A 55,959-nucleotide genomic window follows, 5' to 3' on the forward strand; every position below is an offset into this window, starting at 1 on the left:
AAGCCCGGGAGGAGCCCGCCCCCCGCCCCCGCGGCGAGGGTGGTGGTGTTGTCGGTGTCCTCGGACGCGATCTCGGCGCCCGCGGCGACGGCTCCCTGGGGGACGACGGTGGTCTGGCCCGCGGTCTGGGCGGAGACGTCCGTGGCGGTCACCGGCTTGGCGGTGGAGGGCTCGGGCTTCGGAGCCGGGGTCTCCTCCGTGACCTGGTAGTCGAGGGTGCAGCCCTTGGGGAGGGCGGGGAAGTCGGCGAAGCCGGACGGGACGTCGTTGCCGCCCTGGGTCTTCCATTCGAAGACGGGCTTGGCGCTGCTGGGGTTGTTGATGCGGGAGAGGTAGTCCGACGAGCCCTTGGGGTTGGTGCGGGTCAGGGTGCGGGTCCAGGTGTCGGCGGGGTCGGCGCCGTGCATGACGACCTTGGGGCCCTTGGGGGACATGGTCAGGTCGGCCTGCAGTCCGGCGCCGAGGTTGACCTGCTTGACCTTGGAGACGCAGTCCGCCGGGGCCGTCGGGGCCGTCGCCGCCTGCGGCAGCGGGTAGGACTTGGTCGTGCCGCCCTTGGCCACTGAGAGGGACGGGTGCGCGGAGTCCTTCCCGACGAGCTCCAGCTCCAGGCCGTTCACCGAGGCCTTGAGGTGCTCGACGTCCAGCGTGGCGAGCACCCGGCCCGTGTAGCCGTCGCCCGGCTTCCAGTCGTCGGAAACGGCGCGGATCCAGGCCTCGGGACCCTCGGACTTGTTGCGCAGCACCGCGACGACGCCCGTGCCGATCAGGACAGGGGTGCCGGCGTAGCGGTCGGGAACGGTCGCGGCGACGGCCGCCGCGGCCGGTGCGGTGGTCGTGGCCGCGTACGCGGTGCCCGCGATCGGGGCGAGGAGGGCACCGGCGAGGACGGCGGTGGCGATGGAGGCACGGAGGGCGGTACGCATAACGACTCCTGGAAGCGCTGTCTTGGGAGGGTGGAGGAGAGTCGCATGCCGCGGTTTTCTCTGTCGGTGAGAGCCGGGTGAGTGTCTGGCGGGCTGCTGAGAACAAAGTTACGGATCTTGTTCGCGCGGACGATCCGGCTCCTGTCACAGATCCGTGACGGAGAGTGGAGGTGTCGATTCCATAGCGGATCCGGGGGCGGGGGTGACAGGTCGCTACGCGCGTAGATATGCTCATCTGGTGACCATGCCCACCACCCTCACCGCATTCGCTGACGTGACGACGTCCGACAGTGCGCTGCGCCGCTTCCTGTACGGGCTGCCCGGCGTCGACGCTGTAGGACTGGAGGCCCGCGCGGCCTCCCTCGGCACCCGTTCGATCAAGACGACGGCCAAGGCGTACGCCATCGACCTGGCCATCTCGATGATCGACCTGACGACGCTGGAAGGCGCGGACACCCCGGGCAAGGTCCGGGCGCTCTCCGCCAAGGCCGTCAATCCCGATCCGACCGACCGTACGACCCCGATGACGGCCGCCGTCTGTGTCTACCCCGACATGGTGGCCACGGCGAAGGCCGCGCTGAACGGCGCCGACGTCAAGATCGCCTCCGTCGCGACCGCCTTCCCGGCCGGCCGCGCCGCCCTGCCCGTCAAGCTCGCGGACACCCGTGACGCCGTCGCCGCCGGCGCCGACGAGATCGACATGGTCATCGACCGTGGCGCCTTCCTCGCCGGCCGCTACCTGGAGACGTACGAGCTGATCAAGGTCATCAAGGAGGCCTGCGTCCGCGAGGACGGCAGCGCCGCGCGCCTGAAGGTCATCTTCGAGACCGGCGAGCTGTCGACCTACGACAACATCCGCCGCGCCTCCTGGATCGGCATGCTCGCGGGCGCCGACTTCATCAAGACGTCGACCGGCAAGGTCGGGGTCAACGCCACGCCGGCGAACACCCTGCTCATGCTCGAAGCCGTACGCGACTTCCGCGCGCAGACCGGAATCCAGATCGGCGTGAAGCCGGCCGGCGGCATCCGCACCACCAAGGACGCCATCAAGTTCCTGGTCCTGGTCAACGAGACCGTGGGCGAGGACTGGCTGAGCAACCACTGGTTCCGCTTCGGCGCCTCCAGCCTGCTCAACGACCTGCTGATGCAGCGCCAGAAGCTGAGCACCGGCCGTTACTCCGGTCCCGACTACGTGACGGTGGACTGATCACCATGGCATCTGTATTCGAGTACGCACCGGCTCCCGAGTCCCGCTCGGTCGTCGACATCGCCCCCTCCTACGGGCTCTTCATCGACGGTGAGTTCACCGACGCCGCCGACGGCAAGGTCTTCAAGACCGTCTCGCCGAGCAGCGAGGAGGTGCTGGCCGAGGTCGCCCAGGCCGGCGCCGCCGATGTGGACCGCGCCGTGAAGGCCGCGCGCAAGGCCTTCGCCTCCTGGTCCGCGCTGCCGGGCTCCGAGCGTGCCAAGTACCTCTTCCGCATCGCCCGGATCATCCAGGAGCGCAGCCGCGAGCTCGCCGTCCTGGAGACCCTGGACAACGGCAAGCCGATCAAGGAGACCCGCGACGCGGACCTCCCGCTGGTCGCCGCGCACTTCTTCTACTACGCGGGCTGGGCCGACAAGCTCGACCACGCGGGCTACGGCCCGAACCCGCGTCCGCTGGGCGTGGCCGGCCAGGTCATCCCGTGGAACTTCCCGCTGCTGATGCTGGCCTGGAAGATCGCCCCGGCGCTCGCCACCGGCAACACCGTCGTGCTGAAGCCCGCCGAGACGACCCCGCTCTCCGCGCTGTTCTTCGCGGACATCTGCCGCCAGGCGGGCCTGCCCAAGGGCGTCGTCAACATCCTCACCGGCTACGGCGACGCGGGCGCGGCCCTCGTCGAGCACCCGGACGTCAACAAGGTCGCCTTCACCGGCTCGACCGCCGTGGGCAAGAAGATCGCCCGCCACGTCGCCGGCACCGACAAGAAGGTCACCCTGGAGCTGGGCGGCAAGGGCGCCAACATCGTCTTCGACGACGCCCCCATCGACCAGGCCGTCGAGGGCATCGTCAACGGCATCTTCTTCAACCAGGGCCAGGTCTGCTGCGCGGGCTCGCGCCTGCTGGTCCAGGAGTCGATCCACGACGAGCTGCTGGACTCCCTCAAGCGCCGCCTCTCCACGCTGCGCCTGGGCGACCCGCTCGACAAGAACACCGACATCGGCGCGATCAACTCCGCCGAGCAGCTCGCCCGGATCACCGCGCTCGCGGAGACCGGTGAGGCCGAGGGCGCCGAGCGCTGGTCCCCGGCGTGCGAGCTGCCGTCCTCCGGCTACTGGTTCGCCCCGACGCTCTTCACGAACGTCACCCAGGCGCACACCGTCGCCCGCGACGAGATCTTCGGCCCGGTGCTGTCCGTGCTGACCTTCCGTACGCCCGACGAGGCCGTCGCCAAGGCCAACAACAGCCAGTACGGCCTCTCCGCCGGCATCTGGACGGAGAAGGGCTCGCGCATCCTCGCGGTCGCGAACCAGCTCCGCGCCGGAGTCGTGTGGGCCAACACGTTCAACAAGTTCGACCCGACCTCGCCCTTCGGCGGCTACAAGGAGTCGGGCTTCGGCCGCGAGGGCGGCCGCCACGGCCTGGAGGGCTACCTCGATGTCTGAGTCGACCCGTCTGAACGTCTTCAAGACCTACAAGCTGTACGTCGGGGGCAAGTTCCCCCGCTCCGAGAGCGGCCGGGTGTACGAAGTGACGGACTCCAAGGGCAAGTGGCTGGCCAACGCCCCCCTGTCCTCCCGCAAGGACGCGCGTGACGCCGTCGTCGCGGCCCGCAAGGCCTTCGGCGGCTGGTCCGGCGCGACCGCGTACAACCGCGGGCAGATCCTCTACCGCATCGCCGAGATGCTGGAGGGCCGCCGCGAGCAGTTCGTCCGTGAGGTCGGCGAGGCGGAGGGCCTGTCCAAGTCGAAGGCCGGCGCGGTCGTCGACGCGGCCATCGACCGCTGGGTCTGGTACGCGGGCTGGACCGACAAGATCGGCCAGATCGTGGGCGGGGCCAACCCGGTCGCGGGTCCGTTCTTCAACCTCTCCACCCCGGAGCCGACCGGTGTCGTCACGGTCGTCGCCCCGCAGGACTCGTCCTTCCTGGGCCTGGTCTCGGTGATCGCCCCGGTGATCGCGACGGGCAACACCGTCGTCGTCATCGCGAGCGAGAAGTCCCCGCTGCCGGCGCTCTCCCTGGGCGAGGTGCTCGCCACCTCCGACCTGCCCGGCGGCGTGGTCAACGTGCTGTCCGGCAAGGCCGGCGAGATGGGCCCGCACCTGGCGTCCCACCAGGACGTCAACGCGATCGACCTGGCCGGGGCCGACGCGGCGCTGGCCAAGGAGCTGGAGGTCGCGGCGGCCGACAACCTCAAGCGCGTCCTGCGTCCACAGCCTGTGGACGACTGGAGCGCCGATCCGGGCACGTCGCGCATGACGGCGTTCCTGGAGACCAAGACCGTCTGGCACCCCACCGGGTCGCTGGGCGCGGGCGGCTCGTCCTACTAGCCCTCCCCGGACAGGCCCCGTACGAGACCGGCCCCGGCAGCGTCCCCCGCGCTGCCGGGGCCTTCGCGTGCCCGCGGAAGGCGTGTCTACCGCTTCGGGAGCACCGGACCGAGCAGCGAGGAGGCGGCCGCGGTCGGCAGCTCGCCCACCGAGGGCCCCTGGGTGAGGATCCCGGTGACCATGCCGGTCCCGACGGAGGGGAAGTCGGCGACCTTCGTGGCGACGCCGTTGTCCAGCGGGTCCACGCCGGTGTGGGCGAGCGGATTCACCTTGAGGTTCGCGATCGGGTCGGCGACCCCGGACAGGGCCGCCGGGATGTCGAGTTCACCGGCCTGCGCCCCGCCTGCGGCCATCGCCAGGGCCGCACCGGCCATCGAGACGGTCAGTCCGGCGCTGCGGAGCCGGTTCGGAAGGGAAGGGGCTGCGTGACGTGCCATGGAGATCCCGCCTGAGGTCGTGGTCGCGTGCGCACGCAGCGTAGTTGAGGTGTGTTCCTGGACACCAACCGGCCACCGGGAGGATCCCCTACCCGGGGGAATGGTTCAGACTGGTGTCCCGTGAGCTCCCCCTCTACTTCGCCGACCCGAGTCGTCCTGCTGACCGGTCCGTCGGGCTCCGGAAAATCCTCGCTGGCCGCCCGCTCAGGGCTGCCCGTGCTGCGCCTCGACGACTTCTACAAGGAGGGCGTCGATCCCACCCTCCCGCTCGTCGACGGCAGCTCCGACATCGACTGGGACTCCCCGCTGTCCTGGGACGCGGACGCGGCGGTCGCCGCGATCGCCGAACTGTGCGCGGCGGGGCGGACCGACGTCCCCGTCTACGACATCGCGACGAGCTCCCGCACGGGCACCGAGAGCCTCGACATCGCCCGCACCCCGCTGTTCATCGCGGAGGGCATCTTCGCCGCCGACGTGGCCGCCCGCTGCCAGGAGCTCGGCCTCCTCGCGGACGCCATCTGCCTGCGGGGGCGCCCCTCGACGACCTTCCGTCGCCGGTTGGCCCGCGATCTGCGGGAAGGCCGCAAGTCGGTGCCGTTCCTGCTGCGCAGGGGCCTGCGGCTGATGCGTGCCGAACGCGGCATCGTGGCCCGCCACGTCGCCCTGGGCGCGCACGCCTGCGCCGGCGACGAGGCCCTCGGCCGCCTGGCGGCGGCCGCGGCGGGCCGCCACCGCGCGACGACCCCCGCGTAGGCCGTCCGGTCGCCGGACCCTCAGCGGCGGGACCAGCGCTCCGTCAGGGTGGTGAGCGCGGCCGCGGCCCGGTCGAGGCCGCGGTCGTCGCCGCGGAGCGTCTTGTTCAGCTCGACGTGCAGGAAGCGGGACCGCCGGTCGGCGGCGGTCCGGCCCTGTTCGTTCTCCCGGCCGGCGAGCTTGCAGCGCGCGGAGTACGCCGTGCAGACCTCCAGGCCGTCGCGCCGCAGCGCGGCGGTCAGCAGTTCGGCGTCCGCGACGGCCCTGTCACCGGCTCCCGTGGAGACCACCGCGTCACGCCCGCGGAACGACTCGTCGGCGAAACCGTGCAGCTGGACCCCCGGCAGGTTCCTCCGGGCCAGCTCCTCCACCACCCCGTGGAAGACCGAGTCGTCGCGGTGCGCCACGTCGGCCGCCCCGTCCTCGCCGGCGTCGCGGCGGGCCCCCGCGAGCACGAGCACCCCGCCGGGCGCGCCGCGCAGCACCCGTGCCCCCAGGAGTTCGGTGCGGGCATCGGCGACGGGGTGGGGGACCTGGACCGACCAGCGTGCGGGCCCCTCCAGGTCGACGTACACCCGGCCCCAGCCGCGGCTGGTGTGGCCCGATTCACTCACCCGGTCCGCCACCTCGGCGTACCGGCGTCCGGTGGCGGCGTCCGTGACGGTGCGGAGGGTGAAGTCGATCTCGGACAGGCCGGTCCGCGCCGCTTCCGGATCGCCGTCGAGCAGGTGGGCGAACGCCCCGGTGAACGCCAGTCGTTCCTGCTCGGTGGGGGTGCGGTAGCCGCCGCTCGCGCCGAAGCCGGTGGTGAACTCGGCGATCCGCCGCTCCAGGTCGGTGCCGGCGGAGCGCTGGGGAGCGGGACCGGCCGGGCGGGCCGGCGGTGCGCTTCCCGGGCCCGCCACCCAAAGCATCAAAACGGCACAAAAAGTGATGAAGGTGCCGCACAGAGCCGCGATCGTTATCCGCCTGGTCCGTGGAGCGCTCATAGTCGTACGAAAATAGCGGAGTGATGCCCTCCGCTTTCCGTCCCTCCGTTCGTCGCTCCGGCCCGCCCGTCCTCGTGACCGGGACCCGTCGGCGGACCGGCCCGCGCTGACCGCACGCGCCGAGGCCCTCGCGGCACTCCCCGCGCGCACCGCAAGCCCAGATCATCACACCTAGGCCGCACCGGCTCCAGGACAGAACGAAGAGGAGCCCGCGTTGGCCGCGTTGCGACCGAAGCGGCGGCACCGGACCCGCCGTCGGGCCGACATGTCGCTGCTGGGCGGCATCCGCCCGCCCATCGCCGCCCTGTCCGCCCTGCTGCTGGCCCTCGCCGCCCTCACCGCGTTCCAGCTCGGTCACGTGGGCCGGGAGACCGTACCGCCGGCGGTCCTCACCTCCCAGCAGTACTTCGCCGAGGACGGCGCCATCGCCCTGCGCGCCTCCCTGGACGAGAGCATCACGGACATCGGCAGGACCGCCTCCCTGTTCAGCTCCGGCGAACCGGTCTCGCCCGACTCCGTGCTCGACAAGCTCGGCAGCGTCTACCAGAAGTGGCGCGGCACGGCCGTGATCGAGATCAAGTCGGGCCGACTGGAGGCGCAGCGCGGCGAGAACCTCCCGCTGACCGCCCTCGACCTGACCGCGCTCGACGGGGAGTCCGGCCTCGCCCCCCGCATGGTCCGGCTGGAGAACGGCGAGACCCGCCTGCTCACCCTCGCCCTGCTGTCCTGGCCCGACCGCCCCCAGCAGCTCCTGGTCGCCTCCAGCAGCCTGAAGGTCCCGGGCATCAGCCTGGGCAGGTCCCGCGCCATCGCCGTCCTCGACTCCTCCGGCCAGGTCCTCGGCAGCGACGGCGTCGGTGGGTCCGGGCAGGAGAGGAAGCAGCTCGCGAAGTTCGCGAAGACCGTCGCGCAGAAGGCCGAACGGCACCCCCTCCAGGCCAAGGAGCCCGGCTCCGGCGGTTTCGCCGGCGTCAGCGGCAGCCTGCTCGGGGACGCCAGGGACGGCCACCGCTCCGTGGCCGGCTACGCGAAGCTCACCGGGTCGCAGCCCGGCGTGGGCACCGATGCGACCGCCCTCGGCCTCACCGTCGTCTCGTTCGTCAGCGTCGCCGAGGAGCGTTCCGCCGCCGTCGACTCCTTCTTCTGGATCGCCGCGTCCGCCGCCCTGCTGGTGCTCGGCGCACTGGCCGTGGCCCTGCTCGTGACCACCGTCCAGCGCCCGCTGATCCAGCTGTTCCTGGAGAGCCGCCGGATCGGCCGCGGTGACCTGCACCGGCCGGTCACCCTGCCCAAGTACGGCGAGGCCGCCCGCATCGGCGCCGCCCTCGACCGGCTGCGCCGGCAGCTCCTCGGCGAACCCGCGGCGCAGACCGAGGCCCCGCGCGGGGGCCGCCGCTCCCGCATCGGGACCCGCGCCCTCCTCGCCGTGTGCGGGATCCTGCTCCTGGCGTGGTCGGCGCCGCTGCTGCTGACGCTCAACCGCGCGGGAGACTCCGTAGCCGTGCCCAGGTCGATCGTCGACGACCAGCGCGAACGCACCGACACCCTGGCCGACCGGGTACGCCGCGCCCTCAACGAAGGACACGCCGACCTCACCTCCGTCGCCTCCGTCATCAGCGACAGGAACAGCCCCGGCGAGCTGACCGAGCTGCTGGAGCGCACCCGCAACCAGCACGGACGCTACGCGTCCCTCTACGTCCTGGGCGCCGACGGCACCGTCCTCGCCCGCACCGGCGGCACACCCCACCACCCCGCCGGCCAGGGCCCGTCGAAGCAGCCCGTGACCCTCGTCGACAGCGGCAACCGACCGGTCATCACCGAGTACGCCGAGGCACCCGGCCTGGCGGGCGCCGCCGTGGTCGGCGAGCTGCGCATCGACTTCCTCAACGCCCTGCTCAAGCGGCCCGGCCTCGGCGAGGTCCGCGTCGTCGACGCCGAGCACCGGGTGATCGGCGGCAACAACGGCTACCTGGCCTTCGCATCGCTGTCGGACCCCGCGCTCGACGCCCTGGTGAAGGCCGCGAACGAGAAGAGCGGCGCGAACGACAAGACGGGGAAGGGCCCGCACGCCCAGAGCGCCCTGCTCCGCGAGGGCGGCGTCGCCGTCGCCGCCGCCGCGCCGATGACCGGTGGCGGCGCGGCCCAGCCCCTGGACTGGACCGTCGTCACCCGCCAGCCCGCCAAGGGCCTGGAGATCCCCGCGTACACCGTGCAGAACCGCACCGTCCTCGCCGGACTGCTCGGCCTCACGGGCGCCGCGGCCTGCCTCGGCTGGATGCACATCATCGTGGTCCGCCCGCTGCGCGACCTCGCCCGCCGTGCGGAGGCCCTGGCCGACGGCGACCGCCGCACCGTCGTCTACCCGACCCACCACGACGAGGTCGGCGCCGTCGCCCGCAGCCTCGAAGTCATCCGCCATCAGCTGCCGGCGCAGCGCAAGCGGGACGCCGTCGGCGGCGCCACCGGCCGGACGCCCGGCCCTGCCACCCCGGCCGGAAGGACCTGACCCGTGCTCTTCCTCTACTGCGTGCTGCTCTTCAGCTGCCTGGTCATGCTCGTCGCGGGCGTCGTCGAGCAGCGCCGGCACTACGCCAACCTCGCGCACATACCGAACCGGGTGCTCGTCAACGGCATCCGCGGCAAGAGCTCCATCACCCGGCTGTGCGCGGGAGCCCTGCGCGGCGGCGGACTGGTGACGGTCGCCAAGACCACCGGCACCGCGGCCCGCTTCATCCACCCGGACGCCACCGAGGAGCCCGTCCACCGGAAGTTCGGCATCGCCAACGTCGTCGAACAGATCGGCATCGTCCGGCGTGCCGCCGCCTACCGACCGCACGCGCTGGTCATGGAGTGCATGGCCGTCATGCCCGCACTCCAGGAGATCAACCAGTCGAAGCTGATCCAGTCGACCATCGGCGTGCTGTGCAACGTCCGCGAGGACCACGTCGCCGAGATGGGCCCCACCCTCGACGACATCGCCCGCTCCCTGTCGCGCTCGATGCCGCACGGCGGAATCTGCGTCACCGCCGAGCGGGAACGCTTCCACGTGCTCCAGGAGGAGGCCGACGCGCGCGACTGCACCCTCGTCTACGCCGACCCCGACACGGTCGGCGACGACGAGCTGCGCGGCTTCAGCTGGTTCACCTTCAAGGAGAACGTCGCCATCGCGCTCACCGTCGCCGAGCTCCTCGGCATCGACCGTGAGACCGCCCTCCAGGGGATGTACGACGCCCCGCCGGACCCCGGCGTCCTCTCCGTCGAGCGGTACGTGGCCCCCGGCGGCAAGCGGCTCCGCTTCGCCAACGTCTTCGCCGCGAACGACCCCGAGTCCACGCTGATGAACATCAACCAGCTCCTCGACCTCGGCGCCGTCGACCGCCCCCTCAACGTCGTGATCAACTGCCGCCCCGACCGCGTCGAACGCAACGGCCAGATGGGCGCGATCATTCCGGACCTGATGCCCGACAAGGTCTTCGTCATCGGGCACCCGGCCAAGAGCGCCATCGACGCGATCCCGGCCGAGTGGCGCGGGCGCGCCGTCGACCTCGGCGGCGACCAGCGCGACGGCGAGGAATTCATGAACGAGCTGCTCGGCCACCTGAGCCCGAGCTCCTCGCTCGTCGCCATCGGCAACATCCACGGCCAGGGCGAGATCCTCCTGGAACACCTGGCGGAACTCCCCGGCTTCGAGGACGAGCCCGACGAGCCCGACGAGCTCGACCGGCCCGGCCGGGCGGAGCCCTACGGGGCGGCCCCGGACCGCGAGCCCCCCGTACCCCGGCAGGCCGCCCCCGCGCAGCCGCCGTACGTGCCGCACCTCGACCCGTACGCCGACCTCACCGCCGCCCAGGAGGCCCGGTACGCGCAGCCCCCGGTGCCGCGGCAGTACGTCCACCCGCCGCAGCAGCCCTGGCCGCCCCACCCGTACGAGCCCCACCCGTACGAGCCCCGACCGAACCCGCAGTGGCAGAGCCCAGGAGAACCCCGTTGATCCCCGCAGTCCTCACCCCCGAGATCGCCGCGATCGGCATCGCGCTGGGCCTGCTGTTCTCCCTGCTCTGCTACCTGACGACGAACCTCTCGCCCGGCGGCATGATCACCCCCGGCTGGCTCGCGCTCACCCTCATCGAGGACCTGCAGCGCGCCGCACTCGTCGTCGGCATCACCGCCCTGACGTACGCGCTCACCCTCGTCACCCAGAAGTTCGTCATCCTCTACGGCAAGCGCCTCTTCGCGGCCGTCGTCCTCATCGGTGTCCTCCTCCAGGCCACGGTGGTGATCGTGCTCCAGATGAAGTTCCCCCTGCTGTACGCGAACCAGACCCTCGGCTTCATCGTCCCCGGCCTGATCGCCTACCAGCTCGTCCGCCAGCCCAAGGGCGCCACCCTGCTCGCCACCGGCTCCGCGACCCTCATGACGTACGTCGTCCTGACCGCGGGCATCCTGCTCGGCTTCATGCCGCACGCCTGACCGACGCCGGCCCGACCACCCGCACCGCCCGGAGCACACCGATGACCGCCAAGTCCGCCCGCCGCACCCATCCCGTCCTGCACGCCGCCGTCGTGGCGCTCCTGCTGGCCGGCAGCGCGTACTTCACCTACGAGCTGCGCAAGGAGGAGCAGGCCAAGGCCCCCGCGGTGCTGCACGTCACCGACCGGGCGCACCAGGTCGGCGCCCAGGAGGGCGCCCAGAAGTGGGAGCGGCTCAAGAACCCGGAGCGCTCCGTCCTGCGCGGCGCGGACGGCGCCGTCCTCGCCACCTTCACGGACGGCGCGCGCACCGCGTCGCTCACCGGCAAGAGCCGCACCTTCACCGAGCCGGCCACCACCACGACCCGCGTCGTCACCGAGACCTGGGTCCGCCTGCTGCCGGAGGGCTGGCGACCGGGCGCGGAGCGCGAGCAGTGGTTCCAGGACTGGTTCAAGAAGTACTACGGGAGCGAGGAGGACGACCTCTTCGCCATCGCCTTCCAGTACGGGGACCAGGCACCGGTCAAGAAGGACGCGGCCGGCGTCCAGTACGCGGGCGACGCCATCTTCGGGCCGCTCAACCCGAACGGCTCCGAGGGCAACGACCTCCGCCTGGAGCAGTCGGACTTCTACGACTACCTCGGCATCCCGTACACCTTCCGCAACGGCACCACGGAACGACCGGAGAAGGCCAAGCACCGGGCCCTGGACTGCTCCGGCTTCATCCGCACGGTCTTCGGATACCGCGGCCGCTTCCCCCTGATGGCCTCCGACACCGCGGGCAACGGACTGCCGCGCACCGCCAACGGAATGGCCCGCTCGAAGGTCGGCGTGGACATCCTGGCCCTGGGGGGCGTCGGCCCGCAGGACCGGCCGGCCTCCGTCGACGTCCTCCAGCCGGGCGACCTGGTGTTCTTCAAGCTCGACGGGCGCACCGGCGAACGCCTGGACCACACCGGCATGTACCTCGGCAACGACACCGACGGGCACAAGATCTTCATCTCGAGCCGCGAAGAGGCCAACGGGCCCACCATCGGTGACAAGGGCGGCGCCTCCCGCCTCGACGGCAACGGCTACTACGCCGCCGCCCTGCGCAGCGCCAAGCGCCTGTGACCCGACCGCCCGCGCGGTCCGCCGGCGTGGCCGGCATATGAAAAGGCGGGATCAGGCGGACCCCCGTCCGCTCGATCCGGCCTTTTCCCCCCGCGGCCCCCGCCCCACCCCCGTAGGACGGGCCCCCTGGCCCGATGGCTTCTGTGTGTGCCGCGTTACGCGACGAGCTCCTCGAAGGACTCCGCCTCGTCACGGCCGAAGCTGAGCGCCTCGTCCTCCCGCAGGCGGCGCAGCGAGCGCCAGATGCTCGACTTCACGGTGCCGACGCTGATGCCGAGGATCTCCGCGATCTCCGGGTCCGTGCGGCCCTCGTAGTAGCGGAGCACCAGCATCGTGCGCTGCGGCTCCGGGATCCGGGTCAGGGCCTGCCACAGCACCGCGCGCAGTTCCGTACCGCGCATCGCGTCCGTGTCGGAGGCCGTCTCCGGCAGCTCCTCCGTCGGGTACTCGTTGAGCTTGCGCCGACGCCACGCGCTGATGTGCAGGTTCGTCATCGTGCGACGCAGGTAGCCGCCGACGGCCGCCTTGTCGCTGATCCGGTCCCAGGCGCGGTAGGTGGAGAACAGCGCGCTCTGCAGCAGGTCCTCGGCCTCGTACCGGTCGCCGGTGAGGTGGAAGGCCGTCGCGTACAGGGCGGCACGCCGCTCCTGGACGTACGCCGTGAACTCCGCCTCCGAGATGGAGGGAGAAGTCCGCTCGGTGGCGGGAACCGCCTGGTACTGGTTTGCGTCAATGGCTACGACGTGGGCCGGCCGGGGACGGGCGACCGCCACCGTACGGACACCCGCCCGGCGGTTCACATCGTGCAGCCGCGTGACAACCGCGCTGGTGCTGGTGCTGTGCAGCGTGTTCATCTCGCGCCCCCCGTCGTGGAGTGTCTCTGCTTCGGTCCGTTGTGCGTTGATAGAAGATTGCCCCGCCGACTTAACCGGGGTGTCCGTCGACTGTCACAGCCGTGTCACAGCGACTTCTGACAGGACCCCGACAGGATCACGTCGCGCGACGGTCGAACTCCCGACTGCCGATGGGACAGAATGAGCCCGTGCCTTTCCTGTTGCTGATCGAGGACGACGACGCCATCCGCACGGCCCTCGAACTCTCCCTGTCTCGCCAGGGCCACCGTGTGGCCACCGCGGCGACGGGCGAGGACGGCCTGAAACTGCTGCGCGAGCAGCGGCCGGACCTGATCGTGCTGGACGTGATGCTGCCCGGGATCGACGGCTTCGAGGTGTGCCGGCGGATCCGCCGCACCGACCAGCTGCCGATCATCCTGCTCACCGCGCGCAGCGACGACATCGACGTGGTGGTCGGCCTGGAGTCCGGAGCCGACGACTACGTGGTCAAGCCCGTCCAGGGCCGGGTCCTCGACGCCCGGATCCGGGCGGTGCTGCGCCGCGGCGAGCGCGAGTCGAGCGACTCGGCGAGCTTCGGCTCCCTGGTCATCGACCGGGCCGCCATGACGGTGACCAAGAACGGCGAGGACCTGCAGCTCACGCCGACCGAGCTGCGACTGTTGCTCGAACTGAGCCGCCGGCCCGGGCAGGCGCTCTCCCGCCAACAGCTGCTGCGGCTGGTCTGGGAGCACGACTACCTCGGTGACTCGCGGCTCGTCGACGCCTGCGTGCAGCGGCTGCGCGCCAAGGTCGAGGACGTGCCGTCCTCGCCCACCCTGATCCGTACCGTCCGGGGTGTGGGCTACCGCCTGGACTCCCCGCAGTGATCCGGTCGTTGCTCGCGGGCCGGCGCTGGACCAGCCTGCGGCTGCGGCTCCTCATGGTGTTCTGCCTGGTCGCGCTCACGGCCGCGGTCTCGGCCTCCGGCATCGCCTACTGGCTCAACCGCGAGGCCGTCCTCACCCGCGTCCAGGACGCGGCACTCGGCGACTTCCGGCAGGAGATGCAGAACCGGGCCGCCGCGCTGCCCGCCGATCCCACCGCCGAGGAGCTGCAGCGCACCGCCGAACTGATGGCGGGCAGCAGCCCCGGATACAGCGTGCTGCTGGTGCAGGTGGGCAAGGACAACCGGCAGATCTTCGGCGCGGCGGGGCCCGACTCCTTCGGGCTGGCCAACGTACCGAAGTCCCTGCAGAGCGCGGTGAACGACCGGCAGAAGACCACCGCCGCGAACGACTCCGAGTACCACGTCTACTGGCAGCGGACGAAGCCGCACGGCAATCCGTACCTGGTCGGCGGGACGCGCGTCGTGGGCGGCGGGCTCACCGGCTACATGTACAAGTCCCTCGCGCAGGAGCGGGACGACCTGAACGCGCTCGGCTGGTCGCTGACCATCGCCACCTGTCTCGCGCTGCTCGGCTCCGCCCTGCTGGCGCAGGCCGCGGCCCGTACCGTGCTCAAGCCCGTGCAGCGGCTCGGGGACGCGGCGCGGCGGCTCGGCGAGGGCGAGCTGGACCACCGCCTCGACGTGTCGGGCACGGACGAACTCGCCGACCTGTCGCACACCTTCAACAAGACGGCCGAGGCGTTGGAGAAGAAGGTCGCCGACATGAGCGCGCGGGAGGAGTCGAGCCGGCGCTTCGTCGCGGACATGTCCCACGAGCTGCGGACGCCGCTGACCGCGCTGACGGCCGTGGCGGAGGTGCTGGAGGAGGAGGTCGACGACCTCGATCCGATGATCGCACCGGCCGTGGCGCTCGTCGTCAGCGAGACGCGCCGCCTCAACAACCTGGTGGAGAACCTGATGGAGGTCACCCGCTTCGACGCGGGTACGGCCAAGCTGGTGCTGGACGACGTGAACGTCGCCGACCAGGTCACCGCCTGCATCGACGCCCGGGCCTGGCTCGACGCGGTCGAACTCGACGCCGAGCGGGGCATCGTGGCCCGCCTGGACCCGCGCCGCCTCGACGTCATCCTCGCCAACCTCATCGGCAACGCGCTCAAGCACGGCGGCTCGCCGGTGCGGGTGTCGGTGACGGTGGAGGGGGAGTGGCTGGTGATCGCGGTGCAGGACAACGGTCCGGGCATTCCCGAAGAGGTCCTGCCGCACGTCTTCGACCGGTTCTACAAGGCGAGCGCGTCACGGCCGAAGTCGGACGGCAGCGGGCTCGGCCTGTCGATCGCCGTGGAGAACGCGCACATCCACGGCGGCGACATCACCGCCGCCAATGTGCCGGGCGGTGGGGCGCTGTTCACGCTGCGGCTGCCGGTGGACGTGGGAAAGGTGCTCGCGGGTGACGAGGATGCGTAGGGCTCTGCCGGTGGTCGCGGTCCTGTTGCTCGCGACGTCGGCCTGCGGGATCCGGGCGACGACCGTGCCGGTGGACGTGGGCGCGGCGCCGTCGCGGGTGTCCTGCGACACCCAGGAGCAGCCGAGCGGGGTGCAGGGCTTCCGGGCCACGGTGGAACTGGTCTGCGGATCGCAGTTGGTGGGCGTGGAGCGCGTGGTTCCGGTGCCCGAGAAGAAGCCCGTACGGGACCCGCTGGCGATGGTCGCGCAGGCACTGCTGGAAGCGCTGGAGCGGACGCCGACCACGGAGGAGCGGGACGCCGGCTTCACGAGCGAGGTCCCGGTCGGGCTGTCGGCGGGAGCGGCGAGGCCGGGCGACCCGACGGGCACGGTGCGGCTCAGCCGCAAGCCGGAGGACCTGCCGCCGGTGGCGCTCTCGCAGATCGTGTGCACGCTGGCGGGCAGCGAGGCCCTGAAGGCGACCCCGGGCCCGGTGATCCTGGGCGGCCCGGACGTGGATCCGCCGCGGGCGTGGGAGTGCACGGACGCGGTCCGCTCCCGCCCGGAGTCGGTACCGACCCTGGGCGAACTGGCCACCCCCGCGCCCACGCCTTCCTGACGCGCCGCCGTCGCCGGGGGCGCTGCCCCGGAATCCCCGCGCCTCGAACGCAGGCGGGCCGGACATGCGAAGGCCCGGTCCCGCCGGACGGGGCGGGACCGGGCCGGGCAGGGGCCGAAGCCCCGGCTCTGCGGGCAGGAACTCAGATGCCCATGGCCGCCGAGAGGTCCTTCTTGATCGCGTCCAGGACCTCCTGGCCGCGGACGCGGGCCGGGGCCAGGTCGGAGGCCTCGGCCACCGGGACCACGACCTCCAGGTAGCACTTCAGCTTGGGCTCGGTACCCGACGGGCGGGCGATGACCCGGGCCTTGTACGCGCCGTCCAGGTAGTAGCGCAGGCCGTCCGTGGGCGGGAGGGTCTCCGTGCCCTTGGACAGGTCCTCCGCCGAGACCACCCGCAGACCCGCGAGCGACACCGGCGGCTGCGCGCGCAGCGCCGCCATCGCGTCGGCGATGATCGACAGGTCGGAGACGCGCACCGACAGCTGGTCCGTGGCGTGCAGGCCGTGGGCCATCGCCAGGTCGTCCAGCAGGTCGGTCAGCGTGCGGCCCTGCTCCTTGAGCACCGAGGCCAGCTCCGCCACCAGCAGGGCGGCGGTGACGCCGTCCTTGTCGCGGACGCCCTCGGGGTCCACGCAGTAGCCGAGCGCCTCCTCGTAGCCGTAGCGCAGGCCCTCGACGCGGGCGATCCACTTGAAGCCGGTGAGGGTCTCCTCGTAACCGACGCCCGCCGCCTCCGCGATCCGGCCCAGGAGGCTGGAGGAGACGATGGACTCGGCGAAGACACCCCGCGCACCCTTGTGGACCAGGTGCGCCGCCAGCAGCGCGCCGACCTCGTCGCCGCGCAGCATCCGCCAGCCGTCCGCCGTGGGCACGGCCACGGCGCAGCGGTCCGCGTCCGGGTCGTTCGCGATCACGATGTCGGGCCGGACCTCGGCGGCCTTCGCGAAGGCCAGGTCCATCGCGCCCGGCTCCTCCGGGTTCGGGAACGCCACGGTCGGGAAGGCCGGGTCGGGCTCGGCCTGCTCGGCGACGAGCACCGGTTCCGGGAAGCCGTGCCGGGCGAAGGCCGCCATGACGACGTCCTTGCCGACACCGTGCATGGCCGTGTAGACGGTCCGCACGCCCCGGGGGGAGCCGGGGGTCAGGACGGCGTCCGTACGCGCCAGGTAGGCCTCCAGGACCTCGTCGCCGAGTTCCTGCCAGCCCGACTCGGGGCGCGGTACGTCGGCCAGCTTCTCGACCGCCGCGATCTGCGTCGCGATCTCGGTGTCGGCCGGGGAGACGATCTGCGAGCCGTCGCCGAGGTAGACCTTGTAGCCGTTGTCCCGGGGCGGGTTGTGGCTCGCGGTCACCTCGACGCCGGCGACGGCGCCGAGGTGCCTTATCGCGTACGCGAGCACGGGCGTCGGCAGGGGGCGGGGCAGGAGGGCCGCGCGCAGCCCGGCGCCGGTCATGACGGCCGCGGTGTCGCGGGCGAAGTCCGCCGACTTGTAGCGGGCGTCGTAGCCGACTACGACCAGGCCGCCGTCGTGGCCCTGGGCCTTCAGGTAGGCCGCGAGGCCCGCCGCGGCCCGGATGACCACGCCGCGGTTCATCCGCATCGGGCCGGCGCCGATCTCACCGCGCAGTCCGGCGGTGCCGAACTGCAGGGTGCCCGAGAAACGGTCCGCGAGCTCCGCCGTGTCGCCGGCCTCGATGAGCGCGGCCAGTTCCGCGGCCGTCTCCGGGTCCGGGTCCTCGGCCAGCCAGGCCTGCGCCCGGGTGATCAGGTCGTCCTGTGCCTGTGCCTGTTCCTGCACTGCTTCCGCCTTAGCTCTCGTACGTCGATCAGATGCGGGCGAGGACCTGCGTCAGCAGCGTGCCCATGCGGGCGGCCGAGTCACGGCCGGCCTGGAGGACCTCTTCGTGGTTCAGCGGCTCGCCGGACAGACCCGCCGCCAGGTTGGTGACCAGGGAGATGCCGAGCACCTCGGCGCCGGCCTCACGGGCGGCGATGGCCTCCAGCACGGTGGACATGCCGACCAGGTCGGCACCCATGACGCGGATCATGTTGATCTCGGCCGGGGTCTCGTAGTGCGGGCCGGGGAACTGGACGTAGACGCCCTCTTCGAGGCTCGCGTCGATGTCCTTGCACATCGCGCGCAGGCGCGGCGAGTACAGGTCGGTGAGGTCGACGAAGTTCGCGCCGACGATCGGCGAGGTGGCCGTCAGGTTGAGGTGGTCGCTGATCAGGACGGGCTGGCCGGGCTTCATGCCCTCGCGCAGACCGCCGCAGCCGTTGGTCAGGACGACGGTCTTGCAGCCGGCGGCGACGGCGGTGCGCACGCCGTGGGCGACGGCGGCGACGCCGCGGCCCTCGTAGTAGTGGGTCCGGCCGAGGAAGACCAGGGCGCGCTTGTCGCCGATCTTGTACGAGCGGATCTTGCCGCCGTGGCCCTCGACGGCGGCGGGCGGGAAGCCGGGCAGCTCGGTGACGAGGAACTCGGCCTCGGGGGCGCCGAGCGCCTCTGCGGCGGGGGCCCATCCGGAGCCCATGACGAGGGCGACATCGTGGGTGTCCACGCCGGTCAGCTCACGCAGGCGGGCGGCTGCGGCGTCGGCGGCGGCGAAGGGGTCGGTAACAGATGCGTTCACGCGGACGAGCGTAACCGCTTCCGGCCTACGCGCGTAGATGGCACAGCTCACGGTGTTCGGATCGTTGCCTTGTCGTTTCCGCCGAATCGTCCCCGAGGGGGTGGCGGAGGTGTGGGCCGAAGGACCGGGGCTCCGCCCCGGACCCCGCGCCTCGATCGCCGGCGGGGCCCGAAAAGATCAGCAGGGGCGCTTGCGGATTTCCATCACGTAGTCGTGCGGGGCGCCCGCGGATTCGGCGGCGTCGGCGATCTCGCCGAGATAGCGGGCCGAGGGCAGACCGCCCTCGTAGCCGTTCAGGACGTACACCCAGGCCGCCTCCTCGCCGTCCAGCGTGTGCACACGCACCCGCATCCGGCGGTAGATGTCGAGTCCGACACCCTCCCAGCGGTCCATCGAGTCCTCGTCCAGCGGCGCGATGTCGTACAGGGCGACGAAGACCTGGTGGCGCGGCGCTTCGACGATCGTGGCGAGAGCGCCCTCCCAGCCCATCTGCTCGCCGCCGAAGGTCAGCCGCCAGTCGTTGATCCAGCCCGTGCCGCGCAGCGGCGAATGCGGAGCGCGGCGCGTCATCAGCCGCGGGTCGAGGTTGCCGGCGTACGCGGCGTAGAGCGACATGTGGTCGAGAGTACGGGAGGGGTGCCGGTGCACGCGTGCCCGGATGGTGGGACCGGGCGCGAAGCACCTTGAAGCGTGCGGGACAATGGGGCACGGAATGCATCCCCCGGGGAGACCCCCCGGAACACCGGCCGGGGCGGCAGCCGGCCGGGTAGACGTGAGGCGGACTTTTCGTGACCCGGATCGTGATCATCGGCGGCGGACCCGGCGGGTATGAGGCAGCCCTGGTGGGGGCCCAGCTCGGCGCGGAGGTGACCGTCGTCGACTGCGACGGTCTGGGCGGGGCATCGGTGCTGACCGACTGCGTACCCTCCAAGACTCTGATCGCGACCGCCGAGGTGATGACGACCTTCGACTCCTCGTACGAGGAGCTCGGCATCGTCGTCGCGGACGACACCCCGCACATCGAGCAGGCCGCGCGCGTCGTCGGCGTGGACCTCGGCAAGGTGAACCGGCGCGTCAAGCGCCTGGCGCTCGCCCAGTCGCACGACATCACGGCCTCCGTCACCCGGGCCGGCGCCCGCGTGGTGCGCGGCCGCGCCAAGCTCGGCGGACCGCAGGGCATCGACGGCACCCGGGACGTCATCGTCACGGCCGCCGACGGCTCCGAGACGATCCTGACCGCGGACGCCGTCCTGATCGCGACCGGCGGCACCCCCCGCGAGATCCCCGACGCCATGCCCGACGGCGAGCGGATCCTGAACTGGACCCAGGTCTACGACCTCGACGAGCTCCCCGAGGAGCTCATCGTGGTCGGCTCCGGTGTGACCGGCGCCGAGTTCGCCGGCGCGTACCAGGCCCTCGGCTCCCGGGTGACCCTCGTGTCCTCCCGTGACCGCGTGCTGCCCGGCGAGGACCCGGACGCCGCCGCCGTGCTGGAGGACGTCTTCCGGCGTCGCGGCATGAACGTCGTCGGGCGCTCGCGCGCCGAGTCCGCCAAGCGGGTGGGCGACCGGGTCGAGGTCACCCTCTCCGACGGCCGCGTGCTGACCGGTACGCACTGTCTGATGGCGGTCGGCGCGATCCCGAACACCAAGAACATGAACCTGGAGGAGTCCGGGGTCCGACTCAAGGACTCCGGGCACATCTGGACCGACAAGGTCTCGCGCACCTCCGCGCCCGGCGTGTACGCCGCCGGTGACGTCACGGGCGTCTTCGCGCTCGCGTCGGTCGCGGCGATGCAGGGACGCATCGCGATGTACCACTTCCTCGGTGACGCGGTGGCCCCGCTGAACCTCAAGACGGTCTCCTCCAACGTCTTCACCGACCCGGAGATCGCCACCGTCGGCTACACCCAGGCGGACGTGGACGCCGGCAAGATCGACGCCCGCATGGTGAAGCTCCCGCTGCTGCGCAACCCGCGCGCCAAGATGCAGGGCATCCGGGACGGCTTCGTGAAGCTGTTCTGCCGTCCGGGCACCGGGATCGTCGTCGGCGGCGTGGTCGTCTCCCCGCGCGCGAGCGAGCTGATCCACCCCATCTCGATCGCGGTCGACAACAATCTGACGGTCGAGCAGATCGCAAAAGCGTTCACCGTGTACCCCTCGCTCTCGGGCTCGATCGCCGAGGTGGCCCGTCAGCTGCACACGCGGAAGGCCGCCGGGGAGGCGTAATCCCCGCTAACCGCCGCACACCGTAAGGGGTTTGGGGCGGGGCGCCGTTTCGTGGCGAGATGTTCACGTAACTCTCCGGCTGCGTATACCACTAGTCGCCCCGCCTTATGGACAACTTCGGTATTCCGGCGCAAAGAGCTGAAAGCAGACGGTCGTTGGGGTTACTGTCAGTTTCGTGTTCGCTGCAGAACGTCGCCAATTGATCCTCGAAATGGTGCGGGCCAACGGAGCGGTTTCGCTCCGGGAGCTCGCCCGCGTCGTCCAGACCTCCGAAGTGACCGTACGGCGGGACGTGCGGGCACTGGAGGCAGAAGGACTCCTCGACCGCCGACACGGCGGTGCGGTATTGCCGGGCGGTTTCACGCGGGAGTCCGGCTTTCCGCAAAAGTCCCATCTCGCGACGGCGGAGAAGACCGCCATTGCCGATGTCGCCGCCTCCCTCGTCGAAGAGGGCGAGGCCGTCGTCGTCGGCGCGGGCACCACGACCCAGGAGCTGGCCCGTCGGCTCGCCCGGGTGCCCGGACTGACCGTCGTCACCAACTCGCTGCTCGTCGCCCAGGCCCTGGCCCACGCGAACCGGGTGGAGGTGGTCATGACCGGCGGCACCCTGCGCGGGTCCAACTACGCCCTCGTGGGCAGCGGAGCCGAACAGTCCCTCCAGGGGCTGCGGGTCTCGCGGGCCTTCCTGTCGGGCAGCGGTCTGACCGCCGAGCGCGGGCTGTCCACGTCCAACATGCTGTCCGCCAGCGTGGACCGGGCGCTGGTGCAGGCGGCGGCGGAGGTGGTGGTGCTGGCCGACCACACGAAGCTCGGCACCGACACCATGTTCCAGACCGTGCCCACCGATGTGATGACACGTCTGGTGACGGACGAGCCGCCGCCGCACGACGACCGGGCGGGTACGGAGCTGCAGGCGCTGGCGGACCAGGGCGTGCAGATCACCGTGGCCGGCGGAGCCGTGCCCTCCGGCGGTGTGGACGGGATGCAGGGGCGGCGGCCGCGCCGCGAGTCGCCGCTGCCGGTGCAGCGGCGGGGCGGGCCGACCGCGCAGCTGCGCAGTGCCGCCGGTGGGATGCTGGAGCCGCAGGCGGAGCGGGCCCGCGTGGCCGACATGCGCCGCCGCTGACTCCCGCGGGCCGTGTGCTGGGGGCGCTGAGAAATCAGCCCCGCCGGCGTTCGAGGCGTTCTCGGACGTCAGTCCTTGATCTCGCAGATGGTGGCGCCGGATGTGACGGAGCCGCCGACCTCGGCCGTGAGGCCGACGACGGTGCCGGAGCGGTGCGCGTTCAGCGGCTGCTCCATCTTCATGGCTTCGAGTACGACGACCAGGTCGCCCTCGTTGACCTGCTGGCCCTCCTCGACCGCGACCTTGACGATCGTGCCCTGCATCGGGGAGGCGAGGGTGTCGCCGGACGCGACCGGGCCGGACTTCTTGGCCGCGCGGCGCTTCGGCTTCGCGCCACCCGCGGCGGCCGTACGGGCCAAGGTCATGCCCAGCGACGACGGGAGCGAGACCTCCAGGCGCTTGCCGCCGACCTCGACGACCACCGTCTCGCGGCCCGGCTCGTCCTCGATGTCATCCGCGGCCGGGGCCGTGAACGCCGGGATCTCGTTGACGAACTCGGTCTCGATCCACCGGGTGAAGACGGTGAACGGGCTGCCGTCGGTGGGGGCGAACGCCGGGTCGGCGACGACCGCGCGGTGGAACGGGATGGCCGTGGCCATGCCCTCGACCTCGAACTCGGCGAGCGCACGGGCGGCGCGCTGCAGGGCCTGCTCGCGGGTGGCGCCGGTGACGATCAGCTTGGCCAGGAGCGAGTCCCAGGCCGGGCCGATCACGGAGCCGGACTCGACGCCCGCGTCGAGGCGGACGCCCGGGCCCGACGGCGCGGCGAACTTCGTCACCGTGCCGGGCGCCGGGAGGAAGCCGCGGCCCGGGTCCTCGCCGTTGATGCGGAACTCGATGGAGTGACCGCGCAGGACCGGGTCCCCGTAGCCGAGCTCCTCGCCGTCGGCGATGCGGAACATCTCGCGGACCAGGTCGATGCCGGAGACCTCTTCGGTGACCGGGTGCTCGACCTGGAGGCGGGTGTTGACCTCCAGGAAGGAGATCAGGCCGTCGGCGGAGACGAGGAACTCGACGGTGCCGGCGCCGACGTAGCCGGCTTCCTTCAGGATCGCCTTGGAGGCGGCGTACAGCTCCGCGTTCTGAGCATCGCTCAGGAACGGCGCCGGGGCCTCCTCCACGAGCTTCTGGTGGCGGCGCTGGAGGGAGCAGTCACGGGTCGACACGACGACGACGTTGCCGTGCGAGTCGGCCAGGCACTGGGTCTCGACGTGGCGGGGCTTGTCGAGGTAGCGCTCGACGAAGCACTCGCCGCGACCGAAGGCGGCGACGGCCTCACGGACGGCGGATTCGTAGAGCTCCGGCACCTCTTCGAGGTTGCGGGCGACCTTCAGACCGCGACCGCCACCACCGAAGGCGGCCTTGATGGCGATCGGCAGGCCGTGCTCCTTGGCGAAGGCGACGACCTCGTCGGCCCCGGAGACCGGGTCCGGCGTACCGGCGACCAGCGGCGCCCCGGCGCGCTGGGCGATGTGACGGGCGGCCACCTTGTCGCCGAGGTCACGGATCGCCTGCGGCGGCGGACCGATCCAGGTCAGGCCGGCGTCGATCACGGCCTGGGCGAAGTCGGCGTTCTCGGACAGGAAACCGTATCCGGGATGGATGGCGTCCGCACCGGAGTCGGCTGCGGCCTGGAGGACCTTGGAGATGTCCAGGTAGCTGGCGGCCGGGGTGTCACCGCCCAACGCGAAAGCTTCGTCGGCCGCGCGGACGTGCAGAGCGTCCCGGTCCGGATCGGCGTAGACGGCTACGCTCCCGATCCCGGCGTCCCGGCAGGCCCGAGCAACGCGGACAGCGATTTCGCCACGGTTGGCGATGAGCACCTTGCGCACGATGGCTCCCTCCTTGAAACAAGCTGAGTTTAGGGACAGCCCACACGGCCTTTCGACCCTTCCCCGGTGGTGACCTTGCCCACACAGAGTGTGATGCGCGGGTCGATCCGGCGGAGAACCCTTGTGGCGCCCCAGGTCAGGGGGATCCCCGACTGCACAGTAACCCCGTCATGTATCCAAGGTCTCTGTCCCCCGGGTCAGCGGCCCCGGGTGATTCTTTGTCGAGTCCCTACGAACGGCCCACAGTTTCTTTGCGGTCGTGAGAGGAGTTGTCCCCTTGTTTACTGATTGGTAGCCCGGTCGTCCCGCGGGGCGAACAGGGACAACACCGTACCCACAGCGATGTGGCCCGCCCGGGCCCGGGCGGGCGGGAGCGCGCCGGGCGGGTCCTACGGATGGGCGGCAGCGGGGCCCGCGATCGCGCGGCGGCGACGCTACCGAAGAGTTGACAACCCGGGCGGGCCGAACGGCGTCCTACGGACGGCGTGGCAGAACGACGACAGCGAGACGAGGACGAGGTGATGGCCTTGGCAGGCTTCTTACCGGGGCCCCTTCCCGGCCGATCCGACGCGACAGAGGTCGGGTGCTGCTCACCGGACGTCGAAGCGTGAGCACCGGGACGAAGGCGCCCGCGGATCCGGCCGGGCGCCGAGTCCTGTCGGCGGCGCTGTGCGCGAGCGCCCCGGCGGAGGTGCTCGACTTCCTGCTGCCGCTGTGGGCGGGGTCGACGCTGCGTGCCGGAGCCTCCGTGGTCGGCGCGCTGATCGCCTTCGAGGCGCTACTGTCGCTGATCGTGCGCCCGCTGGCCGGGGAGCTGGCCGACCGCTTCGACCAGCGGCGGGTGGCGGCGGCCGGTGCGGGTCTGTACGCCCTGTCGTTCGCGGGCTACGCGCTCGCCGACTCACTGGTCGTGGCCTTCGCCGCGGCGGGCCTGGGAGGCGCCGGCGGGGCCCTGTTCTGGGTCGCGCTGCGGGCCTGGACCGGACAGCGGTCCCAGGAGGGTGACGGCACCTCCGCCTACGGCAGACTGCTGTCCGCGGAGGGCCAGGGCGCCTTCGTCGGCTACCTGGTGGCGTTCTCCCTGCTGGAACGCGCGGGTTACGCACTGCTGTTCTGGCTGGGCAGCGCCGCCTGCGCGCTGGCCATGGCCTCGCTGCTGCGCGGGCCCCGCCAGGAGCCGGCCCGGGGCGCGACCGGGCGCCGGGAGCGGTGGGGCACGGCGGAGCGCCGGCTGCTGCCGCTGATGGTGGTGTCCGCGGTGACGGCCGCGGCCGAGGCGGGGCTGTGGATGCTTCTGCTGCTCCGGCTGCAGGCGGAGCTGGAGCTGTCGCCGAACGAGATCGCGCTGGTCTTCGCCCCCGGCTTCGTGGTGTTCGTCCTGCTGCCGGCGCACGCGCACCACCTCACCGGCCGGTGGGGTCGGACGCCGACCATGGTCGCCTCGTTCGCGGCGAGCGCGCTGTTCGCCGCGGGGCTCGCGGTGGTCTCCACGCCGCCCGCCGTCGCCGTCCTGTGGACCGTGGCCGCCGCCTGTTTCGCCGCGCAGATCCCGGTGGAGCAGGCGACCGTGGCCGCCGCCTCCGGGGGGCGGTTCGGCCGGGCCATGGGCCTGTACGAGAGCGCCCGCCTGGCCGGTGTGGTGGTCGGCCCGCTGGTGATGGGCGTGCTCTACGAGGAGGCAGGCTGGGTCGCCGCCTGCGTGGCGGCCGCGGCGACCTCGGCCCTGGGGGCGCTCGTGGCGCCGTACGCGGTCCGCACCCTGGGCCTGCCGCAGGAGCGGAAGAAGCCCGGGCCGAAGACCGCCGACGTGGCAGTGGACCGAGCGGCCGGGACGGACCGGGCGGACGACGGCGACGACGGCGACGACGACGGCGACGACGACGGCAACGACGACGACAACGACGACGGCAACGACAACAGCGACAGCGGCATCGACAGGGGTAGGGGCACGGACATGGGTGAGCGGGAAGCGGCGGGGCAGCCGTCGGCGGGGGCCGTCCTCGGGCCGAAGGCCCACGCCCGCAAGGAGCGGCGGGACTGGTACATCCACACGGTGGTGTTCGCGTTGGGGCAACTGGTCCTGTGGGCCCTGGACTCCAGCTGGCTCGTATGGCAGCTCACGGATGGCGCCGTGCCCGACGAGCAGCGCGGACCGCTGGTCTGGGCCGGTCGGATCTGGCTGACCATCTGGGTGATCGACACCATCTGGTCCTGGTCGTACACCGCCTGGCCGCGGGAGAAGAAGCCGAAGTCGTCGTCTTAGCGGCGCCGTACGGGGGTCCGTGGGGCGGGAGGCGTCCGCAAGCCGGGTGTGCGGATGTCTTGCCCGCAGGGCTACCCGTTAGTAGCCTCCAGGCGTCGAACGGGCTTGTGACACGTGGGGGGTGGCGGCATCGTGCTGCGAAGACTCGTGGCCGGACTGGCCGCGATCGTGCTCGTCGTGGAAGCGGCGCTGCTCGTGCTCGTCCACTTCGTGCTGGGCCGGACCACGGCGAACCAGTCGATGTCGATCGCGGGCAGCGATCCGGATGTCATGTCCAAGGCGACCTACGCCATGGGGGCGGGCATGGGCGCCTTCCTCGTCCTGTGCGCCGTGTTCGCCGCCGTCACCGCGATCCGCGACCGCGCCCCGGGGCGCTTCGGCCGCGTCGTGCTCATCAGCGCCGCCGTCACCCACGGGGTGCTCGGCGTCCTCACCGTCGCCCTGGTCAACTGGGCCGCCTTCGCGTCGATGATGCTGATCCTGTGTCTGCTCGTCCTGACCCTGACGTCCTACGCCGCCCGGCCCGGCGACGGCAGCAGGGACGGTGCGGGCGAGGACACCCCGCCGCTGCCGCCCACGCCGCCGTTCGGGGAGATCAAGCCCACAAGTCCGTGATGGACACGTCCAGTTCGCCCAGCAGGGAACGCAGCAGCGGCAGCGACAGCCCGATGACGTTGCCGTGATCCCCGTCGATGCCGTCGATGAACGGCGCCGACAGCCCGTCCAGGGTGAACGCCCCCGCCACGTGCAGGGGCTCCCCGCTCGCCACGTACGCGGCCACCTCCGCGTCCGTGGGCTCGCCGAACCGGACCGTCGTCGAGGCCGTGGCCGAGACCTGCTGGCCGTCCGCCGTGTCGATCACACAGTGCCCGGTGCGCAGCACGCCCGCCCGCCCGCGCATCGACTTCCAGCGCGCGGTGGCCTCCTCGGCGTCCGCCGGCTTGCCCAGCGCCTCGCCGTCCAGCTCCAGCACCGAGTCGCAGCCGATCACCAGGGCGCCCGCGGCCTCGTCCAGCCCCGCCACGACGGCGGCCTTCGCCTCGGCCAGCGCCAGCGCCAGGGCGGCCGGCTCGTCGTGGTTCAGGGTGTCCTCGTCGAAGCCGCTGACGATCACGTGCGGGGCGAGCCCGGCCTGCCGCAGCAGGTTCAGCCGGGCGGGGGAGGCGGAGGCGAGGACGAGCTTGCGCCCGGTCGCCCGGGGCTCAGGTGTCGCAGTCATGGGGGCCATCGTAGGCGCGGCCCGCACCCCCGGGACCCGACCTAGAAGCCCACACCCAGGACGTACACCACCACGAGCATGGCGAGGGCGAGCACCACGGTCAGCCGCCGGATCATCGCCTGCGCGTCGCGCATGTCCTTGGGCGGCTCGTTCTTCGGGTCGGACCAGAGCATGCCCCGATCCTGGCCCGGGAAAGGGGTGTGGCGCCTGAGTACCCGTACTCAGGCGCCACCACCCGTTCACACCGGTTCGGCTACGCGGGCCAGTACGTACGGCCCCAGGCCCGCGGCCCCGGATGCGGAACCCGCCGCCGGGCCACCCGGGCCGGCGCCGACCACTCGTCCGTGACCTGAGGGGCGGGCGACGGTGCCATGGCCAGCATCGCCGCGCGCGCCTGAACCACCGCCAGTGCGGCGGCCAGCTCTTCCGGGGTCGGGTTGCCCTTGACGACCTTGATCACCACAGAGTCCTCCTGGAGGGGCTAGAGCGGAATGTTGCCGTGCTTCTTCGGGGGCAGGGACTCCCGCTTGGTACGCAGCTGCCGCAGCCCCTTCACCACGTGCGCCCGGGTCTCGGACGGCATGGTCACCGCGTCGATGTACCCGCGCTCGGCCGCCGTGTACGGGTTGAGCAGCGCGTCCTCGTACTCGGCGATGAGTCGGGCCCGGGTCTCCTCCACCTCCTCGGGGGCGGCCTCCGCGATGGTGCGGCGGTGCAGGATGTTCACCGCGCCCTGCGCGCCCATGACGGCGATCTGCGCGGTCGGCCAGGCCAGGTTCAGGTCGGCGCCGAGGTGCTTGGAGCCCATGACGTCGTACGCGCCGCCGAAGGCCTTGCGGGTGATGACGGTGATCAGCGGAACGGTGGCCTCGGCGTACGCGTAGATCAGCTTCGCGCCGCGTCGGATGATTCCGTTGTACTCCTGGTCGGTGCCCGGAAGGAAGCCCGGGACGTCCACGAAGGTCAGCACGGGGATGTTGAAGGCGTCGCAGGTCCGGACGAACCGCGCCGCCTTCTCGGAGGCGTCGATGTCCAGGCAGCCGGCGAACTGCATCGGCTGGTTGGCGACGACACCCACCGGGTGGCCCTCGACCCGGCCGAAGCCGGTCAGGATGTTCGGCGCGAAGAGCGACTGCGTCTCCAGGAACTCCGCGTCGTCGAGCACGTGCTCGATCACGGTGTGCATGTCGTACGGCTGGTTGGCGCTGTCCGGGATCAGCACGTCGAGCTCGCGGTCGGCGTCGGAGACCTCGGTGTCCGCCTCCTCCGGGAAGGAGGGCGGCTCGGAGAGGTTGTTCGACGGCAGGTACGCGAGCAGTGACTTCACGTACTCGATGGCGTCCTTCTCGTCGCCCGCCATGTGGTGCGCGACGCCGGAGGTGCTGTTGTGCGTGCGCGCCCCGCCCAGCTCCTCGAAGCCGACGTCCTCGCCGGTGACCGTCTTGATGACGTCCGGGCCGGTGATGAACATGTGCGAGGTCTGGTCGACCATGACCGTGAAGTCGGTGATGGCGGGGGAGTACACGGCGCCGCCCGCGCAGGGCCCGACGACCAGGCTGATCTGCGGGATCACGCCGGACGCGTGGACGTTGCGGCGGAAGATCTCGCCGTACATGCCCAGCGCGCTGACGCCCTCCTGGATCCGGGCGCCGCCGGAGTCGTTGATGCCGACGAGGGGGCATCCGGTCTTCAGCGCGAAGTCCATGACCTTCATGATCTTCTGGCCGTAGGTCTCGCCGAGGGCCCCGCCGAAGACGGTGAAGTCCTGCGAGAACACGGCCACCGGGCGGCCGTCCACCGTGCCGTAGCCGGTGACGACGCCGTCGCCGTAGGGCCGGGTCTTCTCCAGCCCGAAGTTGGTGGAGCGGTGCCGGGCGAACTCGTCGAGCTCGACGAATGATCCCTCGTCCAGCAGTAGGGCAACCCGCTCACGCGCCGTCAGCTTGCCCTTGGCGTGCTGCTTCTCCACGGCGCGGGCGGACCCGGCGTGGGTGGCTTCGTCGATGCGGCGCTGCAGATCCGCGATCTTGCCCGCGGTGGTGTGCATGTCGATCGGCTCTGACGGATGTGACATCGGGGTCGCGGCTCCCTGCGTGGTGTCAACTGCCTGGTCAATTGATTGACTACTGCTGGCTACTGGTGCGTAGCGTATCGGCGGGCATGGCGCTCGGCAGTGCGGCGTTTGACACACCTACATTGGGTTGCATGACGCCATCAGATGCCTCAGCAGGAGCTTCCTCCGGTCGCTGGTCGAGCCTGGACCGCCCGCCCCTGAATGCCGCCGCCCTCACGCGGGCGCTCGTCACCGGGGACGGGCTGTGGACCTCGCTGGAGGTCGTGGGCAGTACCGGGTCCACCAATACCGACCTTGCCACTCGGGCGGCGCGGCTGCCCGAGGGAGCCGTGCTCGTCGCCGAGGAGCAGAGCGCCGGGCGCGGGCGGCTGGACCGGAGCTGGGTCGCGCCCGCCCGGTCCGGGCTGTTCTTCTCCGTCCTGCTCAAGCCGGGCGACGCGGTGCCGCAGGAGCGGTGGGGCTGGCTGACCCTGCTGGCCGGTGTGGCGACCGCGACCGGGCTGTCCAGGGCGGCCGGCGTGGACACCGCCCTCAAGTGGCCCAACGACCTGCTGGTCAGCGTGGACGGCGAGGAACGCAAGACCGGCGGGATCCTCGCCGAGCGGGTCGAGGACGGCGTGATCCTCGGGATCGGGCTCAACGTCAGCCTGACCGAGGACGAGCTGCCGGTACCGGCCGCGGGGTCGCTGTTGCTGGCCAAGGCCTCCGTGACCGACCGGGACCCGCTCCTGCGGGCCGTCCTGCGGTCCCTGGAGGAGTGGTACGGGACCTGGCGCGCGGCCGGTGGCGACCCGGCGACCAGCGGCCTCCAGGAGACCTACGCGGCGGGCTGCGCGACCCTGGGCCGGCACGTCCGCGCGGAGCTGCCCGGCGGGCGCACCCTCACCGGAACGGCCGAAGCGGTGGACACCGATGGCCGCCTGGTGATCCGTACGGCCGAGGGCCTGCACGAGACGGTGGGCGCGGGCGACGTCATCCACCTGCGTTCCGTGCACTGACAGGGGCCAGGGGTGCCGGGTGCGGCGTCGTACCGGGGCCGCGGCCCCGGACCCCGCGCCCAGGTCGCGGACGGGCCGGAAGCGGGGAGGGGGAGTGAGCTACGGCACACCTGCCGTATGGTTTAGGCGATCCCGGTGCTCGTGGTGATCAACCGGTTCGCAGGGCAGTGCGCACGGAATGGACAGGAGGCGGCCCTTGACCGTCGACGACCCTACGGCCGGCGCGTCCGCCGGTGGCGGCTCCGCGTCCGGTCCGGGCACCCCGATCGGCCGTGACCAGCACACCCCGCACCACGAGGTCGATCACACGGCCCAGCCGACGGCGGATCCGCTCGCCATCCGGCTGGAGCAGCTGATCCTCGGTGCCGAGCGCCGGTACACGCCGTTCCAGGCCGCGCGGAGCGCCGGTGTGTCCATGGAGCTGGCCTCGCGCTTCTGGCGGGCCATGGGCTTCGCGGACATCGGGCAGGCCCGGGCGCTGACCGAGGCCGACGTGCTGGCCCTGCGCCGGCTGGCCGGTCTGGTGGAGGCCGGGCTGTTGTCCGAGCCGATGGCCGTGCAGGTGGCGCGGTCCACCGGGCAGACCACCGCCCGGCTGGCCGAGTGGCAGATCGACTCGTTCCTGGAGGGGCTGACGGAGCCGCCGGAGCCGGGCATGACCCGTACGGAGGTCACGTACCCCCTGGTGGAGCTGCTGCTGCCCGAGCTGGAGGAGTTCCTCGTCTACGTGTGGCGGCGCCAGCTGGCGGCCGCGACCGGGCGCGTGGTGCAGGTGGCCGACGACGACGAGATGGTCGACCGGCGGCTCGCGGTGGGCTTCGCCGACCTGGTGGGCTTCACCCGCCTGACGCGGCGGCTGGAGGAGGAGGAGCTCGGCGAGCTGGTGGAGTCCTTCGAGACGACGGCGGCGGACCTGGTGGCCGCGCACGGCGGCCGGCTGATCAAGACCCTCGGTGACGAGGTGCTGTACTGCGCCGATGACGCGGCGACGGCGGCGGAGATCGCGCTGCGGTTGATCGAGACGATGGAGCTCGACGCGCAGATGCCGGAGCTGCGGGTCGGGATCGCCTTCGGCACGGTCACCACCCGGATGGGCGATGTCTTCGGGACCACGGTGAACCTGGCCAGCCGGCTCACGTCCATAGCCCCCAAGGACGCGGTCCTGGTGGACGGGGCGATGGCCGAGGAACTCTCCCGGACCGGAGCCGCTCCGGTGTCGGAGAAGGAGGCCGAGACGGCGCCCGACGAGGGCGCGTCCTACCGCTTCGCGCTGCAGCCGATGTGGCAGCGGCCGGTCCGCGGGCTCGGCGTCGTGGAGCCCTGGTCGCTGACGCGGCGGAAGCCCAAGAACCCCGCCTGACGCGACTGCGGGCTCGAGCGGACGGGCGGGCCCGCGCCTTCTGCCGGCGGGCCGGGCGCAGCCGTGCCCCGCAGCGGCGCAGCCTTGACCCGGTGGCCTCCCCGCGCACTAGAGTGCGGCGATAACGCTCGTTAACCGGGAGGGTCGCAGGCATGTCTGAGCAGCGCTTCGGAGAGTTCGTAGCGGTACGTCGGGAGGGCGACGGGCACGTCGCGGAGCTGGCGATGGACCGCCCCAAAGCCATGAACGCGGTGTCGACGGAGATGGCCCGGTCGATCGGCGCCGCCTGCGCGGCGCTCGCGGCGGACCCGTCGGTACGGGTGGTGGTGCTGTCCTCCACGGCGGAGCGGGCCTTCTGCGTCGGGGCGGACCTCAAGGAGCGGAACTCCTTCTCCGACACCGAGCTGGTCCGGCAGCGGCCGACCACGCGGGGGGCGTACGGGGGCGTGCTGGCGCTGCCGATGCCCACGATCGCGGCGGTGCACGGGTTCGCGCTGGGCGGCGGCTTCGAGCTGGCCCTGGCCTGCGACGTGATCGTCGCCGACGAGACCTCGGTGGTGGGCCTGCCCGAGGTGTCGGTGGGTGTGATCCCCGGCGGTGGAGGTACGCAGCTGCTGCCGCGCCGGGTGGGTGCGGCGCGGGCCGCGGAGCTGATCTTCACGGCGCGCCGGGTGGAGGCGGCCGAGGCGCTGTCCCTGGGGCTGGTGGACTCGCTGGTCCCGGCCGGTCAGGACACGGCGGAGGCGCTGGCGCTGGCGTCCCGGATGGCGGCGAACTCCCCGGTGGGTCTGCGGGCGGCCAAGCGGGCGCTGCGGCTGGGCCACGGGATGGACCTGGAGGCCGGTCTGGAGATCGAGGACGCGGCCTGGCGGACGGTGGCCTTCTCCGGCGACCGGGTGGAGGGCGTCGCGGCGTTCAACGAGAAGCGCAAGCCGAACTGGCCCGGGGAGTAGCCGGCCGGGCGACGGTGTCGCCGATCACCCTTGGTGATCTTGGCGGCACCGAAAGTCGTGCCAATTGTCTCCAAATCCGACAAAAGTCCCTAGCCTGGGGTGATGGGAGTTGACGGGCGGCTACGGGCCGTGGTGGGACTCGCTCAGGCGATGGCCGCGGCGTGTGCGCCGCGGGACAGCGTGCGGGCGGCCGCGCGGGGCGCGCGCGTGGCGCTGGACGGCTCGTTCGCCGCGATCTCCGCGTGGGAGCGGGAGCGGGGGCGCCTGCGGGTGCTCGTGAACGAGGGCGAGCGCCGGGCGGGCGAGGAGGAGTTCCCCGAGGACGAGTCCTACCCGGTGCACGACTTCCCCGAGATCACCGAGTTCCTGCACGAGCTCTGGGTGGGCGGCGGCGGCCCGCACGCCTGGGTGGAGAGCGCCGTCGGCGACCGGCCGGGACGGCGCGGGGACGCCCTGCGCCGCCGCGGCCGCGGGACCTGTGTGGTCGCGCCCATCGTGCTCAGCGGCCGCGCCTGGGGCGAGCTGTACGTCGCGCGGGACGAGGGGCTGCCCGACTTCGACGAGGACGACGCCGATTTCGCCACCGTGCTCGCCGCCGTGGTCGCGGCCGGTCTCGCGCAGAACGAGCGGCTGGAGGAGGCCCGGCGGCTCGCCTTCACCGACCCGCTGACCGGGCTCGCGAACCGGCGGGCGGTCGACATGCGCCTCGACGAGGCCTTGGAGGAACACCGCCGGACCGGGGTGGTCGTCAGCCTCGTCGTCTGCGACCTGAACGGCCTGAAGAAGGTCAACGACACCCTCGGGCACGCCATGGGCGACCGGCTCCTGGAGCGGTTCGGGTCGGTCCTGAGCCTGTGCGGGGCGATGCTGCCCGGATCGCTGGTGGCCCGCCTGGGCGGCGACGAGTTCTGCCTGGTCGGGGTCGGCCCGACGGCGGACGAGATCGTGCGGGTCACCGAGGAGGTGTGCACCCGGGCGGCCGAGCTGGAGCTGGGCGAGGGGGTGGCCTGCGGGGTGGCCTCCACCGGCGACCCGATCGGCCTGGTGAAGTCCTCCCGGCGGCTGTTCCGGCTCGCGGACGCGGCCCAGTACAAGGCGAAGGCCGCGCGCTCGCCGAAGCCCGTCGTGGCGGGCCGGGACACCGCGGTGGTCCGGCTCGCGGACGCCGCCGCCGAGGAGGCTCCGGGGGAGCGGCGCCGGTTCCGGGGCCGCCAGTGACCGGCCGCCCGCGGCGTCGGCCCGTAAGGGGTCCAACCGCGTCGCGATCGTGACAGTTCAAGCTAGTGACATGAAGCGATTCAATCCGTAGGGTGCTGAATATGGATATGCACACTGTCGTGGTGGGGACGTCCGGGACCACCGCCGAGGACGTCATCGCCGTAGCCCGCGGCAACGCACGCGTCGAGCTCTCCGCCGAGGCCCTCGACGCCCTCGCCCGGGCCCGCGAGATCGTCGACGCCCTGGCCGCCAAGCCCGAGCCCGTCTACGGCGTGTCCACCGGGTTCGGTGCGCTCGCCTCCCGGCACATCAGCCCCGAGCTGCGTGCCCAGCTCCAGCGCAACATCGTCCGCTCGCACGCCGCCGGCATGGGCCCGCGCGTCGAGCGGGAGGTCGTCCGCGCGCTGATGTTCCTCCGCCTCAAGACCGTCGCCTCCGGTCACACCGGCGTACGCCCCTCCGTCGCGCAGACCATGGCCGACGTGCTCAACGCGGGGATCACCCCCGTCGTCCACGAGTACGGCTCCCTGGGCTGCTCCGGCGACCTCGCGCCGCTGTCCCACTGCGCGCTCGCCCTCATGGGCGAGGGTGACGCCGAGGGCCCGGACGGCACCGTCCGCCCCGCCGGTGAGCTGCTCGCCGAGGCCGGTATCGAGCCCGTCGTGCTCCGCGAGAAGGAGGGCCTCGCCCTCCTCAACGGCACCGACGGCATGCTCGGCATGCTGGTCATGGCGCTCGCCGACCTCGGCAAGCTCTACACCTCGGCCGACATCACCGCCGCCCTCACCCTGGAGGCGCTGCTCGGCACGGAGAAGGTGCTCCAGCCCGAGCTGCACGCCATCCGTCCGCACCCGGGCCAGGGTGCCTCCGCCGCGAACATGGCCGCCGTCCTCAAGGGCTCCGGGCTCGTCCGGCACTACCAGGAGGAGACCGCCCCGCGCGTGCAGGACGCCTACTCCGTGCGCTGCGCCCCGCAGGTCGCCGGCGCGGGCCGCGACACCATGGCGCACGCCGCCCTGGTGGCCTCCCGTGAGCTGGCCGCCGCAGTCGACAACCCGGTGGTCCTGCCCGACGGGCGCGTGGAGTCCAACGGCAACTTCCACGGGGCGCCGGTCGCCTACGTGCTGGACTTCCTCGCCATCGCGGCCGCCGACCTCGGTTCCATCGCCGAGCGCCGCACCGACCGGCTGCTCGACAAGAACCGCTCGCACGGCCTGCCGCCGTTCCTCGCGGACGACGCCGGCGTCGACTCCGGTCTGATGATCGCCCAGTACACGCAGGCCGCCCTGGTCAGCGAGATGAAGCGGCTCGCGGTGCCGGCCTCGGCCGACTCGATCCCCTCCTCCGCCATGCAGGAGGACCACGTCTCGATGGGCTGGTCGGCCGCGCGCAAGCTCCGTACCGCCGTCGACAACCTGACGCGGATCATCGCCATCGAGCTCTACGCCGCCACCCGCGCCATCGAGCTGCGCCACGGGCTGACCCCGGCCCCGGCCAGCCAGGCCGCGATCGCGGGCGCCCGCGCGGCGGGTGTGCAGGGTCCTGGGCCGGATCGTTTCCTCGCCCCTGACCTGGCCGCCGCCGACGAGTTCATCCGTACCGGCGGCCTGCTGGCCGCGGTGGAGCCGGTGACGGGTCCGCTCGCCTGACGCCAGGCCGCGTACGCGCCGAAGGGCCGCCCCGGGATCCGTTCCCGGGGCGGCCCTTCGCGTGTCTACGGCGCGTGCGAGCGGCGGATCGAGAAGGCCACGAAGCCCGCCCCGACGCCGAGGAAGAGGGTGCCGCCCAGGAGGTAGGGGGCGGTGTCCACGGATCCGGTGTCGGCGAGCAGGGACTGCGGTCGCGAACCCGGCCCGGAGGCCGTTCCCGTGACCGTCCCGGGCGCGTCGGAGTCGGCGTCGGAGTCGGCGGAGCCGGTCGCGCCGGTGGCCGCCCGGGCGGCGTTCGCGCCCGCGGGCACACCGGAACGGGTCTCCTCGGCGCCGGCGGAGGTGGCGCCCGCCGATGGTACGAACCACAGGGCGGCGAGGAGGGTGGTCGCTCCGAGAGCGGTGAGCAGCGGTCGGCGTGCGGACACGGTGCGATCCCCCTTGTGGCAGCAGCGAATTGGCCGTGTGCGGTGATGCTACGGAAAGGGGCGGGTCGTGGGAAAGTCGGGGCTTCCGCGGGCTTACTCTCCGTCGTATGAACTCTTCTGAGACATCACGTTACGTACGACTTCGAGTGGATTTGGTGCTGGAGGTGCCCGACGTCCAGGCACTCACCGGAGCCGCGCTCGCGCACATCAAGGCCGACGAGTTCATGCCGGACGAGGAGCGCGGCCACGCCGAGTCCGCCGTCCGCGAGGACGAGTCGGAAGCCCTCGCCTACCTCGTCGACCCCACTGACCTGGTCGTGGACATCCCCGGCGTGGAGCTCGCGCAGGCCTCCTGGAGCAGCGAGCCCGTCGAATACGACCCCGAGTCCATGGAGTGGGACCTGGACGAGGAAGATGGGGACTTCGACGAGGAACCCGACAACGCCTGACCGTGTGGTGGACCACATCCGAACGGAATGTGGAACCGGCCGGCGCCGTTAACGCGTTGTCAGGACCAGGCAGGGGGTCTGCCCCCTGCCCGGCCAACCCCGGGGACGGTCGGCTTCCGGGGTATCCGGCAACGATGGAGTGGCGTGTGAGGACGGACAGTATGCGGCGGAGAAGGTCCCTGGTGGCCATATCCGCGGTGCTCGGTGGGGTACTGATGCTCACGGCGTGCGGCGGCGGCGACGACGCGAAGCCGAAGGGCTCCGAGGCGGGCAAGGCCCAGGCGGACGCCGACGCGGCAGCCGCCAAGGACGCCTCCAAGGCCAAAATAACCATCACGCCGAAGGACGGGGCCACGAACGTCGGCCTCAACGACGCGGCGAACGTCGCCGTCGCCGACGGCACCCTCACCCTGGTCGAGCTGAAGACCAGCGAGGGCGCGGCCGTGGCCGGCAAGATCGCCGCCGACGGCAAGAGCTGGAAGCCCGACGCCGCGCTGAAGCGCTCCACGAAGTACGCCCTGGCGGCGACCGCCAAGGACGCGGACGGCCGGGAGGCGCACGAGAACGCCTCCTTCACCACCATCTCCCCGGAGAACAGCTTCGTCGGCTCGTTCATCCCCGACGACGGTCAGACGGTCGGCGTGGGCATGCCGGTGTCGATCACCTTCAACAAGCCGATCCAGGACAAGAAGGCCGTCCAGGCGGCGATCTCGGTCACCTCCACCAGCGGCCAGGAAGTCGTCGGCCACTGGTTCGGCGCGCAGCGCCTGGACTTCCGCCCGGAGCAGTACTGGCAGGCGAACTCCACCGTCACGATGAAGCTGGCGCTGGAGGGCATCCAGGGCGCTCCCGGCGTCCAGGGCGTGCAGAACAAGACCGTCACCTTCAAGATCGGCCGCAGTCAGACCTCCCAGGTCGACGTGAAGAGCAAGAAGATGACGGTCACCCGGGACGGCGCGGTCCTCAAGACCATCCCGATCTCGGCGGGCTCCCCGGAGAACCCGACCTACAACGGACAGATGGTGATCTCCGAGAAGTTCAAGGAGACCCGGATGGACGGCTCCACCGTCGGCTTCAAGGACAGTGAGGGCAAGGGCGAGTACGACATCAAGGACGTCCCGCACGCCATGCGGCTGTCCCAGTCCGGCACCTTCATCCATGGCAACTACTGGGGAGCCGACTCGGTCTTCGGCAGCGCCAACACCAGCCACGGCTGTGTCGGTCTGAACGACGCCAAGGGCGCGGGCGACCCGAACCAGCCCGCCGCGTGGTTCTACGACAACTCGCTCATCGGCGACGTGGTCGAGGTGATCAACTCCCCGGACAAGGTCATCAAGCCCGAGAACGGCCTCAACGGCTGGAACATGGGCTGGGCGGAGTGGAAGGCCGGCTCGGCCGCCTGACATCCCGCACCGCACGCGACGACGGCGGGGATCCCTCACGGGGTCCCCGCCGTCCGTCGTTCGGCCGGAAGACGGCCGAGTGCGGCCCGAGTGGATCATCTAGGGTCCCCGGTATGACCCTCCGCGCACTGTCGTTGCCCCCGACCGACACCGAGATCGACGACTGGATCGCGGTCCTCGCCGCCGTCCAGGCCGCCGACCTGCCGCAGGGGCCGCCACCCGCCCGGACCGAGGTGGCCGGCCGGCTGCGGGTCACGCCGGCGCGCGGCCGCGCCGCGCTCTGGACCGCGGACGGGGGAGCGGGCGTGGCCGCGTTGCTCCTGTTCACGGACGAGGCCAACGCGCACACCGCCTTCCTCGACGTGCTCGCCGTACGCCCGGACGCCCGGCGCCGGGGCCTGGGCCGGGCCCTGTGGGAGCAGGTCCGGGCCGAACTGCTCGCCCACGGCCGGACCTCGGTCTCGACCCTGGTGGACCTGGGCGGGCCGGGGCAGGTGTTCGCCGAGTCCCTCGGCTTCGAGAACGTCCTGCCCATGGCCTGGTACGAGCAGGACCTGACGCGGCAGCAGCCCGCCGCGGGCACCTCCGCCGACGCCTCCGTCCGCGCCGCGGCCGAGGTCCCGGTCCCCGTCGCCCCGGGATACGAACTGCGCGCCTGGCACGGCCTGGTGCCGGACGACTGGGCCGCGCCGCTCGCCACGGCCCACGGAGCCATGGAGGACGCGCCCATGGGCGACATCGACGAGAAGATCGAACCCTGGACGCCGCAGCGGCTGCACGCCGCGCACCGGCTCATCCTGGACCGGGGCGGCGAGATCACCACGGCCGCCGCGGTGACCCCGCGGGGCGAGGTGGCCGCGTACACGGAACTGGTCCTGCCCGACCCGGCCGGCCCGCGCGCCCTCCAGTACGACACGGTGGTCGCCCCCGCCCACCGAGGCCACGGCCTGGGCCGCGCGGTCAAGCTGCACATGCTGGAGCTGGCCCGCCACCGGTACCCCGCCCTGCGCCGGATCGCCACCACGGTGGCGGACGAGAACACCCCGATGCGGGCGGTGAACGAGAGCCTGGGCTACCGCCTCGACCGCCCCGCGGCGTACTACCAGCTCAGCCTGTAGCCGCCGGGTTCCGCGCCCCGGCCCCCTCCGACGGGGCCGACCACGACGCCAGCAGACGCAAGGCGTCCGCCGACGGGGAGCCGGGGGCGGCGTGGAAGGTGACCAGGGACTGCGCCGGGTCGTCCGGAAGCTTCAGCGTCTCGAAGGACAGCCGCAGTTCACCCACGATCGGATGCCGCAGCAGCTTCTCCCCGTGCGTCTTGTCCGCCACCGTGTGCGCCGCCCACAGCCGCCGGAACTCCTCGTTCTTCACCGACAGCTCCCCGACCAGCGCCGACAGCTGCTCGTCGTCCGGGTGCTGGCCCGCGTACATCCGCAGGTTGCTCACCACCTCGCACGCCCGGCACTCCCACTCCCCGTACAGCTCCGCCGTCGCCGGATCCAGGAACACCAGCCGCACCAGGTTCCGCTCGGCGGCCGGCAGCGCACCGAAGTCCCCGAAGACCGCCGCCGCCAGCCGGTTCCAGCCGATGACGTCCTGCCGGTGCCCCACCAGGTACGCCGGTACCCCGCACATCGCGTCCATCAGCGTGCGCAGCTCCGGACGCACCTGCTGCGGGCGCCGGCTGTGGCGGCGCCGGTGCGCCTTCGGCCGCGCCAGGTCCATCAGGTGCGCCCGCTCGCTCCCGTCGAGGCGCAGGGCCCGCGCGAGCGCCTCCAGGACCTCCACCGACACGTTGTGCCCGTCGCGCTGCTCCAGCCGCGTGTAGTACGCGACCGACACCCCCGCCAGCTGCGCCAGTTCCTCCCGGCGCAGCCCGGGCACGCGCCGGCGGCGCCCGTGGTCGGGCAGGCCCACGTCCTCGGGGCGCAGCCGCGCACGGCGGGAGCGGAGGAACTCGCCGAGGCAGGCGCGCTGATCAAGCTGGTCCATCCCGTAAGTATCCCCGGGCGGCGTGCCGCGGGGCAGGCGTGAGCCTGACCCCACCAGGCGTAGGTTCGCCAGTCGTAGGCAGGACAGGTGGATGGCTGTCCGCAGGGCGAGGCGGCAGCCTGGGGGTCACCACAGACCCACGCCGTTTCGAGGAGCACCCCCATGTCCGTCACCCAGGGCACCCAGGACACCCCGGCCACCCGGAGCGCTCGGGGCACCCAGGTCGCCGCGTACGCCGCCCCCGCCGCCAAGGCCCCGCTGGAGCGCACCACCATCACGCGCCGCCCCGTCGGCGAGAACGACGTCCTCATCGACATCAAGTACTCCGGCATCTGCCACTCCGACATCCACCAGGTCCGCGACGGCTGGGGCGAGGGCATCTACCCGATGGTCCCCGGCCACGAGATCGCCGGAGTCGTCAGCGAAGTCGGCCCGGCCGTCACCCGGTTCGCCGTCGGGGACCGGGTGGGCGTCGGCTGCTTCGTCGACTCCTGCCGCCGGTGCGAGTACTGCCTGCGCGGCCAGGAGCAGTACTGCGTCGAGGGCATGACCGGCACCTACAACGCCCTCGACCGGGACGGCGAGCCCACGTACGGCGGCTACTCCACCCACCTCGTCGTCGACGAGAAGTACACCGTCCGCATCCCCGACGGCATCGGCCTCGACGTCGCCGCCCCGCTGCTGTGCGCGGGCATCACCCTCTACTCCCCGCTCCGGCACTGGCAGGCGGGCCCCGGCAAGAAGGTCGCGGTCGTCGGCCTCGGCGGCCTCGGCCACCTCGGCGTGAAGATCGCGCACGCGCTCGGCGCCGAGGTCACCGTCCTGTCGCAGACCCTGCGCAAGCGGGAGGACGGCCTGAAGCTGGGCGCCTCCCACTTCTACGCCACCGGTGACGAGGCCACCTTCGAGGAGCTGGCCGGCCGCTTCGACCTGATCCTGTCCACCGTCTCCGCGCCGATCGGCCTGGACGCGTACCTGGGCCTGCTGAAGGTCGACGGCGCACTGGTGAACGTCGGCGCCCCGGAGGAGCCCGTCGCGCTCAACCTCTTCTCCGTCATCGGCGGCCGCAAGACCCTCGCCGGATCGATGATCGGCGGGATCGCCGAGACCCAGGAGATGCTGGACTTCTGCGCCGAGCACGGACTGGGCTCGGCGATCGAGCTGATCGCCGCCGGGCAGATCAACGAGGCGTACGAGCGGGTGCTGGCGAGCGACGTGCGCTACCGCTTCGTGATCGACGCGGCCACGATCTGACCCGGGCGGGACCAGCGGTCGGCGGCGGCTGTCACACGTTCTTCATGCCGTGTGCATGGCCCCGGCGGCGCACGGCCGCCGATGATCTCCACACACCGACCGCCACCCCCGATCGTGCAGGAGTCCGCCATGCCCAGCCGCCGTCACTTCCTCGCCGGATCGGCGGCGGCCGCCGCCGGCCTCGCGGCCCTGCCCCAACTCGTCGCGCCCGCACCGGCGTCCGCCGCCGAGAGCGCGACGCCACCCCACCTCGTGGTGATCCTGGCCGACGACCTCGGCTACGGCGACCTGGGTGCCTACGGCCAGAAACTGATCACCACCCCGCACATCGACCGACTCGCCGCCGAGGGGCTGCGGTTCACCGACGCCTACTCCGCGGCCGCCGTCTGCGCCCCGTCCCGCGCCGCACTCCTCACCGGCCTGCACACCGGCCACGCCGCCGTCCGCGCCAACCCGGCCGCGGGCGGCCAGGGCAGCCTCGCCGCCGGGGACACCACCTTCGCGGAGGTACTGCGCGCGCGGGGCTACCGTACGGGCCTGTTCGGCAAATGGGGCTTCGGACCCGAGGCCGCGGACCAGCCCAGCCACCCGGGCGCACGCGGCTTCGAGGAGTTCTACGGATACATCGACCACAGCCACGCCCACCAGTACCGCCCCGCGTACCTGTGGCACAACGACACCAAGGAGACCCTCCCCACGGGCACCTACGCCCCCGACGCGATCGCCGCGCGCGCCCTCGACTTCATCGACACCCACGCGGCCGGCCCCGACCCCTTCCTGCTCCTCCTCGCCCCCAACCTCCCGCACGCGCCCAGCGAGATCCCCGACGTCGGCGCGTACGCCGCCCGGTCCTGGACCCAGGCGAACAAGGCGCACGCCGCGCAGATCAGCCTCCTCGACGCGCAGGTCGGCGCCGTCGTGGACCGGCTGCGGGCCCGCGGGATCGCGCAGCGGACCGTGGTCCTGGTGGCCTCCGACAACGGACCGCACGAGGAGGGCGGGGTCGACCCCGACCTGTTCGACGCCAACGGCCCGCTGCGCGGCTACAAGCGCAACCTCTACGAGGGCGGCGTCCGCGTCCCGCTGATCGCCTGGTCCCCGGGCCGCATCGCCCCCGGCACCACCAGCGCCCGCCCCACCCCGCTGTACGACCTCCTGCCCACCCTCGCCGAGCTCGCCACGGCCCCCGCCCCCGCCGACATCGACGGCCTCTCCGCCGCCCCGGTCCTGAACGGCGCGCCCGCCCTCGCCCCCCTCCACGGCCACCTGTACTGGTACCGAGACGAGCAGGGCGTCACCGGCCGGGCCAACACGCAGGACGCGGGCCGGGCCAAGCAGGTCGCCGAGGCCATCCGCAAGGACCGGTGGAAGGCCGTACGCTTCGCGCCCGGGCGGGACCGCACGGTCGTCGACTCCGCGTGGGCCTTCGAGCTGTACGACCTGGCCGTCGACCCCGGCGAGAAGAACGACGTGGCGGCCGGGAACCCTTCGGTGGTCGCCTCGCTGACCACCTTGCTGCGCGCCTCGTGGTCGGACACGTACGTACGCCGCCCCTGGGGTCTGACCGCGGTCGCCGACCCGTCGGCCTCGACGCTCACCACCACCGTCTCGAACGGCGGCGCCCGCCCCTGGCCCGACGTACGGGTGACCCTCCCGCTCCCGGCCGGCTGGACGGCCACCCCCACGGGACCCGTGACCACCGCCTCCCTCGCCCCGGGCCAGGCCCTGACCACCACCTGGCGGGTGAGCGCGCCCTCCTCGGCCCCGGCCGTGCTCACCCCGCAGGCGACCACGTCCGCGCCCGCCCGCTTCACGGCGGCGACGCGGTTCACCCCGCTCCCGGCGCCGCCCACGAAGGACAGCCACCTCAGCGACCTTCCGTGGGTCTCGGCCACCAACGGCTGGGGCCCGGTGGAGATCGACCGCTCCAACGGCAAGCAGGCGGCGGGCGACGGCACACCGATCGCCTTCGGCGGCGTGACCCACGCCAAGGGCCTCGGCGTCCACGCCCCCTCGGAGATCGTCTACCACTTGGGCGGGCGCGCGTCCCGCTTCACGGCGCTGGTCGGCATCGACGACTTCTCCACGAACCAGTCCCCGGCCGGCGCCACCCGGGCGATCGTCCGCGCCGACGGCCGGACCCTGCTGACCACGGCCACCCTGACGGGAGCCACCGGCCCCACCGCGATCGACCTGGACGTGAGCGGCGTCCGCCTCCTTCACCTCGTGGTCGAGGACGCGAACGCCCGCTCCTCCTTCGACCACACCTCCTGGGCCCGCCCCTACGTGACACTGGCCTGACCCGCCCCGGCGGGCCTCAGTACCCCTGGGGGTGCGCGGACAGCCAGTCGGTGTGCCGCTCGCGCATCCGGTCCCGCTCCTGCCGCGTGGGGAGGATGACGTCGGCGCCGCCGTCGTACGGGTGGTGGAACCGGGTGAGCCCGGGGTCCGTGACGAAGATGCCGGCCAGCCTGTCGTCGGCCACCGCGCGCAGCAACGGGTCGAGACAGCCCCGCCGCCAGGGGCGCCGGTCGGCGTAGTAGTACCAGCGCGTGTGGAACTCCGGATCCGGTTCGTCGGTCTCGTCCAGCGTGGTCCACAGCGTGCCCTCCGGGTGGAGGGCACGGCGCAACGGCGACCGGTCCGTGTGATCGGACACCTCGGACCCGCCGGTGGTCACCACGTACACCTCGTCGCCCGTGAAGAGCTCGTCCAGGACCGTGTTGTACCGGTCCAGGAGCACCGCGTACTCCGCCTCGTCCTGCGGGTAGCGCTTCGATTCCGGCAGGCTGTGGAAGCGCACCCACCGGTCGCGGTACACCGTCTTCAGCTCGTACGGCAGCAGCGGGCCGGGTGGCCTGTGCTGCCGCCACAGAGCGGTCAGCCCCGCGTGCGCGGGGTCGACGCGGGGTTCGACGGCGCGTCCGACGACGGGGTCGCTCACGCCCCCGGGGCCTTGGCCACGCCGATCGGGCAGGACACGCCCGTGCCGCCGATGCCGCAGTAGCCGCCCGGGTTCTTGTCCAGGTACTGCTGGTGGTGCGCCTCCGCAGGCCAGAAGGGGCGCTCCGCCGCCGGCATCACCGCCGTGGTGATCGGACCGTAGCCCGAGGAGGCCAGGACCTGCTGGTAGGCCGTACGGGAGGCCTCCGCCGTCTCCTGCTGCTCGGGGGAGTGTGTGTAGACCGCCGAGCGGTACTGGGTGCCCACGTCGTTGCCCTGGCGGAAGCCCTGGGTGGGGTCGTGGGACTCCCAGAACAGCTTCAGCAGCGCGGCGTAGGAGACCTGGGACGGGTCGAAGACCACACGGACCACCTCGGTGTGGCCGGTCAGACCCGAGCAGACCTCCTCGTAGGTCGGATTCTCGGTGAAGCCGCCCTGGTAGCCGGCCAGCGTGGTCCACACCCCGGGGGTCTGCCAGAACTTGCGCTCCGCACCCCAGAAACAGCCCAGACCGAAGTCGGCGACTTCCAGGTGCGCGGGGTAGGGGCCGGACAGCGGGTTGCCCAGCACGGTGTGCCGGTCGGGCACGGCGAACAGCGGCTCCGCGCGGCCCGTCAGGGCCTCCTCGCGGGTGGGGAGCTCGGGCGTACGGCGGTACGAGAACATGGATTCCCTCCTTGTGGGAGTGACAACGTGCGGAGGGCGGGCCGGGATTCCCCGACCCGCCCTCCGTCGCCCCACGGGTCAGAGACCCGGTGTGGTCACGCTCACCGCCCAGTCACGGGCGTACAGGTACCGGCTCTTCGGCGAGCCCGCGTAGGACCAGGGCAGGGCACCGATGTACCCGTCGATGTACCGGAACTGCTCGACGGCCTCCGCGTCGCGGTCCTGCCAGAACAGCAGGTACGCCAGGATGTGTCGCATCCCGACCGTCCCCGGGTGGTCGTCGCCCGCCGCCGCCAGGTCCAGCAGCGCCGCGTCGACCGCCGCGACGATCTCCGGCTCCTTGAAGAACGTCTCCGCGGCCAGGTCGTCCTCGTGCGTCTCCTGCTCGAAGTACGCGATCAGAGGCAGTCGCGAGAACAGCTCACCGGGCGCCCCGGCAGCCGCCGACTCACGTGCGAAGGCCAGCGCCAGCTCGTGCGAGCCGCGCCACTTCTGGCACCAGTACTGCAGTGCGCTGACGTGTGCGCACAGCACCTTCGGATCGCGCTCGACGATCTTCGCCCACAGCTCGCGGTACCGCTCGTGCGAGTAGCCCAGGCCCTGCCCGATCGGCTGCTCCACGATGTACGGGGTCGGGTCCGCCGGGTCGGCGAGGCTCTGGGCCGCGTGGGCGGCCTCCTGCGCCTTGACCAGCAGGTCGCGGAAGAGCCGGAACTGCTCCTGCGTGGTGCGGCGGCCCGACTGGGAGCCACGTACGTTCCACGCCACCTGGATCGCGGTGTCGGCGTCGACCAGGGCCGCCGTCGGGTCCGTGGGCCGCGCCGCACGCCAGGCCAGCAGCCACGCGTCGTCCTCGGCGGCCGCCTCGGCCAGCGGGCGGACCCGCTCCATGCGCTCGTGCCAGTTCTTCCCGGCCGCCTCGATGTACGCGGCTCCGGCCTCCCAGTCGCCCGACCGGACCGCTTCCAGGACGGCCGTCCGCTCCGGCGGCACCGGAGCGGGGTTCTCGGCGTCGAGGTCGGCCTCGGCCACGAACCCGAGCGCGACGACCGCCGCCGCCTTCTCGGCCTTCTGCGCGGCCTTGACGGCCGCGGTGTCGGCGTTCAGGGATTCGGTCCGGCCCTCGATGACGGCGATCTCCGCCTCCAGCCGCTTCGCCTTGCGGATGTAGTAGACGCCGCGCAGGAACTTGAACGCGCCGAACAGCAGCACGGCGCCCAGGATGTAGAGGCCGATCACGGGGCGAGCACCAGCTTTCGCAGCGGTTCGGTGTCGGGCAGGTCGGCGACGGCCGCTTCCAGGGCCTGGTCCAGCCGGTCCTCGAAGCCGTCGGCCGGGTAGCGCAGGGAGGCCGAGTCGGACCAGGACAGTTGCCAGCGGGCGGCGCCCCGGGCCGTCAGCTCGACGGTGACCAGCTGGTTCAGGGCGCGCCGGACGACCGGGCGGGCGAACTCGCGGGCCGTGCGGCCGGTGGCGGCCTGCGCCTCCTCGGACTTCGGGAACCGGTCGGCGATGCGCCAACGCACCGCCGGGTCGGCGTCGAACGCGTCGAGCACGGCCTCCAGCCCGGGGCCCGCGCCCTCGGCGGCGAAGGTCTCGCGGAGGTCCTCCGCGCCCTGGCCGACGTACAGGGTCATCGACCGGTGGACGAGGTCCTCCCAGTCGACCCGCTGCAGCGCGAGCGCCTCCGGGGTGAGGACGACCTGCTCCAGCGCGGCCAGCGCGGCGTCGGCGTCGGCCAGCAGTTCCAGGGCCTGGCGGGCGGCCTGCCCGCCGCGGCCGTCGTCGGGCAGGGCCTCGATGCGGGCCACGCGCTCGGCGAGCGCGGGGTGGGAGTCGTAGGGGGAGGTGGGCTCGGTCGACAGTTCCTCGCGCAGCTCGTCCAGGTCGGCCGAGCGTGCGTCCAGGAGCCGGCGCAGGCCGCCGAAGACCTCGCCGGGGCGGGGCAGCAGGCCGGCGTTGACGCCGAGGGTGGCGTACGAGCCCATGTAGAAGTCGTGCGCCGAGTCGAGGGCGTTCAGCTCGCGCAGCGCGGACGCGGCCGAGTCGCGGCCGGCGACCCGGACCGAGGCGAGGTCGGCGGCGAGCTCCTGGCGGCGGGAGGTGGAGCGGGTGGCGCGCATGTAGAAGTTGCCGTACGCGATGTAGATCTTGGCCATGGCGCGGTACATCGCGCCCTCGCCCGCGGTGTCGACGCCCTTGGCCTTCTTGCCCTTGGCGATCCGCTTCTCGTCCTTGCGCTCCTGCTTCGCGCGCTCCTTGGCGACCTTCTTGTCGGCGCGGTCGTGGAAGTAGCCGATGGTGCGGATCAGCTGGGCCCGGCCGCGGGCGATCAGCGGCGTGAGACGGGTGTCGAAGTTCGCGTAGTGACCCATCTCGTGGGCGAGCACCGCGCGCATCTGCATCTCGTCCAGGCCCGTCATCAGCGGCAGGCCGAGGTAGAGGCGGCGGGTGCCGGGCCGCAGACCCAGCAGCTTCGCGTCCTCGGCGACGGCCGCGTTCACCTCGTCGATCAGCACGATCTCGTCGGGGGCGCGGGTGCCGACCTGCTGCGCGATGTCGCGTACGACCGCCCACAGCTCGGGCTCCTGCGCCTCGGTGACGGTGATGCCGGCCAGGGGCTCGCCCTTGGGGGTGCGCAGCATGAACATGCCGCGCACGATCGGGACGGTGAGGACGACGGAGGCGAGGAGCAGCTTGGCCACGATGGGGCCGTGCAGCGTGGTGACGACGGCGTAGTCGATGCCGCCGAGGGCGGCCAGCAGGAACACGCCGAGCAGGTAGAAGCCTGCGAGCAGGACGAGAGCGCGCAAGGCGCGCAGTGAAGCGCCCATATGGACAGATCCCCCCACGGGAACGAAAAGGAGCGGGTGGCACGGCAGAACGCCGCCACCGCCGCATCATGCGGCCTGCGATTACTTACAGCAACTTTATTGGCCGAAGCTTCGGCCCGTCCTGTGGGGTGGGGACGCTCCGGTGCACCACTCGTCCCCGCGGCGGTGGGTCGCGGACCTCGCCGGGCGGTGCCCGTGGATCCGGCGACCCGTCGGAGGGCTACGGCCTCAGCGTCGCCGGCGACCCGCCGTTCGCCTCGTACCCCGCCACCGCCATCGCCCGGTACACCGTGTACGCCGCCGCCGGGTTCGACGCCTCCGTCCACGGCAGCGCGCCCACGTACCCGTCGACGTGCCGCACCTGCTCCAGCGCCTCCGCCCAACGCTCCATGCAGACCAGGAACATCAACAGCAGGTGCCGTACGTGCGCCACCATCGGATCGTCCTGCCGCGCCGTGTGCACCGCGTACAGCGCGCCCTCCACCGCCCGCGTCACGACCGCGCCCCGGTAGAAGCTCGGGCTCAGCACGATGTCCGGCTGGTTCTCGCGCAGCGCGAACATCGGCAGGGCCGCCAGCAGCGAGCCCTGCGGAGCACGCGCCGCGGCCGCGTGCGCGAAGGCGTCGGCCTTCTCCTGCGAGCCGTGCCACTTCGCGCCCCAGTAGTGCAGCGCCGCCAGGTGGGCGCCCATGTGGTCCGGGGCCCGGTCGATGACCTTCGCCCACAGCTCGTCGAACTCCGCCTCCGGGTACGCCAGTCCGCGCGCGATCGCCAGCTCGGTGATGTACGGGACCGGGTCCCCCGGAGCCAGCAGCGCGGCCTTGCGGCACGCCTCCCGGGCCTCCTCCAGGATGATCCGGTGGTCCTCGGAGCCGACGCCGCCCGAGTGCCGCCACGCCTGCTGCACCAGCAGCTCGGCGTGCACCTGCGCGCCGCCCGGGTCCTTCTCCGCCTCCAGTCGCCACGCCTTCAGCCACTGCGCGCCCGTGCCGGGCTGCGCCATCAGTTCCAGGGCGGCGGCCCCGCCGAAGGCCTGCACGCGCTGCCAGCGCCGCTCGCCCTCCCGCGGGGTCCCGGCGAGCAGCTGCGAGGCCGCCTGCCACCGGCCGGTGAGCCGCACGTTGTCGAGGACGTCCATCAGGTCCTGGTCGGGCCCGGGGACGCGGATGTCGAGCTCTTCCTGCCGTTCGAATCCGTAGTTCGCCGGGTCGGCGGCGTCCGGGCTGTCCGGCGAGACCAGGCGGATACCGCCGCGCCGACGCCGGATGTACGGACCGAGAATGAACACGATCATGAGCATCGCGAACACGAACCACAGAATCTCCATGCCTCCAGCGAACCAGACCGAGGGGGGAGCAGGCCAATAGGGGGCCATGCCCCGGGCGGGCATAGCATCGGACCATGAGCGACGACAGCCACGAGCACCAGAGCTTCGAGACCCGCGCGATCCACGCGGGCAATACGGCGGACCCGCAGACCGGCGCGGTCGTCCCCCCGATCTACCAGGTTTCCACCTACAAGCAGGACGGCGTCGGAGGACTCCGCGGCGGCTACGAGTACAGCCGCAGCGCGAACCCGACCCGGACCGCGCTGGAGGAGAACCTCGCGGCCCTGGAGGGCGGCCGGCGCGGTCTCGCCTTCGCGTCCGGGCTCGCCGCCGAGGACTGCCTGCTGCGTACGCTGCTCGCCCCGGGTGACCACGTGGTCATCCCGAACGACGCGTACGGCGGCACCTTCCGCCTCTTCGCGAAGGTCGTCTCCCGCTGGGGCGTGGAGTGGTCGGTCGCCGACACCTCCGATCCCGAGTCGGTACGCGCGGCCCTCACCCCGAAGACGAAGGTCATCTGGGTCGAGACCCCCTCCAACCCGCTGCTCGGCATCACCGACATCGCCGTCGTCGCCGACATCGCGCGGTCGGCCGGCGCCAAGCTGGTCGTGGACAACACCTTCGCCTCGCCGTACCTCCAGCAGCCCCTGGCGCTGGGTGCGGACGTGGTCGTGCACTCGCTGACCAAGTACATGGGCGGGCACTCCGACGTGGTCGGCGGCGCGCTGGTCGCCGCGGACGCGGCGCTGGGCGAGGAACTGGCCTACCACCAGAACGCGATGGGCGCGGTGGCCGGTCCGTTCGACTCCTGGATCGTGCTGCGGGGCATCAAGACCCTGGCCGTGCGCATGGACCGGCACGCGGAGAACGCGGGCAAGGTCGTCGAGCTGCTCAAGCGCCACCCGAAGGTCACCAACGTCCTGTACCCGGGCCTGCCCGAGCACCCGGGGCACGAGGTCGCCGCCAAGCAGATGCGCAACTTCGGCGGCATGATCTCCTTCCAGGTCGCCGGTGGCGAGGAAGAGGCGGTCGCGGTCTGCGGCCGCACCAAGATCTTCACCCTGGCCGAGTCCCTGGGCGGCGTCGAGTCCCTGATCGAGCACCCGGGCCGGATGACGCACGCGTCGGTCGCCGGCTCGGCCCTGGAGGTCCCGGCGGACCTGATCCGCCTGTCGGTCGGCATCGAGAACGCCGACGACCTCCTCGCGGACCTGACCCAGGCCCTGGGCTAGCCCCCGGCCCCTCACCCGGCCCCGCCGACCCCACCCGGGCCGGCGGGGCCGCGCCGTTTCAGCCTCGCCGGCGCTTGAGCAGGGGGCACCTCCCAGCGGTAGCTGGGGGAGGGTTCCGGGCGGAGCCCGGTCCCGGCGGAGCCGGGTTTCCTGGGGCTCCGCCCCGGACCCCGCGCCTCAAACGCCGGCGAGGCAGGATGGCCCGGCGCAGCCGGAGTTGGGGGCTACCAGCCCTGTAGGGGTGGGGACACGCCGGTCGGCGGGGCGGTCCAGGGGTGGGTCAGGGAGGCCCACACCACGAAGGCCACCGCGGCAGCGAAGAGCACGGCCCAGCCGAACCGCCGCAGCGCCCGCCGCCGGCGCAGGAGGCGATCGCCCCGGGCCGCGGCGCCCGCCGCCAGCCCCGTCGGCACCGGCGGGTAAGGGCCCTGCAGGAGCCGCCTGACCTGGGCTTCCTTCCGGTCCGGGAGCCCACTCACGCCGGCTCCCGGTTCCGCAGCGCCGCCACGGCCCGATTGCACAGCACCCGTACCCGATCCACCGGCATCCCGAGCTGCGCCGCCGTGACCTCCTCCGCGACCCCTTCGTAGAGTCGCAGGACGAGGACGAGCCGCTCCGGCGGACTCAGCCGGGCGAGCAGCCCGGCGCCGCCGTGGTGGCGCCACCCGGTCCGGGCGAAGGCGGCGCACAGTTCCTGGCGGGTGAAGTCGTACGGGTCGTCCCCGCGCAGCCGCCGCCAGTTCGCGTACGTGCGGGCCAGCGCGCCCGCCAGCAGCCGCCGGGCCGACTCCGGTTCACCGGTCAGCAGGACCGCGACATGCAGGAGACGCCCGGCCGCACCCGCGACGAAGGCCTCGAACTCCGCGTAGGAGCCCGCCTGTTGATCAACCGCCCGCATAGTCCACATAGTGCGGGCAGCGGGGCCGCCCAGGTCAAGAGGACGGACGGACTCCGCTCAGGAGGCGGGACCGGCCTCGGCCACGGCCGCCATGAGCTCCGACAGCGACAGGTTGAAGCGCGTCAGCAGACCGGTGAAGGATTCCCGCTCGCCCTCGCTCCAGCCCTCCGTCACCCGGGCCATCAGCTCGCGCCGCGAGGAGCGGACCTCCTCCAGCCGGGCCAGCCCCCGCGGGGACAGCGCGAGCACCACGGCCCGCCCGTCCTCGGGGTGCGAGGTCCGCTTGACCAGACCGCTGTCGACCAGCGGTGCGACCTGCCGGGTCACCGTGGAGGAGTCGATCCCCATGCCGCCGGCGAGCGCCTTCACGCCCATCGGGCCTTCCAGGTCGAGCCGGTTCAGCAGCAGGTAGGCGGCGCGGTCCATCGAGTTGCGGGCCTGGCCCACACCGCCCAGACGGGTCTGCTCGGCACGGCGGGCGAAGACCGCCACCTGGTGCTGGAGCGCGTCGAGGAGACCGGCTCCGGCGGGCGCGTCGAGCGCCGCGGGCAGATCGGAATTGGCCGGGATGGAAGGCATGGCCGTGGGCTCTCTTCGCGTGGGTCCGACAAGGTTGGGGGACAGAGTACGCGGCCGTGCGGCGGCTCGTACGCCTCGTACGAGAACTGATACGGCCGGTTCGGGCCCCCGCCCCGTAGGTGTCCCGGATGGCGAGATATCGCCCCTCCCGCACGCCCTGCGAGACTGGCGACATGAACTACCGCGTGCCCCAGCCCGTCCCCCAGGTCATCCTCGACGACATCCGGGGGGCTCAGAAGATGCTCTCCGGCGTCTCCCGGGTCACCGCCATGGAGGGCAGCCGGCACCTCTCCGCACTCACCGGCTCCCCGGTCCACCTCAAGTGCGAGAACCTCCAGCGCACCGGCTCCTTCAAGCTCCGCGGCGCCTACGTACGCATCGCCGGCCTGCGCCCCGAGCAGCGGGCCGCCGGCGTCGTCGCCGCGAGCGCGGGCAACCACGCGCAGGGCGTGGCACTGGCCTCCTCCCTCCTCGGGGTCCACTCGACGGTGTTCATGCCGGTCGGGGCGCCACTGCCGAAGGTGGCCGCGACCCAGGAGTACGGCGCCGACGTGCGCCTGCACGGGCAGGTCGTCGACGAGACCTTCCTGGCCGCCCAGGAGTACGCGGACCGCACCGGCGCGGTGTTCATCCACCCCTTCGACCACCGCGACATCATCGCGGGCCAGGGCACCGTCGGCCTGGAGATCCTGGAGCAGTGCCCGGAGGTGCGGACCATCCTCGTCGGGATCGGCGGCGGCGGTCTCGCGGCCGGTGTCGCGGTCGCCGTGAAGGCGCTGCGGCCGGACGTACGGGTCATCGGGGTGCAGGCGGCGGGCGCGGCCGCGTACCCGCCCTCGCTCAAGGCCGGGCACCCGATCTCGATCGACGAACCGATGACGATGGCCGACGGGATCAAGGTCGGCCGCCCCGGCGACGTCCCCTTCAAAATCATCGGCGAGCTCGTCGACGACGTGCGCACGGTTTCCGAGGACGCCCTCTCCAGTGCCCTGCTGCTGTGCCTGGAGCGGGCCAAGCTGGTGGTCGAACCGGCCGGGTGCAGCACGGTCGCGGCCCTGCTCAGCGAGCCCGAACTGTACGGCGGCGGCCCGGTGGTGGCCGTCCTGTCCGGCGGGAACGTCGATCCGCTGCTGCTCCAGCGGATCCTGCGCCACGGTATGGCGGCGGCGGGTCGATACCTGTCCCTGCGGCTGCGCGTGGCCGACCGGCCGGGCGCCCTGGCCGGGCTCCTGGCGGTGTTGTCAGTGGTGGATGCGAACGTGTTGGACGTGAGCCACGTGCGGACGGACCCGCGGTTGGGGCTCACGGAGGTGGAGGTGGAGCTGCACCTGGAGACGAAGGGCCCGGAGCACTGCGCGGAAGTCGCGCGTTCCCTGCACGGCGCGGGATACAAGGTGATGAGCTAGAGACCGTCCTGCCTGTCGCTCGGGCCGGACGCATCCCCCGTTCGGCCGAGCAGGACCTGCCCGGCGCCCATAGGATTTGCGTAGAAATGCCCTGAATATCTTGATTCTACTGGCCCGATCACTGGGAGAATCCATATGCCAGGCGCTATCTACGCCGAAGGTCTGGTCAAGACCTTCGGCGATGTACGGGCTCTCGACGGCGTGGACCTCGATGTCCCCGAAGGCACCGTCCTGGGTCTGCTCGGCCCGAACGGCGCGGGCAAGACCACGACCGTACGCGTCCTGACCACCCTCCTGCGGCCCGACAGCGGCAAGGCGGTCGTCGCCGGCATGGACGTGCTCAAGCACCCCAACGAAGTCCGCCGCGCCATCGGCCTCTCCGGCCAGTTCGCGGCCGTCGACGAGTACCTGACCGGCCGCGAGAACCTCCAGATGGTCGGCCAGCTCTACCAGATGAAGGCCAAGGCGGCCAAAGCCCGGGCCACCGAACTCCTCGAACGCTTCAACCTCTCCGACGCCGCCGACCGCACGGCGAAGACCTACTCCGGCGGTATGCGCAGGCGCCTGGACCTCGCGGCCGCCCTCGTCGTCAGCCCGCCCGTGATGTTCATGGACGAGCCGACCACCGGACTCGACCCCCGCAACCGCCAGCAGCTGTGGGGCATCATTCAGGAACTGGTCGCCGGCGGTACGACCTTGCTCCTCACCACCCAGTACTTGGAGGAGGCCGACCACCTCGCGCACGACATCTGCGTGGTCGACCACGGCAAGGTCATCGCCCGCGGCACCTCCGACCAGCTCAAGGCCCGCACCGGCGGCGAGCGCGTGGAGGTCGTCGTCCACGAGCGGCAGCACATGGCCACCGCGCGCGAGGTGCTCGCCGGCTTCGGCAAGGGCGAGACCGCGGTCGAGGAGCACACCCGCAAGCTGACCGTACCCGTGTCGGGCGGCGCCAAGCTGCTCGCCGAGGTCATCCGCGAACTCGACGGCCGGGGCATCGAGATCGACGACATCGGCCTGCGCCGCCCCACCCTCGACGACGTGTTCATCTCCCTGACCGGGCACGCGCCCGAACGGGCCGTGGAGGACAACGGCGACGCACCGGACGGTACCGGGGCCAAGGGCCGCAAGGTGGCCCGGAAGGAGGTGGCGAAGTGACCCTCACGTCCCCGAACCCGGGCACCTCCCCGAACGGCGAACTCGCGGCGCCCCGTCCGCGCGGCGGCGTCGTCCAGTCCGTCAACGACTCCCTCGTCATCGCCAAGCGGAACGTCATCCGCCTCAGCCGGATCCCCGAGATGGTGATCTTCGGGCTGATCCAGCCGGTCATGTTCGTGGTGCTGTTCAGCTTCGTCTTCGGCGGCTCGATGATGATCGGCGGCTCGACCAGCGCCAGTGACTACCGGAACTTCCTGATGGCCGGCATCTTCGCCCAGACCGTCACCTTCGCCACGGCGGGCGCCGGCGCCGGCATCGCGGACGACATGCACAAGGGCCTGATCGACCGCTTCCGATCGCTGCCCATGGCCCGCGGCGCCGTCCTGACCGGCCGTACCCTGGCCGACCTGATGCAGACCGCGCTGACCTTGGTGGTGCTGGCGATCGTCGCCCTCCTCGTCGGCTGGCGCACGCACACGAGCGTCGGCGAGGTGCTGGCCGGCTTCGGCCTGCTGCTCCTGCTCGGGTATGCGTTCTCCTGGATCGGCGCCCTGATCGGGCTGTCCGTGCGGACTCCGGAGGCGGCCACCTCGGGCGGGCTGATCTGGCTGTTCCCCGTCACGTTCATCTCCAACGCGTTCGTCCCCACGGAGAACATGGCGAGCTGGCTCCAGCCCATCGCCGAATGGAACCCGTTCAGCGCCACCGTCCAGGCCTGCCGCGAGCTCTTCGGGAACCCGGGCGTGTCCCGGTCCGACGCGTGGCCGATGGTCCACCCCGTCTGGGCCTCGCTGATCTGGTCGGCCCTGATCATCCTGCTCTTCCGCACCCTCTCGGTCCGCAAGTACCGCGGAGCGGACGGCTGAGCCCCGCGGCCCCGTACCAGCAGCAACGCGCGATGCCCGGCCGGGAGAGTCCGGCCGGGCATCGCGCGTCGTCGGTCAGGAAGAAAACGGTGACCGAGGGTGATCAGCCGGTGAAGGGCTTGACGTCAAGGATCTTGACCGAGGCCTTCTTGCCGTTCGGCAGCTCGTACTCGGCGTCCTCGCCGATCGCCTTGCCCAGCACGCCGCTGCCCAGCGGGGACTGGGGGGAGTACGTCTCGAAGTCCGAGGACGCGTACTCACGCGAGGCCAGCAGGAACTCCATGGTGTCGTCCTCGTCGCCGTCGAAGGCGATCTTGACGAGCGTGCCGGGGGCCACCACGCCGTCGGACGCGGGCGCGGTGCCGACCTTGGCGTTCTCCAGGAGCTGCGTGAGCTGGCGGACCCGAAGCTCCTGCTTGCCCTGCTCCTCCTTCGCCGCGTGGTAGCCACCGTTCTCACGCAGGTCGCCCTCCTCGCGGGCAGCTGCGATCTTCGTGGCGATCTCCGTGCGGGCGGGACCAGAGAGGTAGTCCAGCTCCGCCTTCAGCTGGTCGTACGCCGCCTGGGTCAGCCAGGTGACGCTTTCGCTCGTCTGGGTCACGGGTGCTCCTCGTCGGTACAGGGGACTACTGCCGCCAGCGGCGGACGAAACCACGAGCCTAACAATTCGGGAAGAAAAGAGGGAGGACCCCACAGGCTCATTGCCTCGCGGGGCGCGACTTCAATCCTTTTCGGACCTCAGCGGGCGGAAGGCGCCGGCCGGCAGCCGACCAGCTCGATCATCGCGGCCCTGCTGGTGGTCTTCAGGGTGACGAGCTCGTCCACCCGCGACCGTGCTTGCGCGAAGGTGAAGTCGGCTCGACCCACCTCGGCGTGCTCCTTGTCCTGGGAGCTCAGGGAGCAGACACCGGTGACCGAGGACTCCTTGCGGACCTCCAGGTGCA

General features: G+C 72.1%; 52 protein-coding genes and 1 pseudogene (1 of these 53 only partly in view). 29 read left to right on the forward strand and 24 right to left on the reverse strand.

What is annotated here, in order from left to right; all coding sequences use genetic code 11:
- A pseudogene (locus AB8A24_RS11835) lies at positions 1–926 on the reverse strand (hypothetical protein); the annotation flags it as partial.
- Between the two features lie 244 nt (positions 927–1,170).
- Between AB8A24_RS11835 and deoC the strand changes: the two are divergent.
- The 3 genes from deoC to AB8A24_RS11850 are packed head-to-tail and all read left to right on the forward strand — an operon-like array spanning position 1,171 to position 4,461.
- A complete protein-coding gene (gene deoC, locus AB8A24_RS11840) occupies positions 1,171–2,133 on the forward strand; it encodes a deoxyribose-phosphate aldolase (RefSeq protein ID WP_328965877.1) in 963 nt (320 codons plus the stop codon).
- 5 nt (positions 2,134–2,138) lie between these two features.
- Positions 2,139–3,575, forward strand: a complete 1,437-nt coding sequence (locus tag AB8A24_RS11845) for an aldehyde dehydrogenase family protein (RefSeq protein WP_033219643.1) — start codon at positions 2,139–2,141, stop codon at positions 3,573–3,575.
- Positions 3,568–4,461: an aldehyde dehydrogenase family protein gene (locus AB8A24_RS11850; protein ID WP_328961955.1), complete on the forward strand. Its 894-nt coding sequence runs from the start codon at positions 3,568–3,570 to the stop codon at positions 4,459–4,461. The genes AB8A24_RS11845 and AB8A24_RS11850 overlap by 8 nt, the downstream gene beginning before the upstream one ends.
- A gap of 86 nt (positions 4,462–4,547) precedes the next feature.
- Here AB8A24_RS11850 and AB8A24_RS11855 read toward each other — a convergent pair whose 3' ends face one another.
- Positions 4,548–4,898, reverse strand: a complete 351-nt coding sequence (locus tag AB8A24_RS11855) for a hypothetical protein (protein ID WP_266380866.1) — start codon at positions 4,896–4,898, stop codon at positions 4,548–4,550.
- A gap of 51 nt (positions 4,899–4,949) precedes the next feature.
- Between AB8A24_RS11855 and AB8A24_RS11860 the strand changes: the two genes are divergently transcribed.
- A complete protein-coding gene (locus tag AB8A24_RS11860) occupies positions 4,950–5,651 on the forward strand; it encodes a uridine kinase (RefSeq protein ID WP_078851016.1) in 702 nt (233 codons plus the stop codon).
- Positions 5,652–5,671: 20 nt separating this feature from the next.
- Here the strand turns inward: AB8A24_RS11860 and AB8A24_RS11865 are convergent, their stop codons facing one another.
- Positions 5,672–6,565, reverse strand: coding sequence for a hypothetical protein (locus AB8A24_RS11865; RefSeq protein WP_328965876.1), 894 nt, complete (start codon positions 6,563–6,565; stop codon positions 5,672–5,674).
- Between the two features lie 289 nt (positions 6,566–6,854).
- On the opposite strand from AB8A24_RS11865, the gene AB8A24_RS11870 reads away from it, so the two are divergent.
- The 4 genes from AB8A24_RS11870 to AB8A24_RS11885 are packed head-to-tail and all read left to right on the forward strand — an operon-like array spanning position 6,855 to position 12,222.
- Positions 6,855–9,146, forward strand: coding sequence for a HAMP domain-containing protein (locus AB8A24_RS11870; RefSeq protein WP_328961954.1), 2,292 nt, complete (start codon positions 6,855–6,857; stop codon positions 9,144–9,146).
- Positions 9,147–9,149: 3 nt separating this feature from the next.
- Entirely contained in the window at positions 9,150–10,631 is a 1,482-nt protein-coding gene (gene pgsB, locus AB8A24_RS11875; protein ID WP_328961953.1) for a poly-gamma-glutamate synthase PgsB, read from the forward strand.
- Entirely contained in the window at positions 10,628–11,110 is a 483-nt protein-coding gene (locus tag AB8A24_RS11880) for a poly-gamma-glutamate biosynthesis protein PgsC/CapC (protein WP_030712455.1), read from the forward strand. Before pgsB ends, AB8A24_RS11880 begins: the two co-directional genes overlap by 4 nt.
- Before the next feature lie 41 nt (positions 11,111–11,151).
- A complete protein-coding gene (locus tag AB8A24_RS11885; protein WP_328961952.1) occupies positions 11,152–12,222 on the forward strand; it encodes an NlpC/P60 family protein in 1,071 nt (356 codons plus the stop codon).
- A 155-nt stretch (positions 12,223–12,377) separates the two neighbouring features.
- Here AB8A24_RS11885 and AB8A24_RS11890 read toward each other — a convergent pair whose 3' ends face one another.
- A complete protein-coding gene (locus tag AB8A24_RS11890; RefSeq protein ID WP_328961951.1) occupies positions 12,378–13,076 on the reverse strand; it encodes a SigE family RNA polymerase sigma factor in 699 nt (232 codons plus the stop codon).
- Between the two features lie 188 nt (positions 13,077–13,264).
- Between AB8A24_RS11890 and afsQ1 the strand changes: the two genes are divergently transcribed.
- The 3 genes from afsQ1 to AB8A24_RS11905 are packed head-to-tail and all read left to right on the forward strand — an operon-like array spanning position 13,265 to position 16,024.
- On the forward strand, positions 13,265–13,942 hold the full coding sequence (gene afsQ1, locus AB8A24_RS11895) for a two-component system response regulator AfsQ1 (RefSeq protein WP_063754818.1): 678 nt from the start codon (positions 13,265–13,267) through the stop codon (positions 13,940–13,942).
- A 53-nt stretch (positions 13,943–13,995) separates the two neighbouring features.
- On the forward strand, positions 13,996–15,426 hold the full coding sequence (locus AB8A24_RS11900; RefSeq protein WP_328965875.1) for a HAMP domain-containing sensor histidine kinase: 1,431 nt from the start codon (positions 13,996–13,998) through the stop codon (positions 15,424–15,426).
- Entirely contained in the window at positions 15,419–16,024 is a 606-nt protein-coding gene (locus AB8A24_RS11905) for a hypothetical protein (protein WP_328965874.1), read from the forward strand. Before AB8A24_RS11900 ends, AB8A24_RS11905 begins: the two co-directional genes overlap by 8 nt.
- A gap of 142 nt (positions 16,025–16,166) precedes the next feature.
- On the opposite strand, the gene AB8A24_RS11910 is transcribed toward AB8A24_RS11905, so the two are convergent.
- The 3 genes from AB8A24_RS11910 to AB8A24_RS11920 form a co-directional block, all read right to left on the reverse strand.
- Positions 16,167–17,825 carry a phospho-sugar mutase gene (locus AB8A24_RS11910; RefSeq protein WP_328961950.1) on the reverse strand — a complete coding sequence of 553 codons (1,659 nt, stop codon included), beginning with the start codon at positions 17,823–17,825 and terminating at the stop codon, positions 16,167–16,169.
- A 28-nt stretch (positions 17,826–17,853) separates the two neighbouring features.
- Complete coding sequence (locus tag AB8A24_RS11915) at positions 17,854–18,660, reverse strand: purine-nucleoside phosphorylase (RefSeq protein ID WP_033219655.1); 807 nt, start codon at positions 18,658–18,660, stop codon at positions 17,854–17,856.
- A 177-nt stretch (positions 18,661–18,837) separates the two neighbouring features.
- Positions 18,838–19,275 (reverse strand): gamma-glutamylcyclotransferase, encoded by a 438-nt coding sequence (locus tag AB8A24_RS11920; RefSeq protein WP_030012228.1) that lies wholly within the window; start codon positions 19,273–19,275, stop codon positions 18,838–18,840.
- Positions 19,276–19,448: 173 nt separating this feature from the next.
- Between AB8A24_RS11920 and AB8A24_RS11925 the strand changes: the two genes are divergently transcribed.
- Both AB8A24_RS11925 and AB8A24_RS11930 read left to right on the forward strand, forming a co-directional pair.
- The gene (locus AB8A24_RS11925; protein ID WP_328961949.1) at positions 19,449–20,888 is read left to right on the forward strand and encodes an NAD(P)H-quinone dehydrogenase; all 1,440 of its coding nucleotides are present in this window, start codon (positions 19,449–19,451) and stop codon (positions 20,886–20,888) included.
- Positions 20,889–21,063: 175 nt separating this feature from the next.
- Positions 21,064–22,014: a DeoR/GlpR family DNA-binding transcription regulator gene (locus tag AB8A24_RS11930; protein WP_078909244.1), complete on the forward strand. Its 951-nt coding sequence runs from the start codon at positions 21,064–21,066 to the stop codon at positions 22,012–22,014.
- 68 nt (positions 22,015–22,082) lie between these two features.
- Here the strand turns inward: AB8A24_RS11930 and AB8A24_RS11935 are convergent, their stop codons facing one another.
- Positions 22,083–23,846 carry a biotin carboxylase N-terminal domain-containing protein gene (locus AB8A24_RS11935; protein ID WP_328961948.1) on the reverse strand — a complete coding sequence of 588 codons (1,764 nt, stop codon included), beginning with the start codon at positions 23,844–23,846 and terminating at the stop codon, positions 22,083–22,085.
- A gap of 607 nt (positions 23,847–24,453) precedes the next feature.
- Here AB8A24_RS11935 and AB8A24_RS11940 point away from each other — a divergent pair.
- Both AB8A24_RS11940 and AB8A24_RS11945 read left to right on the forward strand, forming a co-directional pair.
- The gene (locus AB8A24_RS11940) at positions 24,454–26,109 is read left to right on the forward strand and encodes an MFS transporter (protein ID WP_369475492.1); all 1,656 of its coding nucleotides are present in this window, start codon (positions 24,454–24,456) and stop codon (positions 26,107–26,109) included.
- 132 nt (positions 26,110–26,241) lie between these two features.
- Positions 26,242–26,724: a hypothetical protein gene (locus AB8A24_RS11945; RefSeq protein ID WP_369475493.1), complete on the forward strand. Its 483-nt coding sequence runs from the start codon at positions 26,242–26,244 to the stop codon at positions 26,722–26,724.
- Here the strand turns inward: AB8A24_RS11945 and AB8A24_RS11950 are convergent.
- From AB8A24_RS11950 to AB8A24_RS11965, 4 genes are all read right to left on the reverse strand, one after another.
- A complete protein-coding gene (locus AB8A24_RS11950; RefSeq protein ID WP_369475494.1) occupies positions 26,705–27,328 on the reverse strand; it encodes a nucleoside triphosphate pyrophosphatase in 624 nt (207 codons plus the stop codon). The genes AB8A24_RS11945 and AB8A24_RS11950 overlap by 20 nt on opposite strands.
- A gap of 41 nt (positions 27,329–27,369) precedes the next feature.
- Positions 27,370–27,501 carry a morphogenic membrane protein MmpB gene (mmpB, locus tag AB8A24_RS11955; RefSeq protein ID WP_328961944.1) on the reverse strand — a complete coding sequence of 44 codons (132 nt, stop codon included), beginning with the start codon at positions 27,499–27,501 and terminating at the stop codon, positions 27,370–27,372.
- A gap of 80 nt (positions 27,502–27,581) precedes the next feature.
- Positions 27,582–27,788 (reverse strand): acyl-CoA carboxylase epsilon subunit, encoded by a 207-nt coding sequence (locus tag AB8A24_RS11960; RefSeq protein WP_078851035.1) that lies wholly within the window; start codon positions 27,786–27,788, stop codon positions 27,582–27,584.
- 21 nt (positions 27,789–27,809) lie between these two features.
- Positions 27,810–29,402, reverse strand: coding sequence for an acyl-CoA carboxylase subunit beta (locus tag AB8A24_RS11965; protein WP_030712415.1), 1,593 nt, complete (start codon positions 29,400–29,402; stop codon positions 27,810–27,812).
- Between the two features lie 131 nt (positions 29,403–29,533).
- On the opposite strand from AB8A24_RS11965, the gene AB8A24_RS11970 reads away from it, so the two are divergent.
- From AB8A24_RS11970 to hutH, 5 genes are all read left to right on the forward strand, one after another.
- Complete coding sequence (locus AB8A24_RS11970; protein ID WP_030712412.1) at positions 29,534–30,400, forward strand: biotin--[acetyl-CoA-carboxylase] ligase; 867 nt, start codon at positions 29,534–29,536, stop codon at positions 30,398–30,400.
- 196 nt (positions 30,401–30,596) lie between these two features.
- Positions 30,597–31,760 (forward strand): adenylate/guanylate cyclase domain-containing protein, encoded by a 1,164-nt coding sequence (locus tag AB8A24_RS11975; protein ID WP_033219671.1) that lies wholly within the window; start codon positions 30,597–30,599, stop codon positions 31,758–31,760.
- A gap of 152 nt (positions 31,761–31,912) precedes the next feature.
- Positions 31,913–32,713: an enoyl-CoA hydratase-related protein gene (locus AB8A24_RS11980; protein ID WP_328961943.1), complete on the forward strand. Its 801-nt coding sequence runs from the start codon at positions 31,913–31,915 to the stop codon at positions 32,711–32,713.
- Positions 32,714–32,815: 102 nt separating this feature from the next.
- Complete coding sequence (locus tag AB8A24_RS11985; RefSeq protein ID WP_030712403.1) at positions 32,816–33,931, forward strand: GGDEF domain-containing protein; 1,116 nt, start codon at positions 32,816–32,818, stop codon at positions 33,929–33,931.
- A 107-nt stretch (positions 33,932–34,038) separates the two neighbouring features.
- Positions 34,039–35,580, forward strand: coding sequence for a histidine ammonia-lyase (gene hutH, locus AB8A24_RS11990; protein ID WP_030712401.1), 1,542 nt, complete (start codon positions 34,039–34,041; stop codon positions 35,578–35,580).
- Between the two features lie 65 nt (positions 35,581–35,645).
- Here the strand turns inward: hutH and AB8A24_RS11995 are convergent, their stop codons facing one another.
- The gene (locus AB8A24_RS11995; protein ID WP_328961942.1) at positions 35,646–36,008 is read right to left on the reverse strand and encodes a hypothetical protein; all 363 of its coding nucleotides are present in this window, start codon (positions 36,006–36,008) and stop codon (positions 35,646–35,648) included.
- A 107-nt stretch (positions 36,009–36,115) separates the two neighbouring features.
- On the opposite strand from AB8A24_RS11995, the gene AB8A24_RS12000 reads away from it, so the two are divergent.
- The 3 genes from AB8A24_RS12000 to AB8A24_RS12010 all read left to right on the forward strand — a co-directional run bounded on the left by AB8A24_RS12000 (position 36,116) and on the right by AB8A24_RS12010 (position 38,978).
- A complete protein-coding gene (locus tag AB8A24_RS12000) occupies positions 36,116–36,457 on the forward strand; it encodes a hypothetical protein (protein ID WP_051763183.1) in 342 nt (113 codons plus the stop codon).
- Between the two features lie 134 nt (positions 36,458–36,591).
- Positions 36,592–37,860, forward strand: coding sequence for an Ig-like domain-containing protein (locus AB8A24_RS12005; protein ID WP_369475495.1), 1,269 nt, complete (start codon positions 36,592–36,594; stop codon positions 37,858–37,860).
- A gap of 113 nt (positions 37,861–37,973) precedes the next feature.
- Positions 37,974–38,978 carry a GNAT family N-acetyltransferase gene (locus tag AB8A24_RS12010; protein WP_328961940.1) on the forward strand — a complete coding sequence of 335 codons (1,005 nt, stop codon included), beginning with the start codon at positions 37,974–37,976 and terminating at the stop codon, positions 38,976–38,978.
- Here the strand turns inward: AB8A24_RS12010 and AB8A24_RS12015 are convergent.
- Positions 38,968–39,852 (reverse strand): helix-turn-helix transcriptional regulator, encoded by an 885-nt coding sequence (locus AB8A24_RS12015; protein WP_078851012.1) that lies wholly within the window; start codon positions 39,850–39,852, stop codon positions 38,968–38,970. The genes AB8A24_RS12010 and AB8A24_RS12015 overlap by 11 nt on opposite strands.
- 162 nt (positions 39,853–40,014) lie before the next feature.
- Here AB8A24_RS12015 and AB8A24_RS12020 point away from each other — a divergent pair, with 162 nt between their 5' ends.
- Both AB8A24_RS12020 and AB8A24_RS12025 read left to right on the forward strand, forming a co-directional pair.
- On the forward strand, positions 40,015–41,106 hold the full coding sequence (locus AB8A24_RS12020; protein ID WP_369475496.1) for an NAD(P)-dependent alcohol dehydrogenase: 1,092 nt from the start codon (positions 40,015–40,017) through the stop codon (positions 41,104–41,106).
- A gap of 129 nt (positions 41,107–41,235) precedes the next feature.
- Positions 41,236–43,407 carry a sulfatase-like hydrolase/transferase gene (locus AB8A24_RS12025; protein WP_328961938.1) on the forward strand — a complete coding sequence of 724 codons (2,172 nt, stop codon included), beginning with the start codon at positions 41,236–41,238 and terminating at the stop codon, positions 43,405–43,407.
- 16 nt (positions 43,408–43,423) lie between these two features.
- On the opposite strand, the gene AB8A24_RS12030 is transcribed toward AB8A24_RS12025, so the two are convergent.
- The 5 genes from AB8A24_RS12030 to AB8A24_RS12050 form a co-directional block, all read right to left on the reverse strand.
- A complete protein-coding gene (locus tag AB8A24_RS12030) occupies positions 43,424–44,050 on the reverse strand; it encodes a hypothetical protein (RefSeq protein WP_369475497.1) in 627 nt (208 codons plus the stop codon).
- On the reverse strand, positions 44,047–44,715 hold the full coding sequence (msrA, locus tag AB8A24_RS12035) for a peptide-methionine (S)-S-oxide reductase MsrA (protein WP_266380814.1): 669 nt from the start codon (positions 44,713–44,715) through the stop codon (positions 44,047–44,049). Before msrA ends, AB8A24_RS12030 begins: the two co-directional genes overlap by 4 nt.
- 78 nt (positions 44,716–44,793) lie before the next feature.
- The gene (locus tag AB8A24_RS12040) at positions 44,794–45,954 is read right to left on the reverse strand and encodes a hypothetical protein (protein ID WP_369475498.1); all 1,161 of its coding nucleotides are present in this window, start codon (positions 45,952–45,954) and stop codon (positions 44,794–44,796) included.
- Positions 45,951–47,549 carry a M48 family metallopeptidase gene (locus AB8A24_RS12045; protein WP_369475499.1) on the reverse strand — a complete coding sequence of 533 codons (1,599 nt, stop codon included), beginning with the start codon at positions 47,547–47,549 and terminating at the stop codon, positions 45,951–45,953. Before AB8A24_RS12045 ends, AB8A24_RS12040 begins: the two co-directional genes overlap by 4 nt.
- A gap of 220 nt (positions 47,550–47,769) precedes the next feature.
- Positions 47,770–48,876, reverse strand: a complete 1,107-nt coding sequence (locus AB8A24_RS12050) for a hypothetical protein (protein WP_369475500.1) — start codon at positions 48,874–48,876, stop codon at positions 47,770–47,772.
- A gap of 74 nt (positions 48,877–48,950) precedes the next feature.
- On the opposite strand from AB8A24_RS12050, the gene AB8A24_RS12055 reads away from it, so the two are divergent.
- On the forward strand, positions 48,951–50,108 hold the full coding sequence (locus AB8A24_RS12055) for a cystathionine gamma-synthase (RefSeq protein WP_030712362.1): 1,158 nt from the start codon (positions 48,951–48,953) through the stop codon (positions 50,106–50,108).
- Between the two features lie 224 nt (positions 50,109–50,332).
- On the opposite strand, the gene AB8A24_RS12060 is transcribed toward AB8A24_RS12055, so the two are convergent.
- The 3 genes from AB8A24_RS12060 to AB8A24_RS12070 are packed head-to-tail and all read right to left on the reverse strand — an operon-like array spanning position 50,333 to position 51,585.
- Complete coding sequence (locus tag AB8A24_RS12060; RefSeq protein ID WP_328961933.1) at positions 50,333–50,587, reverse strand: hypothetical protein; 255 nt, start codon at positions 50,585–50,587, stop codon at positions 50,333–50,335.
- Entirely contained in the window at positions 50,584–51,015 is a 432-nt protein-coding gene (locus tag AB8A24_RS12065) for a sigma factor-like helix-turn-helix DNA-binding protein (protein WP_328961932.1), read from the reverse strand. The genes AB8A24_RS12060 and AB8A24_RS12065 overlap by 4 nt, the downstream gene beginning before the upstream one ends.
- A 48-nt stretch (positions 51,016–51,063) precedes the next feature.
- The gene (locus AB8A24_RS12070; protein ID WP_328961931.1) at positions 51,064–51,585 is read right to left on the reverse strand and encodes a MarR family transcriptional regulator; all 522 of its coding nucleotides are present in this window, start codon (positions 51,583–51,585) and stop codon (positions 51,064–51,066) included.
- Between the two features lie 173 nt (positions 51,586–51,758).
- Here AB8A24_RS12070 and ilvA point away from each other — a divergent pair, with 173 nt between their 5' ends.
- From ilvA to AB8A24_RS12085, 3 genes are all read left to right on the forward strand, one after another.
- Entirely contained in the window at positions 51,759–52,991 is a 1,233-nt protein-coding gene (gene ilvA, locus AB8A24_RS12075; RefSeq protein WP_328961930.1) for a threonine ammonia-lyase, read from the forward strand.
- Positions 52,992–53,126: 135 nt separating this feature from the next.
- Positions 53,127–54,149, forward strand: a complete 1,023-nt coding sequence (locus tag AB8A24_RS12080) for an ATP-binding cassette domain-containing protein (protein ID WP_369475501.1) — start codon at positions 53,127–53,129, stop codon at positions 54,147–54,149.
- On the forward strand, positions 54,146–55,015 hold the full coding sequence (locus AB8A24_RS12085; protein WP_369475502.1) for an ABC transporter permease: 870 nt from the start codon (positions 54,146–54,148) through the stop codon (positions 55,013–55,015). Before AB8A24_RS12080 ends, AB8A24_RS12085 begins: the two co-directional genes overlap by 4 nt.
- A 103-nt stretch (positions 55,016–55,118) precedes the next feature.
- On the opposite strand, the gene greA is transcribed toward AB8A24_RS12085, so the two are convergent.
- Positions 55,119–55,616, reverse strand: coding sequence for a transcription elongation factor GreA (gene greA, locus AB8A24_RS12090; protein ID WP_030009952.1), 498 nt, complete (start codon positions 55,614–55,616; stop codon positions 55,119–55,121).
- Between the two features lie 137 nt (positions 55,617–55,753).
- Positions 55,754–55,959, reverse strand: the 3' end of a protein-coding gene (locus tag AB8A24_RS12095) for a DUF4307 domain-containing protein (RefSeq protein ID WP_369475503.1). The gene runs 208 nt beyond the window's last position; the window shows 206 of its 414 coding nt (coding positions 209–414); its start codon lies beyond the right edge, outside the window; its stop codon occupies positions 55,754–55,756.

The organism is Streptomyces sp. BF23-19 (assembly GCF_041106355.1).
Taxonomy (GTDB): Bacteria; Actinomycetota; Actinomycetes; order Streptomycetales; family Streptomycetaceae; genus Streptomyces; species Streptomyces virginiae_A.

What these genes read in the sequence shown, in the direction of transcription:
- deoC (WP_328965877.1), top strand. Translation starts at nt 1,171, where the DNA reads ATGCCCACCACCCTCACCGCATTCGCTGACGTGACGACGTCCGACAGT.
- AB8A24_RS11845 (WP_033219643.1), top strand. Translation starts at nt 2,139, where the DNA reads ATGGCATCTGTATTCGAGTACGCACCGGCTCCCGAGTCCCGCTCGGTC.
- AB8A24_RS11850 (WP_328961955.1), top strand. Translation starts at nt 3,568, where the DNA reads ATGTCTGAGTCGACCCGTCTGAACGTCTTCAAGACCTACAAGCTGTAC.
- AB8A24_RS11855 (WP_266380866.1), bottom strand. Translation starts at nt 4,898, where the DNA reads ATGGCACGTCACGCAGCCCCTTCCCTTCCGAACCGGCTCCGCAGCGCC.
- AB8A24_RS11865 (WP_328965876.1), bottom strand. Translation starts at nt 6,565, where the DNA reads ATGCTTTGGGTGGCGGGCCCGGGAAGCGCACCGCCGGCCCGCCCGGCC.
- AB8A24_RS11885 (WP_328961952.1), top strand. Translation starts at nt 11,152, where the DNA reads ATGACCGCCAAGTCCGCCCGCCGCACCCATCCCGTCCTGCACGCCGCC.
- AB8A24_RS11890 (WP_328961951.1), bottom strand. Translation starts at nt 13,076, where the DNA reads ATGAACACGCTGCACAGCACCAGCACCAGCGCGGTTGTCACGCGGCTG.
- AB8A24_RS11900 (WP_328965875.1), top strand. Translation starts at nt 13,996, where the DNA reads ATGGTGTTCTGCCTGGTCGCGCTCACGGCCGCGGTCTCGGCCTCCGGC.
- AB8A24_RS11905 (WP_328965874.1), top strand. Translation starts at nt 15,419, where the DNA reads ATGCGTAGGGCTCTGCCGGTGGTCGCGGTCCTGTTGCTCGCGACGTCG.
- AB8A24_RS11920 (WP_030012228.1), bottom strand. Translation starts at nt 19,275, where the DNA reads ATGTCGCTCTACGCCGCGTACGCCGGCAACCTCGACCCGCGGCTGATG.
- AB8A24_RS11950 (WP_369475494.1), bottom strand. Translation starts at nt 27,328, where the DNA reads ATGACTGCGACACCTGAGCCCCGGGCGACCGGGCGCAAGCTCGTCCTC.
- mmpB (WP_328961944.1), bottom strand. Translation starts at nt 27,501, where the DNA reads ATGCTCTGGTCCGACCCGAAGAACGAGCCGCCCAAGGACATGCGCGAC.
- AB8A24_RS11965 (WP_030712415.1), bottom strand. Translation starts at nt 29,402, where the DNA reads ATGTCACATCCGTCAGAGCCGATCGACATGCACACCACCGCGGGCAAG.
- AB8A24_RS11970 (WP_030712412.1), top strand. Translation starts at nt 29,534, where the DNA reads ATGACGCCATCAGATGCCTCAGCAGGAGCTTCCTCCGGTCGCTGGTCG.
- AB8A24_RS11980 (WP_328961943.1), top strand. Translation starts at nt 31,913, where the DNA reads ATGTCTGAGCAGCGCTTCGGAGAGTTCGTAGCGGTACGTCGGGAGGGC.
- AB8A24_RS11985 (WP_030712403.1), top strand. Translation starts at nt 32,816, where the DNA reads ATGGGAGTTGACGGGCGGCTACGGGCCGTGGTGGGACTCGCTCAGGCG.
- hutH (WP_030712401.1), top strand. Translation starts at nt 34,039, where the DNA reads ATGCACACTGTCGTGGTGGGGACGTCCGGGACCACCGCCGAGGACGTC.
- AB8A24_RS12000 (WP_051763183.1), top strand. Translation starts at nt 36,116, where the DNA reads ATGAACTCTTCTGAGACATCACGTTACGTACGACTTCGAGTGGATTTG.
- AB8A24_RS12005 (WP_369475495.1), top strand. Translation starts at nt 36,592, where the DNA reads ATGGAGTGGCGTGTGAGGACGGACAGTATGCGGCGGAGAAGGTCCCTG.
- AB8A24_RS12010 (WP_328961940.1), top strand. Translation starts at nt 37,974, where the DNA reads ATGACCCTCCGCGCACTGTCGTTGCCCCCGACCGACACCGAGATCGAC.
- AB8A24_RS12015 (WP_078851012.1), bottom strand. Translation starts at nt 39,852, where the DNA reads ATGGACCAGCTTGATCAGCGCGCCTGCCTCGGCGAGTTCCTCCGCTCC.
- AB8A24_RS12020 (WP_369475496.1), top strand. Translation starts at nt 40,015, where the DNA reads ATGTCCGTCACCCAGGGCACCCAGGACACCCCGGCCACCCGGAGCGCT.
- AB8A24_RS12025 (WP_328961938.1), top strand. Translation starts at nt 41,236, where the DNA reads ATGCCCAGCCGCCGTCACTTCCTCGCCGGATCGGCGGCGGCCGCCGCC.
- msrA (WP_266380814.1), bottom strand. Translation starts at nt 44,715, where the DNA reads ATGTTCTCGTACCGCCGTACGCCCGAGCTCCCCACCCGCGAGGAGGCC.
- AB8A24_RS12045 (WP_369475499.1), bottom strand. Translation starts at nt 47,549, where the DNA reads ATGGGCGCTTCACTGCGCGCCTTGCGCGCTCTCGTCCTGCTCGCAGGC.
- AB8A24_RS12050 (WP_369475500.1), bottom strand. Translation starts at nt 48,876, where the DNA reads ATGGAGATTCTGTGGTTCGTGTTCGCGATGCTCATGATCGTGTTCATT.
- AB8A24_RS12055 (WP_030712362.1), top strand. Translation starts at nt 48,951, where the DNA reads ATGAGCGACGACAGCCACGAGCACCAGAGCTTCGAGACCCGCGCGATC.
- AB8A24_RS12065 (WP_328961932.1), bottom strand. Translation starts at nt 51,015, where the DNA reads ATGTGGACTATGCGGGCGGTTGATCAACAGGCGGGCTCCTACGCGGAG.
- AB8A24_RS12070 (WP_328961931.1), bottom strand. Translation starts at nt 51,585, where the DNA reads ATGCCTTCCATCCCGGCCAATTCCGATCTGCCCGCGGCGCTCGACGCG.
- ilvA (WP_328961930.1), top strand. Translation starts at nt 51,759, where the DNA reads ATGAACTACCGCGTGCCCCAGCCCGTCCCCCAGGTCATCCTCGACGAC.
- AB8A24_RS12080 (WP_369475501.1), top strand. Translation starts at nt 53,127, where the DNA reads ATGCCAGGCGCTATCTACGCCGAAGGTCTGGTCAAGACCTTCGGCGAT.